General features: G+C 61.5%; 56 protein-coding genes (2 of these 56 only partly in view). 24 read left to right on the forward strand and 32 right to left on the reverse strand.

Annotated elements, in window-relative coordinates:
- The 4 genes from HX869_RS02415 to HX869_RS02430 form a co-directional block, all read right to left on the reverse strand.
- Positions 1–150 carry the beginning of a hypothetical protein gene (locus tag HX869_RS02415; RefSeq protein WP_178902699.1) on the reverse strand. 441 nt of this gene lie to the left of the window's left edge, so 150 of the gene's 591 nt are visible here — the first part of the coding sequence; its start codon is at positions 148–150; the stop codon falls past the left edge of the window.
- Positions 116–2,620, reverse strand: a complete 2,505-nt coding sequence (locus HX869_RS02420) for a fimbria/pilus outer membrane usher protein (protein WP_256736745.1) — start codon at positions 2,618–2,620, stop codon at positions 116–118. The genes HX869_RS02415 and HX869_RS02420 overlap by 35 nt, the downstream gene beginning before the upstream one ends.
- A gap of 7 nt (positions 2,621–2,627) precedes the next feature.
- Positions 2,628–3,344: a fimbria/pilus chaperone family protein gene (locus tag HX869_RS02425; RefSeq protein WP_178902701.1), complete on the reverse strand. Its 717-nt coding sequence runs from the start codon at positions 3,342–3,344 to the stop codon at positions 2,628–2,630.
- A gap of 123 nt (positions 3,345–3,467) precedes the next feature.
- Positions 3,468–4,127 carry a DUF1120 domain-containing protein gene (locus HX869_RS02430; RefSeq protein WP_102604076.1) on the reverse strand — a complete coding sequence of 220 codons (660 nt, stop codon included), beginning with the start codon at positions 4,125–4,127 and terminating at the stop codon, positions 3,468–3,470.
- A gap of 472 nt (positions 4,128–4,599) precedes the next feature.
- On the opposite strand from HX869_RS02430, the gene ppx reads away from it, so the two are divergent.
- Positions 4,600–6,102 carry an exopolyphosphatase gene (ppx, locus tag HX869_RS02435; RefSeq protein ID WP_178902702.1) on the forward strand — a complete coding sequence of 501 codons (1,503 nt, stop codon included), beginning with the start codon at positions 4,600–4,602 and terminating at the stop codon, positions 6,100–6,102.
- 186 nt (positions 6,103–6,288) lie between these two features.
- Here the strand turns inward: ppx and ppk1 are convergent, their stop codons facing one another.
- Together ppk1 and hemB are read right to left on the reverse strand one after the other, a co-directional pair.
- Positions 6,289–8,517 (reverse strand): polyphosphate kinase 1, encoded by a 2,229-nt coding sequence (gene ppk1, locus HX869_RS02440; protein WP_003214009.1) that lies wholly within the window; start codon positions 8,515–8,517, stop codon positions 6,289–6,291.
- Between the two features lie 18 nt (positions 8,518–8,535).
- Entirely contained in the window at positions 8,536–9,549 is a 1,014-nt protein-coding gene (hemB, locus tag HX869_RS02445) for a porphobilinogen synthase (RefSeq protein WP_003214011.1), read from the reverse strand.
- A 229-nt stretch (positions 9,550–9,778) separates the two neighbouring features.
- Between hemB and HX869_RS02450 the strand changes: the two genes are divergently transcribed.
- Positions 9,779–10,417 carry a DedA family protein gene (locus HX869_RS02450; protein WP_003214015.1) on the forward strand — a complete coding sequence of 213 codons (639 nt, stop codon included), beginning with the start codon at positions 9,779–9,781 and terminating at the stop codon, positions 10,415–10,417.
- Here the strand turns inward: HX869_RS02450 and HX869_RS02455 are convergent.
- The gene (locus HX869_RS02455) at positions 10,398–11,633 is read right to left on the reverse strand and encodes a sterol desaturase family protein (protein WP_003214017.1); all 1,236 of its coding nucleotides are present in this window, start codon (positions 11,631–11,633) and stop codon (positions 10,398–10,400) included. The two genes, HX869_RS02450 and HX869_RS02455, sit on opposite strands and share 20 nt — an antisense overlap.
- A 115-nt stretch (positions 11,634–11,748) precedes the next feature.
- Between HX869_RS02455 and elbB the strand changes: the two genes are divergently transcribed.
- Positions 11,749–12,414 (forward strand): isoprenoid biosynthesis glyoxalase ElbB, encoded by a 666-nt coding sequence (gene elbB, locus HX869_RS02460; protein WP_003214018.1) that lies wholly within the window; start codon positions 11,749–11,751, stop codon positions 12,412–12,414.
- Here elbB and HX869_RS02465 read toward each other — a convergent pair.
- Positions 12,411–12,863, reverse strand: coding sequence for a YaiI/YqxD family protein (locus tag HX869_RS02465; RefSeq protein ID WP_003214020.1), 453 nt, complete (start codon positions 12,861–12,863; stop codon positions 12,411–12,413). The genes elbB and HX869_RS02465 overlap by 4 nt on opposite strands.
- Positions 12,864–12,865: 2 nt before the next feature.
- Positions 12,866–14,761 carry a cytochrome c/FTR1 family iron permease gene (locus HX869_RS02470; RefSeq protein WP_178902703.1) on the reverse strand — a complete coding sequence of 632 codons (1,896 nt, stop codon included), beginning with the start codon at positions 14,759–14,761 and terminating at the stop codon, positions 12,866–12,868.
- Positions 14,762–15,068: 307 nt separating this feature from the next.
- Here HX869_RS02470 and HX869_RS02475 point away from each other — a divergent pair, with 307 nt between their 5' ends.
- The 4 genes from HX869_RS02475 to HX869_RS02490 are packed head-to-tail and all read left to right on the forward strand — an operon-like array spanning position 15,069 to position 18,218.
- Positions 15,069–16,466 carry a COG3014 family protein gene (locus tag HX869_RS02475; RefSeq protein ID WP_003214023.1) on the forward strand — a complete coding sequence of 466 codons (1,398 nt, stop codon included), beginning with the start codon at positions 15,069–15,071 and terminating at the stop codon, positions 16,464–16,466.
- A gap of 10 nt (positions 16,467–16,476) precedes the next feature.
- Positions 16,477–16,848 (forward strand): YcfL family protein, encoded by a 372-nt coding sequence (locus HX869_RS02480; protein WP_106575804.1) that lies wholly within the window; start codon positions 16,477–16,479, stop codon positions 16,846–16,848.
- A 35-nt stretch (positions 16,849–16,883) separates the two neighbouring features.
- Positions 16,884–17,471 carry a penicillin-binding protein activator LpoB gene (gene lpoB / locus HX869_RS02485; protein WP_003214026.1) on the forward strand — a complete coding sequence of 196 codons (588 nt, stop codon included), beginning with the start codon at positions 16,884–16,886 and terminating at the stop codon, positions 17,469–17,471.
- A gap of 3 nt (positions 17,472–17,474) precedes the next feature.
- Entirely contained in the window at positions 17,475–18,218 is a 744-nt protein-coding gene (locus HX869_RS02490; RefSeq protein ID WP_087693297.1) for a penicillin-binding protein activator LpoB, read from the forward strand.
- A 141-nt stretch (positions 18,219–18,359) separates the two neighbouring features.
- Here the strand turns inward: HX869_RS02490 and HX869_RS02495 are convergent, their stop codons facing one another.
- The 3 genes from HX869_RS02495 to HX869_RS02505 form a co-directional block, all read right to left on the reverse strand.
- Entirely contained in the window at positions 18,360–18,992 is a 633-nt protein-coding gene (locus tag HX869_RS02495; protein WP_008439306.1) for a LysE family transporter, read from the reverse strand.
- 189 nt (positions 18,993–19,181) lie between these two features.
- Complete coding sequence (locus HX869_RS02500; RefSeq protein WP_008439307.1) at positions 19,182–19,745, reverse strand: mechanosensitive ion channel family protein; 564 nt, start codon at positions 19,743–19,745, stop codon at positions 19,182–19,184.
- Positions 19,745–21,655, reverse strand: coding sequence for an ATP-binding cassette domain-containing protein (locus HX869_RS02505; protein ID WP_003208841.1), 1,911 nt, complete (start codon positions 21,653–21,655; stop codon positions 19,745–19,747). The genes HX869_RS02500 and HX869_RS02505 overlap by 1 nt, the downstream gene beginning before the upstream one ends.
- A 50-nt stretch (positions 21,656–21,705) precedes the next feature.
- On the opposite strand from HX869_RS02505, the gene HX869_RS02510 reads away from it, so the two are divergent.
- Entirely contained in the window at positions 21,706–22,167 is a 462-nt protein-coding gene (locus tag HX869_RS02510; protein ID WP_178902704.1) for a TIGR02444 family protein, read from the forward strand.
- Here HX869_RS02510 and HX869_RS02515 read toward each other — a convergent pair.
- On the reverse strand, positions 22,164–23,366 hold the full coding sequence (locus HX869_RS02515; RefSeq protein ID WP_178902705.1) for an AlgP family protein: 1,203 nt from the start codon (positions 23,364–23,366) through the stop codon (positions 22,164–22,166). The two genes, HX869_RS02510 and HX869_RS02515, sit on opposite strands and share 4 nt — an antisense overlap.
- Positions 23,367–23,558: 192 nt before the next feature.
- On the opposite strand from HX869_RS02515, the gene HX869_RS02520 reads away from it, so the two are divergent.
- Positions 23,559–24,224, forward strand: a complete 666-nt coding sequence (locus HX869_RS02520; protein WP_008439319.1) for an FKBP-type peptidyl-prolyl cis-trans isomerase — start codon at positions 23,559–23,561, stop codon at positions 24,222–24,224.
- A gap of 53 nt (positions 24,225–24,277) precedes the next feature.
- Here HX869_RS02520 and rsd read toward each other — a convergent pair whose 3' ends face one another.
- The 7 genes from rsd to HX869_RS02550 form a co-directional block, all read right to left on the reverse strand.
- Positions 24,278–24,736, reverse strand: a complete 459-nt coding sequence (gene rsd / locus HX869_RS02525) for a sigma D regulator (RefSeq protein ID WP_102604072.1) — start codon at positions 24,734–24,736, stop codon at positions 24,278–24,280.
- A 206-nt stretch (positions 24,737–24,942) separates the two neighbouring features.
- Positions 24,943–25,464, reverse strand: coding sequence for a disulfide bond formation protein B (locus tag HX869_RS02530; RefSeq protein WP_102604071.1), 522 nt, complete (start codon positions 25,462–25,464; stop codon positions 24,943–24,945).
- A 237-nt stretch (positions 25,465–25,701) separates the two neighbouring features.
- Positions 25,702–26,943, reverse strand: coding sequence for a heme biosynthesis protein HemY (locus tag HX869_RS02535; protein WP_177116596.1), 1,242 nt, complete (start codon positions 26,941–26,943; stop codon positions 25,702–25,704).
- A gap of 5 nt (positions 26,944–26,948) precedes the next feature.
- Positions 26,949–28,067, reverse strand: coding sequence for a uroporphyrinogen-III C-methyltransferase (locus tag HX869_RS31480; protein WP_003208826.1), 1,119 nt, complete (start codon positions 28,065–28,067; stop codon positions 26,949–26,951).
- Between the two features lie 18 nt (positions 28,068–28,085).
- The gene (locus HX869_RS31485; RefSeq protein ID WP_372865038.1) at positions 28,086–28,853 is read right to left on the reverse strand and encodes a uroporphyrinogen-III synthase; all 768 of its coding nucleotides are present in this window, start codon (positions 28,851–28,853) and stop codon (positions 28,086–28,088) included.
- On the reverse strand, positions 28,850–29,791 hold the full coding sequence (hemC, locus tag HX869_RS02545; protein WP_008439333.1) for a hydroxymethylbilane synthase: 942 nt from the start codon (positions 29,789–29,791) through the stop codon (positions 28,850–28,852). Before hemC ends, HX869_RS31485 begins: the two co-directional genes overlap by 4 nt.
- A gap of 138 nt (positions 29,792–29,929) precedes the next feature.
- On the reverse strand, positions 29,930–30,676 hold the full coding sequence (locus HX869_RS02550) for a LytTR family DNA-binding domain-containing protein (RefSeq protein ID WP_003208820.1): 747 nt from the start codon (positions 30,674–30,676) through the stop codon (positions 29,930–29,932).
- Positions 30,677–31,238: 562 nt separating this feature from the next.
- On the opposite strand from HX869_RS02550, the gene argH reads away from it, so the two are divergent.
- Positions 31,239–32,633 (forward strand): argininosuccinate lyase, encoded by a 1,395-nt coding sequence (gene argH, locus HX869_RS02555; RefSeq protein WP_008439335.1) that lies wholly within the window; start codon positions 31,239–31,241, stop codon positions 32,631–32,633.
- Positions 32,634–32,743: 110 nt separating this feature from the next.
- Here argH and HX869_RS02560 read toward each other — a convergent pair whose 3' ends face one another.
- Positions 32,744–33,403: a glutathione S-transferase family protein gene (locus tag HX869_RS02560; RefSeq protein ID WP_177022377.1), complete on the reverse strand. Its 660-nt coding sequence runs from the start codon at positions 33,401–33,403 to the stop codon at positions 32,744–32,746.
- A gap of 125 nt (positions 33,404–33,528) precedes the next feature.
- Here HX869_RS02560 and HX869_RS02565 point away from each other — a divergent pair, with 125 nt between their 5' ends.
- From HX869_RS02565 to HX869_RS02575, 3 genes are all read left to right on the forward strand, one after another.
- Entirely contained in the window at positions 33,529–33,813 is a 285-nt protein-coding gene (locus HX869_RS02565; RefSeq protein ID WP_003208814.1) for a hypothetical protein, read from the forward strand.
- Between the two features lie 148 nt (positions 33,814–33,961).
- A complete protein-coding gene (locus HX869_RS02570; protein ID WP_178902706.1) occupies positions 33,962–34,210 on the forward strand; it encodes a TIGR02647 family protein in 249 nt (82 codons plus the stop codon).
- A gap of 168 nt (positions 34,211–34,378) precedes the next feature.
- Positions 34,379–37,216: a class I adenylate cyclase gene (locus HX869_RS02575; protein WP_008439344.1), complete on the forward strand. Its 2,838-nt coding sequence runs from the start codon at positions 34,379–34,381 to the stop codon at positions 37,214–37,216.
- On the opposite strand, the gene rnk is transcribed toward HX869_RS02575, so the two are convergent.
- From rnk to cyaY, 3 genes are all read right to left on the reverse strand, one after another.
- Complete coding sequence (gene rnk / locus HX869_RS02580) at positions 37,213–37,623, reverse strand: nucleoside diphosphate kinase regulator (protein WP_003208808.1); 411 nt, start codon at positions 37,621–37,623, stop codon at positions 37,213–37,215. The two genes, HX869_RS02575 and rnk, sit on opposite strands and share 4 nt — an antisense overlap.
- A 131-nt stretch (positions 37,624–37,754) precedes the next feature.
- Complete coding sequence (locus HX869_RS02585) at positions 37,755–37,973, reverse strand: DUF1289 domain-containing protein (RefSeq protein ID WP_003208805.1); 219 nt, start codon at positions 37,971–37,973, stop codon at positions 37,755–37,757.
- Positions 37,974–37,975: 2 nt separating this feature from the next.
- The gene (gene cyaY, locus HX869_RS02590) at positions 37,976–38,308 is read right to left on the reverse strand and encodes an iron donor protein CyaY (protein WP_003208803.1); all 333 of its coding nucleotides are present in this window, start codon (positions 38,306–38,308) and stop codon (positions 37,976–37,978) included.
- Positions 38,309–38,547: 239 nt separating this feature from the next.
- Here cyaY and HX869_RS02595 point away from each other — a divergent pair, with 239 nt between their 5' ends.
- From HX869_RS02595 to HX869_RS02620, 6 genes are read left to right on the forward strand one after another with little or no spacing between them, the layout of a single operon-like run.
- On the forward strand, positions 38,548–38,709 hold the full coding sequence (locus tag HX869_RS02595; protein WP_003208801.1) for a lipoprotein: 162 nt from the start codon (positions 38,548–38,550) through the stop codon (positions 38,707–38,709).
- A 9-nt stretch (positions 38,710–38,718) separates the two neighbouring features.
- Positions 38,719–39,966 carry a diaminopimelate decarboxylase gene (gene lysA, locus HX869_RS02600; protein WP_008439346.1) on the forward strand — a complete coding sequence of 416 codons (1,248 nt, stop codon included), beginning with the start codon at positions 38,719–38,721 and terminating at the stop codon, positions 39,964–39,966.
- Positions 39,967–39,970: 4 nt separating this feature from the next.
- On the forward strand, positions 39,971–40,801 hold the full coding sequence (dapF, locus tag HX869_RS02605; protein WP_177050320.1) for a diaminopimelate epimerase: 831 nt from the start codon (positions 39,971–39,973) through the stop codon (positions 40,799–40,801).
- A 13-nt stretch (positions 40,802–40,814) separates the two neighbouring features.
- The gene (locus tag HX869_RS02610; protein WP_088422095.1) at positions 40,815–41,531 is read left to right on the forward strand and encodes a DUF484 family protein; all 717 of its coding nucleotides are present in this window, start codon (positions 40,815–40,817) and stop codon (positions 41,529–41,531) included.
- Positions 41,532–41,533: 2 nt separating this feature from the next.
- Entirely contained in the window at positions 41,534–42,433 is a 900-nt protein-coding gene (gene xerC, locus HX869_RS02615) for a tyrosine recombinase XerC (RefSeq protein WP_003208794.1), read from the forward strand.
- Positions 42,430–43,128, forward strand: a complete 699-nt coding sequence (locus HX869_RS02620) for an HAD family hydrolase (protein WP_178902707.1) — start codon at positions 42,430–42,432, stop codon at positions 43,126–43,128. The genes xerC and HX869_RS02620 overlap by 4 nt, the downstream gene beginning before the upstream one ends.
- A gap of 255 nt (positions 43,129–43,383) precedes the next feature.
- On the opposite strand, the gene sutA is transcribed toward HX869_RS02620, so the two are convergent.
- The 4 genes from sutA to glnK all read right to left on the reverse strand — a co-directional run bounded on the left by sutA (position 43,384) and on the right by glnK (position 46,162).
- Positions 43,384–43,710, reverse strand: coding sequence for a transcriptional regulator SutA (sutA, locus tag HX869_RS02625; protein ID WP_003208791.1), 327 nt, complete (start codon positions 43,708–43,710; stop codon positions 43,384–43,386).
- Positions 43,711–43,813: 103 nt separating this feature from the next.
- Positions 43,814–44,239 carry a secondary thiamine-phosphate synthase enzyme YjbQ gene (locus tag HX869_RS02630; protein ID WP_003208787.1) on the reverse strand — a complete coding sequence of 142 codons (426 nt, stop codon included), beginning with the start codon at positions 44,237–44,239 and terminating at the stop codon, positions 43,814–43,816.
- Positions 44,240–44,448: 209 nt separating this feature from the next.
- Entirely contained in the window at positions 44,449–45,789 is a 1,341-nt protein-coding gene (locus HX869_RS02635; RefSeq protein WP_008439352.1) for an ammonium transporter, read from the reverse strand.
- 34 nt (positions 45,790–45,823) lie between these two features.
- The gene (gene glnK, locus HX869_RS02640) at positions 45,824–46,162 is read right to left on the reverse strand and encodes a P-II family nitrogen regulator (RefSeq protein WP_002555808.1); all 339 of its coding nucleotides are present in this window, start codon (positions 46,160–46,162) and stop codon (positions 45,824–45,826) included.
- 473 nt (positions 46,163–46,635) lie between these two features.
- Here glnK and HX869_RS02645 point away from each other — a divergent pair, with 473 nt between their 5' ends.
- Positions 46,636–46,845: an accessory factor UbiK family protein gene (locus HX869_RS02645; protein WP_371103568.1), complete on the forward strand. Its 210-nt coding sequence runs from the start codon at positions 46,636–46,638 to the stop codon at positions 46,843–46,845.
- Between the two features lie 52 nt (positions 46,846–46,897).
- On the opposite strand, the gene cfa is transcribed toward HX869_RS02645, so the two are convergent.
- On the reverse strand, positions 46,898–47,980 hold the full coding sequence (cfa, locus tag HX869_RS02650) for a cyclopropane fatty acyl phospholipid synthase (protein ID WP_003208781.1): 1,083 nt from the start codon (positions 47,978–47,980) through the stop codon (positions 46,898–46,900).
- Between the two features lie 263 nt (positions 47,981–48,243).
- Between cfa and HX869_RS02655 the strand changes: the two genes are divergently transcribed.
- Both HX869_RS02655 and HX869_RS02660 read left to right on the forward strand, forming a co-directional pair.
- A complete protein-coding gene (locus tag HX869_RS02655; protein WP_003208779.1) occupies positions 48,244–49,152 on the forward strand; it encodes a LysR family transcriptional regulator in 909 nt (302 codons plus the stop codon).
- A 97-nt stretch (positions 49,153–49,249) separates the two neighbouring features.
- The gene (locus HX869_RS02660) at positions 49,250–50,746 is read left to right on the forward strand and encodes a YifB family Mg chelatase-like AAA ATPase (protein WP_178902708.1); all 1,497 of its coding nucleotides are present in this window, start codon (positions 49,250–49,252) and stop codon (positions 50,744–50,746) included.
- Here HX869_RS02660 and HX869_RS02665 read toward each other — a convergent pair.
- Positions 50,733–51,317, reverse strand: a complete 585-nt coding sequence (locus tag HX869_RS02665; RefSeq protein WP_177028054.1) for a TetR/AcrR family transcriptional regulator — start codon at positions 51,315–51,317, stop codon at positions 50,733–50,735. The genes HX869_RS02660 and HX869_RS02665 overlap by 14 nt on opposite strands.
- A 114-nt stretch (positions 51,318–51,431) precedes the next feature.
- Here HX869_RS02665 and HX869_RS02670 point away from each other — a divergent pair, with 114 nt between their 5' ends.
- Positions 51,432–52,355 carry an ABC transporter six-transmembrane domain-containing protein gene (locus HX869_RS02670; protein WP_008439408.1) on the forward strand — a complete coding sequence of 308 codons (924 nt, stop codon included), beginning with the start codon at positions 51,432–51,434 and terminating at the stop codon, positions 52,353–52,355.
- A 117-nt stretch (positions 52,356–52,472) separates the two neighbouring features.
- On the opposite strand, the gene HX869_RS02675 is transcribed toward HX869_RS02670, so the two are convergent.
- Positions 52,473–54,449: a methyl-accepting chemotaxis protein gene (locus HX869_RS02675; RefSeq protein WP_008439409.1), complete on the reverse strand. Its 1,977-nt coding sequence runs from the start codon at positions 54,447–54,449 to the stop codon at positions 52,473–52,475.
- A gap of 178 nt (positions 54,450–54,627) precedes the next feature.
- Positions 54,628–55,548 (reverse strand): LysR substrate-binding domain-containing protein, encoded by a 921-nt coding sequence (locus HX869_RS02680; protein WP_003208769.1) that lies wholly within the window; start codon positions 55,546–55,548, stop codon positions 54,628–54,630.
- A 152-nt stretch (positions 55,549–55,700) separates the two neighbouring features.
- On the opposite strand from HX869_RS02680, the gene HX869_RS02685 reads away from it, so the two are divergent.
- On the forward strand, positions 55,701–55,998 hold the beginning of the coding sequence (locus tag HX869_RS02685) for a NorM family multidrug efflux MATE transporter (protein WP_102370156.1). 1,106 nt of this gene lie beyond the right edge of the window; the window shows 298 of its 1,404 coding nt (coding positions 1–298); its start codon is at positions 55,701–55,703; its stop codon lies off the right edge, out of view.

Raw genomic sequence — 55,998 nt, forward strand, 5'->3', positions numbered from 1 at the left:
CAAGGACACCTGGCAGTTATTTGCCCGCGCCTCATTGGCCAACACCACGACAAACAGCAGCAGGTAAAGGATAAGCCCATGACGCAGGCGTCCACCGTCAAAAGGCCCCACCGGCTCAGAGGGTACGGCAGAGCGCCGAACCTGTTTCATAGAATTTGTCGTCATTGGATTCTGGCTCAAGGTTCAGTTGCAACAAGCAGGTGCTTGAATCTGGCAAGGAGATGTTCAGCGCTCGCGACTCATCCAGGCTGTTAAGGAAGACCATGCCCTCGCCCACGACGCTGGTCAGGAAAGCATTGTTGCTGTCGAAAACCGAGGCTCCCTGGGGCAAGGGTTGGCCGTGCGCGTCACGGACCTCAAGCAATACACGGCGCACTTTCACTACTTCGAAATCGATCGTGTTGAAAGAACCGCGTCCGGCCGCAAGGACCTTGGTGCCGTTTTTCAGGTCGATGCGCTTGGGCAGGGATTGGGTTTGCACCTCGACATTGCTGCTGCGGTAGGCAGGCAGGCTGGCGATCACCGCCTGCCCGCGGTAGTCAGTCCAGACCGGCCCCTGCGGCGTCGAAACCTTGGCTGCCCCGACATTACCCACCGAGACAATTCCAAAGGTGTCCTGGACGGCATAGGGCGAGAACGTCATGCCTCTGTCGTGGGCCACCACGCCGCCCTGCAATTGGCCGTTATACCCGGTGCTCAATGAATCATGTCGCACACCCAACCCTATCTGGGTGTAACGCGGCATGGCATTCACGCGGGCGTGAACAGCCTGTGTACGGCTCGCCTGCTCACGCGCACCCCCCACTTCATAGTTCACATAGTCGTTGACCCGATCGCTGAAGGCGGTCCCAAGATCGAACCTGTCGCCCCGCCGACTGGCATACGAGGTGACGCGGCGATCCCCACCGAACGGCACGGTGACCTGCAACCGAAGCGAAAGCCCCTTATCCGACACATCGCTGCGCTCATCTCGAACGGTGTTCTTGACCTTGCGCGGTCGAGAGCCGCCCACCCGGGAATCCGCAATCAAAGCCACCTGGGTGCCATTGAATTGCTGGTTCCATGAGGCAAAGACGTGTTCGGCGGAGCGATCATCAAATTGCGAGCTGCGGGAATAACTGACGGAAAAGCCTCCCAGGGACGGGTCGACCCAACTCAAACCTACCGTGTATTGGTCCTTGAAGCGGGCATCCCGCTGGTCACGCCGCGTCGACTGCCCCACTTCCAGTACTTCGCGATAATCCCGCGTCTGGGTAGTGGCACTCGACGTCATTTCAATGCCGGCGAACAGCGGACTTCCCACGGTGACGGAGCTGCGAGCCCCGGTAACTTCGTCCCGGCCATCGCGAGACAGGTTCTGGCGCACGCCAACCGAAAGGTGCTGGAAAAAAACACTGCTCCACACGCCACCCGCCGCTTGGTATTCGTCGGTACTCAACAGGCCGAATCCCAGTGACGAGTTGCGCCCCAATCCCCAGGTCCCACTGCCCATCGCCACGACCGGAGGCTCCCCGGCACCCGGATTTGCCCCGCGCACCTTGCCCAGGGAGAAGTAATAACCGGGCTCTATCGGTACCGCCCCCGCAAAGGACGCGGCAGGGACGGTGAACCCATGCCTGCCACCGCGAGTGCCAATGACACTGACCTCAAGATCGCTGGTGCCATTGAGTATGGGTAATCCGGTCAACGTGAACGGGCCTTCCGGTACCAGTGTGGTATGGATCAACACCCCGGCCTGGCGCACCTCGACCCGGGATGGGCTCTGGGCCAAACCTTCGATCACCACGCTGCTGCCACCCGGGCTGCGCGATTGGCCATCCGGCGAGAGCTGGAAACCCGACAGCTGTAACCCACCGAACACCGGGTTGTTGCTGGAAATCTGCCCGACCTGGAAGGTCGACTTCAGGGGCGCGAAATCGCGTTGGGCGTAGGCATTCACATGCTCGCTGCTGCGCTTGCCGTTATCGGAGACAAAGAATTGGCGGCTTCGGACGATCCAGTTGCCGATATTGAATCCCGCCTCGGTGTAGGCCGAAACCGAGCGGGAAGAGCCGCTGTTGAAGCGCTCTTCGAACCCCTGCACATCGTAATTGAACAAGGCTGCAGTGCCGCCCTGGGAGAAACTGCCGACATCCCATTCGGCCTCGCGCATTGACTGAGTAGGCACCACCAGCGATACCTCATCGCTGCCGGGGCGCAACTTGACGATGGTCGCGGGGTAAGCACCGAGAAAGTCATGACACGCCTGGTCGGGCGCGATACCCGGCCGAATAATCGCGGCTGGCAATCGCAACCCGGCCTTGTCCAGCAGGACCGGGGTAAAACACAACTGCCCCTGGTAGTCGAAGCGTGCCTCCACCAGGCCCAATGAGGTGCCGTTGACCTGCAGCCCCACCACGTGCACGCCCTCGCGGAATCGCGCAGCACTGCGAAAATAATGGGCAACCTTCGGGTCGATCCCGTTCGCCGACAAGACCGCCAGATCAAAACCCGATCCAAGCTCCAGCGCGTAGGCGGGAAGGCTCCACAGCGTTGCCAGGCCGATACAAGTCCGGGAAACCGAGGTTCGAATGGGTCGTACAGAGAGGCTCCAATCGTTTGCATGGGTAGCATTTCTCATAGACCGCTCAACCCGCCTCGACAACAACGGAGGCTTCGTAGGCGGTTGCCGAATACCCGTAGACAGTCGCCGGTTGAATCTCGACACCGCTGACCTGGGCCATCGCCTCTTCGATGCGGGTCGATAACACTTCGCCAGGCAGGATATAGGTGCGCGGCAATATCGCCGGGTGCCTCGACGGCAGCAGGTGTACCTCCAGCCCCATTCGGACCACGTAGGCACTGTCGTTATGAACCGTCAGCCGATTTCCCCGCAGCTTCCACTTCAGCAACTTCCATGGCTCCTGATGCCGCGGCAAGCCCTGGGGATGCAGGATCAGCGGTAAGTCCTGTCGAATGGTCACTCCAATAGTCGAGCGCCCTTCGGCGCGCGCCTGCGGAATACCTTCAAAGGTGACGCGCTTCAATCGCTGAGTCTTGAGCGGCTGCTTCAAGGTACTGATAAACCGCACAAGTTGTGTTTCGCCCGGTTCGACACGGGCGATAGGAGGCGTAACGATCAAGAGTGTCTCCGGATCTTCCGGGACGTTTTGAATGACTGTGTGAAGTAAAGCAGGGCCAGCGTCCGTATTTTTTACGTTGATCGTCGCTTCACCGTTCTCTTCATAAAGAATAACAACGGATGTTTCCGGCTCCATTCCATCCGCTCTTACACTGCCAGAAACTAAAAAATAAAGATTCGCACACCAGAATAGAGCATTAACTGTATTTAAAAGACGACTCATCGAACTCTACCCGCAACCAGATAACGCACCGTTGACAATCACGAAATACCTATACGCATATAAAGAGCCAGCACGAAGCCACGGTGCGCGACCGCCTGCTAAATGCTGGCCATGTTTATAGAGTTAGATTCGAGTTACTACCAAAGTAGCAGCTCCATTCAATTGAATATCCCTGCTGAGATCCAGTGCATCGCCGCGATTGATCACAGCCTTGACTACGAGAGTGCCGGTAACGGAAGAGACCGCGGCTGGAGTTGTGTTGTTATTACGGCTCCAGGAGTGCTGGTAAGGAGATTTTTCGACCTTGCCGTCACTGGTGCTCCAGGCACCGCCGGAGCTTGTCCTTCTAAGCGGGTACAGCGTAGCGCCGACAGTGGTCAAGGTGGCGAGCCTGATCGAATAGCCACCGGTATTCCTGGTTCCGACCGCGCCAAGGCCAAAGTTGTGGTTGTCGGTGAAGCCGGTTCCCAGGATCCCCCTTACGACACTGTTTGTTTGTGAGTCAGTAACGGACAGTGCCATCTGGGCAGCCGCCGCACCACAGTTGACGTTTAACGGCAGCGACTTTTCCGGCAGAGGATAGAAAGAGGTCAGCGGAATGCTCGACGCATTGATCGTACCGTAATCAACGGTGCCGCCTGTGGCGCCGAGGTTTACCGTGCATGCAGCTGGTTTAATGGTTCCGGTGACTCTCAGGTTCCCGGCACCACTTGTATTTGCTTGAGCACCCATGCTCACCGCCAGGCCAACGACCACTATTGCCAAACCAAATGTTCTGTTCATGTTCATCCTGTCACTGAAGTTCTCAGGTGCATGCGGTTCGCCGGGCTATTCCATGCCCAACTGCTATCAACCTTGATAGGCAAACTACAAATAGTTAACACCACGGCTTAATTGCCGAGTGACAGTCTCTCTCGTAAACACCCGAAGAAAGAATGAGACGACGCCTGAACTAGTGTCAGAGCGGTAAAAAAACAATGTCCCCTTAGATCATCCTTGCAGTAGTCCTGACTTAATTATCGACTGGAACAAATAACCCAGCCATGTAGGCATATTCAGGAAGCCTATTAAAGCTGGAGATTTCCGTTACTCCACTTGCCCTACGGAACAATCGCCAGGCGCATCAAGAATCGCCCTACATATCCTGCAGATTTTCCTCCAAGACACCGATGAGCGAATTCCGGAAGCACTACGCGTTGGCGTCAGCGGTTGATCGTGGCACGATGGCGAGGTTATCGACCGAGACCCCTTAACCATGCCGCAATCCCAAGCCAAGAATCTGTCCCTGATCGCCGCCATCGACCTGGGCTCCAACAGCTTTCACATGGTCGTGGCCAAGGCCCAGAACGGCGAAATCCGCATCCTTGAGCGGCTCGGCGAGAAAGTGCAGCTGGCTGCCGGGATCGACGACGAGCGTCAGCTCAATGAAGAATCCATGCAGCGCGGGCTCGATTGCCTGAAGCGCTTTGCCCAACTGATCAACGGCATGCCCCCGGGCGCCGTGCGGATCGTCGGCACCAACGCCCTGCGCGAAGCCCGCAACCGGGGCGAGTTCATCCGCCGCGCCGAGGAGATCCTCGGGCACCCGGTAGAGGTCATCTCCGGCCGCGAGGAAGCACGCCTGATCTACCTCGGCGTGTCCCACACCCTGGCCGACACTCCGGGCAAGCGCCTGGTGGCCGACATCGGCGGTGGCAGTACCGAATTCATTATTGGCCAGCGCTTCGAGCCGCTGCTGCGCGAAAGCCTGCAAATGGGCTGCGTCAGCTACACCCAGCGCTATTTCAAGGACGGCAAGATCACCCCGGCCCGCTACGCCCAGGCTTATACGGCGGCGCGGCTGGAGATCATGAGCATCGAGCACGCCCTGCACCGCCTGACCTGGGATGAGGCCATCGGTTCGTCCGGCACCATCCGCGCCATCGGCCTGGCCCTCAAGGCCGGCGGCCATGGCACTGGCGAGGTCAACGCCGAAGGCCTGGCCTGGCTCAAGCGCAAGCTGTTCAAGCTGGGGGATGCCGACAAGATCGACTTCGAAGGCATCAAGCCTGATCGCCGCACCATTTTCCCGGCGGGCCTGGCGATTCTCGAAGCGATTTTCGACGCCCTTGAACTGCAACGCATGGACCACTGCGATGGCGCCCTGCGTGAAGGCGTGCTCTACGACCTGCTGGGCCGTCATCATCATGAAGACGTCCGTGAGCGCACCCTCAGCTCGTTGATGGAGCGTTACCACGTCGACCTGGAACAGGCGGCGCGGGTTGAACGCAAGGCGCTGCATGCTTTCGACCAGGTCGCAGCGGATTGGGACCTGGAAGACGGCGTGTGGCGTGAACTGCTGGGCTGGGCGGCCAAGGTCCATGAAGTGGGGCTGGACATCGCCCACTACCATTACCACAAGCACGGCGCCTACCTGATCGAGCACTCGGACCTGGCGGGTTTCTCCCGTGAAGACCAGCAGATGCTCGCGCTGCTGGTACGCGGCCACCGCCGCAACATCCCCCGGGACAAGTTTGCCGAGTTCGGTGCCGAGGGCATCAAGCTGATTCGCCTATGCGCGCTGCTGCGGTTTGCGATCCTGTTCCACCACATCCGTGGTACCCAGGAAATGCCGCAAGTGGTCCTGCGGGCCAATGCCGACAGCCTGGACGTGGTATTCCCGAAGAACTGGCTGGATGAAAACCAGCTGACCCAGGCGGATTTCGCCCAGGAAGCCGAGTGGCTGACGCGGGTTGGGTTCACGCTGAACGTGCGCTGATATGAGTGAGTGACGCGGAGCGTCACAGGATGTATTCCCACGCAGAGCGTGGGAACAATCCAACGCCACAAAACAAATGTGGGAGCGGGCTTGCTCGCGAAGGCGGAGTGTCAGTCAACAGATTCATCGACTGATCCACCGCTTTCGCGAGCAAGCCCGCTCCCACATTTTTGACCGCGTCGGTTTTTAGTTCACCGTCAGAATCGGGCTGCCCAGCTTCTCCAGCAACGTCGCCTGGGCGCTGCGCGGGTTCTGGTTGCCGGTCGGGGTGTTGCGCACGTAGCGCCCGTCCGACTGCAGGCTCCAGCTGTGGGTGTTATCGGTGAGATAACTTTCCAGCTCCTTCTTGACCCGCATGATCAGTTTCTTGCCTTCCACCGGGAAGCAGGTCTCCACGCGTTTGTCGAGGTTGCGCTCCATCCAGTCGGCACTGGAGAGGAACATCTGCTCCTCGCCGCCATTGAGGAAGTAGAACACCCGCGTGTGCTCCAGGAAGCGCCCGATGATCGAACGCACGTGGATGTTATGGGAGACCCCGGCGATGCCCGGCCGCAGGCAGCACATGCCACGCACCACCAAATCGATACGCACACCCGACTGGCTGGCCTTGTACAACGCGCGGATGATCTTCGGATCGGTCAGCGAGTTGAACTTGGCGATGATGTGCGCCGGCTTGCCTTCGAGGGCGAACTGGGTCTCGCGGGCAATCATGTCGAGCATGCCCTTCTTCAGGGTGAACGGCGCGTGCAGCAGTTTCTTCATGCGCAGGGTCTTGCCCATGCCGATCAACTGGCTGAACAGCTTGCCGACATCTTCACACAAGGCATCGTCGGAGGTCAGGAGGCTGTAGTCGGTGTAGAGCTTGGCGTTGCCGGCGTGGTAGTTGCCGGTGCCCAAGTGGGCGTAGCGCACGATCTCACCGGCTTCGCGGCGCAGGATCAGCATCATCTTGGCGTGGGTCTTGAAGCCGACCACGCCGTAGATCACCACCGCACCGGCCGCCTGCAGGCGGCTGGCCAGTTGCAGGTTGGACTCTTCGTCGAACCGCGCCCGCAGTTCAATCACCGCCGTCACTTCCTTGCCGTTACGCGCGGCGTCTACCAGCGCATCGACGATTTCGGAGTTGGCGCCGGAGCGGTACAGGGTTTGGCGCACAGCCAGCACGTGCGGGTCCTTGGCGGCCTGACGCAGCAGGTCGACCACCGGGGTGAAGGACTCGAATGGGTGCAGCAGCAGAATGTCCTGCTTGCTCACCACACTGAAGATGTTTTCGCTGTTTTGCAGCAGTTTCGGGATCTGCGGGGTGAACGGCGTGTATTGCAGCTCCGGGTGGCTGTCCAGGCCAGTAATGCTGAACAGGCGCGTCAGGTTCACCGGGCCATTGACCTGGTACAGCTCGGTCTCGCTCAGGTTGAACTGCTTGAGCAGGTAGTCGGACAGGTGTTTCGGACAGGTGTCCGCCACTTCCAGGCGCACCGCATCACCGTAGCGACGGGAGAACAGCTCGCCGCGCAGGGCGCGGGCCAAGTCTTCGACGTCTTCGGAGTCCAGCGCCAGGTCGGCGTTACGGGTCAGGCGGAACTGGTAGCAGCCCTTGACCTTCATGCCCTGGAACAGGTCATCGGCGTGGGCGTGGATCATCGACGAAAGGAATACATAGTTATCGCCAGCGCCCCCCACCTCTTCCGGTACCTTGATGATCCGTGGCAACAGGCGCGGTGCCGGAATGATCGCAAGGCCCGAGTCGCGACCGAAGGCATCGATACCTTCCAGCTCGACGATGAAGTTCAGGCTCTTGTTCACCAGCAGCGGGAACGGGTGCGTCGGGTCGAGGCCGATGGGGGTGATGATCGGCGAGATTTCGTCGCGGAAGTAGCGGCGCACCCAGGTCTTGATCTTGGTGGTCCAGTGCCGGCGCCGGATGAAGCGCACGTGATGCTTTTCCAGTTCCGGCAGCAGGATGTCATTGAGGATCGCGTATTGGCGGTCCACGTGGCCGTGTACCAGCTCGCTGATGCGGGCCAGGGCCTGATGCGGTTGCAGGCCGTCGGCACCGGCTTGTTCACGGGCGAACGTGATCTGCTTCTTCAGGCCGGCGACACGGATCTCGAAGAACTCGTCCAGGTTGCTGGAGAAGATCAGCAGGAATTTCAGCCGCTCCAGCAACGGATAGGACTCATCCAGTGCCTGTTCCAGCACGCGGATATTGAATTGCAGTTGTGACAGCTCGCGATGGATGTACAGGCTGCTGTCATCCAGGTTGGTAACCGCAACCACCGGTACCGGCGCGGCAGCGGGCGCTTCGGCCACCACGGCAGGCGGGGCCGGCTCCAGCTCCGGCGGAGTCTCGGTAGCTTGTTCGACCACCGGGTGAGCGTCTTTTACGGCAACTTCTGTGAGTCCTTCGGTATTCATCGAGTGTTCCTGTGAGGGCTAGTGTTGCTCTCTAAGCAATTGGGCAGCGCGGGCGGCGAAGTAAGTCAGGATGCCATCGGCACCCGCGCGTTTAAAGGCAGTCAGGGATTCAAGGATCACCCCTTCACTCAACCAACCATTCTGGATCGCGGCCATGTGCATGGCGTATTCACCGCTGACCTGATAGACAAAGGTCGGCACCTTGAATTCCTCTTTGACCCGATAAAGGATGTCGAGGTACGGCATCCCGGGCTTGACCATCACCATGTCGGCGCCTTCGGCCAGGTCCGCGGCCACTTCGTGCAGGGCTTCGTGGCTGTTGGCCGGGTCCATCTGGTACGAGGCCTTGTTGGCCTTGCCCAGGTTCAGCGCCGAACCCACCGCATCGCGGAACGGGCCGTAATAGGCGCTGGCGTACTTGGCCGAGTAGGCCATGATGCGCACGTTGACGTGGCCGGCCAACTCCAGGGCTTCGCGAATCGCCTGGATGCGACCGTCCATCATGTCCGAGGGGGCCACCACCTGGGCGCCCGCTGCGGCGTGGGACAAGGCCTGTTTTACCAGCGCATCAACGGTGATGTCGTTCTGAACATAGCCTTCTTCGTCGAGAATGCCATCCTGCCCGTGGGTGGTGAACGGGTCCAGCGCCACATCGGTAATCACCCCCAGCTCCGGAAAGCGTTCACGCAAGGCGCGGGTGGCGCGCTGGGCGATGCCGTCGGGGTTCCAGGCTTCGGCGGCGTCCAGGGACTTGAGCCCGGACGGCGTGACCGGGAACAGCGCCAGCGCCGGAATCCCCAGTTCAACCCAGCTCGCGGCCTCTTCGAGCAGCAAATCAATGGTCAAGCGCTCCACGCCCGGCATCGACGCCACCGCTTCCCGACGATTTTCACCGTCCAGCACAAACACCGGCAGGATCAGATCATTCACCGTCAGCACGTTTTCACGCACCAGGCGCCGGGAAAAATCATCACGACGGTTGCGACGCAGACGAGTGGCGGGAAACAGGCGGTTGGCGGGGGTAAAGCTCACGGCAGACTCCTGAGCCCGGCTTGACGGGCGAGCGTGACAGTTATAAGCGGCCATTATGACGAAGGAATTACAGTTGTGGTTAGCTCATGCGCCGTAAGGCAACCGGCGTGCGACCTGTAGTCGCATTCGTCGTTTATGTAGGAATTGTTCACTTCGTGACACATCTCGATACTTTCATGAATGTTCACGAAGGCGTAGGCTGCGCGTTCATTTCGCCAGCACCCAGACCATGCTTCAACAATTTCTGCATGACTTCGGCTACTTTGCGCTGTTCCTAGGCACCTTCTTCGAAGGCGAAACCATCCTGGTTCTCGCAGGCTTCCTGGCGTTCCGTGGATACATGGATATCAACTTGGTGGTGGTCGTTGCCTTTTTCGGCAGCTACGCCGGCGACCAGTTGTGGTACTTCCTGGGACGCAAGCACGGCCGCAAACTGTTGGCGCGCAAGCCGCGCTGGCAACTGCTGGGCGACAAGGCCCTGGAGCATATTCGCAAGCACCCGGACATCTGGGTGCTGAGCTTCCGGTTTGTCTACGGTTTGCGCACGGTGATGCCGGTGGCCATTGGTTTGTCGGGCTACCCGCCGGGTCGCTACCTGTTGCTCAACGGGATTGGCGCCGCCGTGTGGGCCGCTGCGCTGGGCGCTGCGGCTTACCATTTCGGCGCGGTACTGGAAGGCATGCTGGGCAGCGTCAAGAAATACGAGCTGTGGGTGCTGGGCGCACTGCTGGTGCTGGGCCTGGGCTTGTGGATTCGCCGGCGCGTCAAGAACGCCCGCCTGACCCGCGAAGCCTGTGCCGCCGAGAAGGTTCGCCTGGCGGCCGGCGAACCTGAAAAAGCCGAAAAGCCTACGACGCCAGTCGAGTAAGCCGGTCTCTGCAACAGTAGAGGCCGATGCCGCTGAGCAAGCTGTAACTGACCAGGCCCAGCCAGCCCAACGCGCTGGCCGGCCACAGCCCCACCAGCGGCGCCAGCCAAACCAGCGGCACATTCAGTGCCAGGCGCACCAGCTCAGCCTTCAACGCCCACGGGCGATTCTCCAGCGCCACCCCCAGGGTGAACAACCCCAATGCCATCGCGCTCCAGCCCAACACCAGGGCAGCGGTCGGCAAGCCCTCGCCGAAATTCATCAGGTAGCTGCCAAAACCCACGTACGCGGCAAACTGCAGCGCGATGTAAATCTGTTGGCGCCCATCCAGCGGCACCTCGAACTTGCGGAACTGGCTCAAGTCCGGCTTGGCCATCGGGTACTTTGCCGCCACATCCGCCGGGCGCCAACCGGTGCGCATGAACCAGATCCGCAGCTTGTCCCACCCACTTTCGGTGCGCCGTGCATCACTCCACAGCTGCGCATAAAACTGCAGGTTGGCCCACAGCGGGTTCCAACTGGCCAAGGGCGTGGTCACGCCAAAGATTACCGGCTCGTTATCGTCTTCTTCCTGGAAGGAGCCAAACAGGCGGTCCCAAATAATGAACACCCCGCCGTAGTTGCGATCCATGTAGAGAGCGTTCTGTGCATGGTGGGCCCGATGATTGGATGGCGTGACGAAGAACCACTCGTACCAGCCGAGCTTCGGCACATGCCGCGTATGCACCCAGAATTGATACAGCAGGTTGAGGGACGCCACGCTGATAAACACCACCAGCGGCACGCCCAACACGGCCAGCGGCAAGTAGAAGATCCAGCTCAGCAGGAAGCCGGTGCTGGTCTGGCGCAAGGCGGTGCTGAGGTTGTAGTCCTCGCTCTGGTGATGCACGGAATGCGCGGCCCAGAGGATGTTGCGCTCATGGCCCATGCGATGCAGCCAGTAGTAGCAGAAGTCATAGAACACAAAGGCGAACACCCAGGTCCAGACGCTTTGGGCCGACAGCTCAATGATCGCCAGGTGCTTGAGGGCGAAGGCATAGGTGAGGATGCCCACCCCTTTGGTCAGCAGCCCCGTGGTGGTGGACAGCACGCCGGTGCTGAGGCTGTTGATGGCGTCCGCCACCCGGTAGTTGCGTTGGCCGCGCCGGTAGTCGGCCAGCAGCTCGACCACGATCAAGGCAATGAAAAACGGTACCGCGTAAGGGACGAAGTCCATGGGCAAGTCCGGTCAATTATTGTTACATCTAGAGTAGGTGTAGCGGCTGGATATCCCATTGGCAATGAGTGACAAATGAGTAGACATTTAACGCCATGAATCAGGAGAAATGCCCATGAGCAAAAAGATTGCAGTGATCCTTTCCGGCTGTGGCGTGTACGACGGTGCCGAGGTTCATGAAAGCGTGATCACCCTGCTGCGCCTGGACCAGCGCGGCGCCGAGGTGCAGTGTTTTGCGCCGAACATTGCCCAGTTGCATGTGATCAACCACCTGACGGGCGAGGAGATGCCCGAGTCGCGCAATGTGCTGGTGGAGTCGGCGCGTATTGCCCGTGGCGAGGTGAAGGACATTCGTGAGGCCAACGCCGAGGATTTCGATGCACTGATCGTGCCCGGGGGGTTTGGCGCGGCGAAGAACCTGTCGAACTTTGCCGTGGAAGGCGCCGGGTGCAGCGTCAACCCGCAGGTGCTGGAACTGGCCGAGGCGTTTGCCGAAGCGGGCAAGCCCGTCGGGCTGATCTGCATCTCGCCGGCGCTGGCAGCGAAGATCTATGGCCCAGGCGTGACCTGCACCATCGGCAATGACGCCGACACCGCAGCCGCCATGGACAAGATGGGCGCCACCCACCAGGAATGCGCGGTCGACGACATCGTCGAAGACAAGGCGCGCAAGCTGGTGAGTACCCCGGCCTACATGCTGGGCAAACGCATCAGCGAAGTGGCGTCAGGCATCAACAAGCTGGTGGACCGGGTGCTGGAACTCACCCACGAGAACGATTAGGCCTTCATCAGCCGGGTCAGAATCCGATCCAGCGAATTGGCAAACGCCTGCTTGTCCTTGTCCCCATGGGGCGGCGGGCCACCGCCCATCTGCCCCTGCTCCCGCAGATCGGTGAACAGGTTACGCACCGCCAGCCGCTCGCTCATGTTCTGCGGGCTGAACTCCTTGCCTCGTGGGTCGAGCGCAGCCACGCCATTCTTCACCAAGCGGTCGGCCAACGGCACATCGCTGCAGATCACCAGGTCACCGGGCACGGCGTGCTCCACCAGGTAGTCATCGGCCGCGTCCGGGCCGCTGGGCACCACGATCAACTTCACGCACGAGAAGCTCGGCTTGATCTGGCTCTGCCCGGCCACCAGCACCACTTCGAACTGGCGCTTGAGGGCGAACTTCACCACCTGATCCTTGGCCGCCCGGGGGCAGGCGTCTGCATCGATCCACACGCGCATGGTTAAGCCACCACCCGGCGCTTTTCAGCGAGCCGGCTGCGACCGTACAGCACCACAATCGCCAGGATCGCCACAGCCTGGGCGCTCAGGGAATAGGCATCGGCGTGAATGCCCAGCCAGTCGAAGTCAAAGAACGCGACCGGCCGGGTGCCGAAGATCCCGGCTTCCTGCAACGCCTTGACGCCATGCCCGGCGAATACCACCGACAGCGCGCACAGCAACGCCGCGTTTATGCCGAAGAACAGCGCCAGCGGCAGTTTCGCCGAGCCCCGCAGAATCACCCAGGCCAGGCCCACCAACAGCACCAGCGCCGTGGCGCCACCGGCCAATACCGCGTTGTGCCCGGCAGGGCCGGCCTGCAACCACAGGGTTTCGTAGAACAGGATCACTTCGAACAGCTCGCGGTACACCGAGAAGAACGCCAGCATCGCAAAACCGAAGCGCCCGCCACCGCCTACCAGGCTGCTCTTGATGTAGTCCTGCCAGGCGGCCGCGTGACGGCGGTCGTGCATCCACACCCCGAGCCACAGCACCATCACGCTGGCAAACAGCGCCGTGCAGCCTTCCAGCAACTCGCGCTGGGCGCCGCTGACGTCGATCACATAAGCCGCCAACGCCCACGTCGCCAAGCCGGCCAACAGCGCCAGGCCCCAGCCGACGTTGACGCTGCGCACCGCCGATTGCTGGCCGGTGTTACGCAGGAACGCGAGAATCGCCGCCAACACCAGGATCGCTTCCAGGCCTTCGCGCAGCAGGATCAGCAAACCGGAGATGTAGCTCAGGGACCAGCTCAAGCCATCGCTGCCCAGCAGGCCGGCGGACTCGGTGAGCTTGCCCTTGGCCACATCCAGGCGCTGCTGCACTTGCTCGATCGGCAAGCCGTCCTGCAATGATTGCCGGTAGGCCATCAGGGCCTTTTCGGTGTCCTTGCGCACGTTGGCATCAACGTTATCGAGGGAGCTTTCAACCAGCTCGAAACCTTCCAGGTAGGCGGCTACCGACAGGTCGTAGGCCTGCTCGTGCTCGCCATTGCGGAACGCGGCGAGGCTTTTGTCGAGGGTGGCCGCGGTGTAATCAAGCAACTGCGCCGGGCCACGCTTGACCTGCGGCGGTTGGGCGCGCTGGGCGCGGAAGGTGGCAACTGCGCCGGGACCTTCGGCAGCCAGCACTTCGTTGGGGGTCTGGCGCGCGAGGTCGGCGAGGTTGAAGGACTTTTCACTGTTCGCGGCAGCCGGGTCGGCGGTGAAGCCGGCGATATAGGTCGCCAGGTCCCAGCGCTGGCGGTCGTCCAGTTGATCGGCAAACGACGGCATGTCGGTGCCTTCCACGCCCAGACCCAGGGTGTTGTAGATCGCGTAGAGGCTCAAGCGATCGAGGCGTGCAGCGTCCCGCAGGTTGGCGGGCGGCGGCGTCATGCCCACGCTTGCGGGGCCATCGCCGGCGCCTGTGGCGCCGTGGCACACCGAGCAGTTCTGCGCGTACAGCGGCGCACCGCGCGTCGGATCGGGGGTAATGGCCGGGGCCTGGCTGACTTCATAGGCCACTGCCAACTTGGCGCCCAATTGCCGGGCCTGGTGCGCAACCACCACGCCGTCCTGATGGGCCGTTACGGCGGCCAGCAGTTCATCCACGCCTTTGATCAGTTCGGCGCGCTCGGGCTTTTCCGGTAGATCGGTCACCAGCCCCTGCAACACCCCGAGAAACTCTACCTGTTCACGGTATTCGGAATCATCGATAACCTTGCCCGCCTCCACTGTCGGGGGGTAGTCCGCACCGATGTAGTCCAGTAAATGCAGGGCTTGGGGCGCGCCCTCGGCAGTTGCAGCCAGCAGGTTGAAACTGCACGACATCAACGCCGGCAGCACCAGCCAGGCAAGAAAACGGAAGGGGGCAATCATGAATGGATCTCAAATGGAAATACGAAGTAACACATTGTCAAACCTTACGGGGTTTGACTCAAGGCGTTAGTGATTCGGGGAAAGGGATAACGACACTGAGGTAGTGGCATCCGAGCTAAAAATCGGATCCAAAAGGCCATTGTTTTGCCAGTAATGCAGCTTATAATGCCGCGCCTTAGTTATTTCGAAATGGCATTTCAGCTCCTCTTTTTATGAGGAATTGGCTGGATCGCAACGCGTTCCTGCCATTGGTGATTCGGCCCGACCAGCACATTCGGCCGATTACGTTCAGGGAAGAAGCTCTTCGATGGCATCTCGCGCCTTTACCTCGCTCGCGCTCGCGGCAGTGACCTTGCTGTCCGGTTGTTCGATGTTTCGCAGCTACGACACCGAGCTGCAAGCCACCAATCAGCAGTTGGCCACCGGCAACGTCGACGCCGCGCTGACGCTGCTTGAGAAGAACAACACCGGCGACGACAAGGACCTTCTTTACTACTTCGAAAAGGGTGAGTTGCTGCGCGCCAAGGGCGACCTGACCGGCAGCCAGGTCGCCTGGCGCAGCGCCGACCTGCAAGTCTACAAGTGGGAAGAGTCGGTCAAGTTCGACACCGACAAGTACCTCGCGCAGTTCGGCGCCTTCCTGGTCAATGACAAGGTCCGCCGCTACGAAGGCTACGACTACGAAAAGGTCATGCTGACCACCCAGATGGCCCTGAACCTGCTGGCGCTGAATGACTTCGACGGTGCCCGCACCGAGATCAAGAAGACCCACGAACGCGAAGCGGTGATTGCCGACCTGCGGGACAAGGAATACCTCAAGAGCGAAAACGAGGCCGAGCGCCAGGGCATCGCGACCCAGTTCAAGGACCTGCGCGGCTACCCGGTGGAGAGCCTCAACGCCCCTGAAGTGGTAGGCCTGAAGAACAGCTACCAGAGCGCGTTCAGCCACTACCTGGCCGGCTTCGTCTACGAAGCCCTGGGCGAAAAAGACCTGGCCGCACCGGGTTATCGCAAGGCCGCCGAACTGCGCCCCAACACACCGCTGCTGGAACAGGCCCTGCTCGACCTGGACAAATCCAAGGTCGGTGCGGACGAGACTGACGTGCTGATCGTGGTGCAAAGCGGCCTGGCGCCGGCCCGCGACTCGATTCGCCTGCCGTTGCCGATCCCCATCGACGGCCACCTGGTGATCACGCCACTGTCGTTCCCGGTGATCAAGCCCGACACCTCGACCGCGCCCTTCGCGCAGATCGGTGTCGACGGCCGGCAACAGAACCTCACTGCCCTCAACAGCACCACCGCCATGTCCCGCCGCGCCCTGCGGGATGACATGCCGGGGATCATCCTGCGCACCACCGTGCGCGCCGTCACTCGCGGCATCACCCAGAACAACCTGAACAAGACCAACCCGATGGCGGGCCTGGTACTTGGTATTGCCTCGGCCGTCACCGAAGGCGCCGACACCCGCACCTGGCGCACCCTGCCGGACATGACCCAGGTGACACGCCTGCGCCTCAAGCACGGCGAGCACCAGGTCAGCCTGCCCAACGCCCTGGGCGGCACGCTGGTGACGGTCAAGGCCGATCAGCGCTACCAGGTGATCACCCTGCGCGTGGTCGGCAACCAGGTCTTCGCCGGCGGTCTTGCAGCCCACGTGGTGCAGAACAATCCGCCCCAGGCCGTCGCCACTCTCAAACAACCTTAAGGAGCACGCTATGCGTCATTTCATCCTCGGCGCCCTGGCGCTGGTCCTGCTGGCCGGTTGCGCCACCCCGCCACCGCCGGAACCCGGAAGCGCCGCGAGCAAGATCGTGGTGATGGGCACGTTCAAGGGCATCGCCGTCGGCGCCATCCGGGTCGCCCGGGAAAACGGCTTCCTGACCGCCAAGGTGCAGTTGAGCAACATCACCAGCAGCAACCAGATGATGTATTACCGCTTCGCGTGGCTGGGTGCCGACGGTTTCCCGGTGGGTGATGAAGAGACCTGGAAGGTGCTGAACCTCTACGCAAACCAGGCGACCTTCCTGCCGGCCATCGCCAACCTGCCCCAGGCTGCCGACTTCCGCCTTGAAGTGAAGACGCCTTGATCCACCCACTCATTCAGTTTCAGAGAGACATCCCCATGTTTGCACGCTTCTCGTTCCTCGCCGTGGTGGCCGTCCTGGCCAGCGGCTGCGCCAACACCTCGCCAGTCCTGGGCGGTAAAAACATCAGCTACGGCGACAGCAAGGCCGTGGAACTGGTGACCAACGAGTTCGGCTCCACCGACCTGCAGATGATCGCCGAAAGCATGACCCGCTCCCTGGCCCAGTCCGGCATCCTGCAAGGCCGCCCGGTGGTGCAGGTGTATGACGTGAAGAACAAGACCAGCGAGTACATCGATACCCGCGAGATCACCACGTCGATCAAGACCCAGCTGATGAAGACCGGCACCGCCCGCTTCGCCAGCGACAACACTGACATGCAAAGCCAGGTCGACCAGCTGAAGCTGCAGAACCAGAGCGGCCTGTACAAGAAGTCGACCGTCAGCAAGACCGGCAACATGGTCGCCGCCAAGTACCGCCTGGAAGGCTCCATCAGCTCCATCGTCAAGCGCAGCTCGGACTACAAGGACGTGTTCTACAAGTTCAGCCTGCAACTGGTCGACGTCGAAAGCGGCCTGGCCGAATGGATGGACGAAAAAGAAATCCGCAAGACCACGGAGCGCTAAGCAATGCGTGCATGGATCGGCATGATCGGCCTGCTGTGCGCCTTTGGCGCCTCGGCCGCACCGAAGATCGCGGTAACCGACCTGGCCTACGAGGCTCGCGTGGAGGAGTACATCCACCAGGTCGCGGCCAGCAATAATTTCCAGGCCAGCGCCTACAACGCCAGCGGCGCCTCGAGCTACAGCGAATACGAAAGTCGTACCAGCTACATCGAGCAGACTGAGCTGCGCAAGTTCAGCGGCGACATCAAGGGGGAAATCCTCAAGTCGCGGCAGTTCCAGCTGGTGCAGGGCACGCCTTACACCGCGGACGCCAAGGGCGATGTGTATGACGTGATCAAGCGGATCAAGGCCGGTAACTTCAAGGGTGCGGACTACGTGCTGTTCGGCACCTTGTCGGACATCGACTTCACCCAGGACATCAACGCGCTGGACCACACCAACAGCTACTCGGCGGTGCTGGGCCTGACGCTGGTGGCGGATTTCAGCCTGATCAACACCCGCACCTTTGAGATCACCTCGGCGTTTACCGCCATGGGCGAAGGCCAGGACACCAAGCTGGTGAACAACCGTGACGTGCGCGTGAGCCTGAACCGGCCTCGCGTGGTGCGGGAAGTGTCGAAGGCGTTGGGCGAGGATGTGGCGCGGCAGTTGGCCGAACAACTCGGCGGTGGTTATCAGGAAGCACCTGGACAGCCTGCATTGCGCAATAACCTGCCACGGGATGAAGCGCCGAAGATCCTGCGCTGAACGAAAATCCCGCTACCGACATAAAACCAATGTGGGAGCGGGCTTGCTCGCGAATGCGGTGGATCAGTCAATACATCTGGTGACTGACACTGCGCATTCGCGAGCAAGCCCGCTCCCACATTTTTGATCCGGTTTCGTCAGTTAAGCCGTTGCGCGATGCAAGCTGGCCAGGAACCCCGCCGCCCCAACGAACAAGCCAGCAAACGTACGGTTCATGCGTTTCTGCTGCTTCGGTGTGCGCAACAGGCGCAACACTTTCGACGCCAGCCCGGTGTAGCCGGCCATCACGATCATGTCCACGCAGATCATGGTCGCGCCCAGGATCAGGTATTGGTTCAGCAGCGGCGCCTGCGGGTTCACGAACTGCGGCAGCACCGCCAGCATGAACACCAGGGCCTTGGGGTTGCTGGCGTTGACCAGGAACCCGCGGAACATCATCGCCATCGGCTTGCCGATCGGGCGAATCGCCCCGTCATCGCTCAGGTCGGTTGGCAGCGCGCGCCATTGCTTGATGGCCAGGTACACCAGGTACGCTACGCCAAACCATTTGATCGCATAAAACGCGGTGGAGGATGCGGCAAGAATCGCCCCCAGGCCGCCAGCGACCACGGCGATTTGCATCGCCAGGCCCAGTTGCAGGCCCAGGGCGTTCCAGTAACCGCGCAGGAAACCGTATTGCAGGCCGCTGGACATCGACGCAATGGCACCGGCGCCAGGGGAAAGACTGATGATCCAACTGGCCAGGAAAAAGGCCAGCCATGTGTCGAGCGCCATTACACACCTCAGAGCTTAGTTTGCTGAATGTTTCTAAACTAACGCTGCCGGCTGAGAAATGGCTAGAAAAATTTTGGGGTGCGCCTTTGTGGCGAGGGGGCTTGCTGTGGCGAGGGANNCGCACTCCAGCGGGAGCAAGCTCCCTCGCCACAGCAAGCTCCCTCGCCACGGCAGCTCCCTCGCCACAGGTTAAGGCAGCACGTCGCTGCCGCGCCAACGGCGCACCGAGCGCTGGAAGAACAGGCTGTTGGGCACTTGCACCATGACACTGCCGGTACCGGCCTCTTCCACTTCGATCAGCGTAGTGTAGAGCAGGTTGATCGCCACCACCCGGCCTTTGACGCCGGGCTTGTCGACGGTGTCCACCAACTCGACCACATCGCCCAGGCGGAACGGCCCGACGGTGAAGATCAGGATGGCGCACAGCAGGTTGGACAACACCGACCACATGGCGAAGAACGCCACCGCGGCCACCGCCACAAAACCCGACAACGCCGTCCACAACACCGTGGCAGAGACGCCCAGGCGCTCCAGCACGAAGATCAGCGCGCTGCCCATGATCAGCCAGCGCAGGCCGCCGCGCAGCGGCATCAGCAACTGCGGCGGGAACGGATAACGTTCCCCCAGGCGGTTCAGGCATTTGGCGACGAAACGCTGGGCGAGATAGCCGGCCAGCAGGATCAGCAGAATCTGTACGGCCACCCAGATCGGCGCGATCCATTGGGCCGGCAGCGGCAGTTGCAGCGCTTCCATCAGGACAGCGCCTCCAGCTCCGCTTGCAAGGATTCCAGCAGTTCGAGGGCTTCCATCCAGGTCTCCTCCAACTGCGCTTCACGTACCTTGAGCTTGGCCTGTTCGGCCAGCAGGTCGCGCAATTCATCCTTGCGGGCCGGCTCGTAGACGGCGCTGTCACCCAGGCTGGTTTCGATCTTCGCCAGCTTCTCGTGGATCTTGCCCAATTCGGCTTCCAGCTTGTCCGCTTCACGCTTGTGCGGGGCCAGTTGCTGACGCAATGCAGCCGCGGCCTGGCGCTGGGCCTTCTTGTCGGTCTTGTCCGGGTTGACCGGCGTGTTGCTGACCGGCGCGTTGCGCAGGCGGTAGTCCGACAGCCAACGGGCATAGTCTTCCAGGTCGCCGTCGAATTCCTCGACCTTGCCGTCAGCCACCAGCAGGAAGTTATCCGTGGTGCTCTTGAGCAGGTGGCGATCGTGAGACACCACCAGTACCGCGCCGCTGAATTCCTGCAGGGCCATGGTCAACGCCAGGCGCATTTCCAGGTCGAGGTGGTTGGTCGGTTCGTCGAGCAGCAACAGGTTTGGCCGGTCCCAGGCGATCAGGGCCAGGGCCAGGCGGGCCTTTTCGCCACCGGAGAAATTCAGCACCGGCTCGTCAATGCGCGCACCACGGAAGTCGAAACCACCGAGGAAGTCCCGCAGGGTCTGTTCGCGTTCGGTCGGCGCCAGGCGCTGCAGGTGCAGCAGCGGGCTGGCCTTGGCGTCGAGGGAGTCCAGCTGGTGCTGGGCGAAGTAGCCCACCACCAGGTTCTCACCGCGCACCAGGCGGCCGGCCAAAGGCTGCAATTCGCCCGAGAGGTTTTTGATCAAGGTCGACTTGCCCGCGCCGTTGGGGCCGAGCAGGCCGATCCGCGCGCCAGGGGTGAGCTGCAACTTGACCTTCTCGAGGATGGTCTTGTCGCCATAGCCCAGGCGGGCATCGGAAAGGTCCAGCAGCGGGCTGGAGATTTTCACCGATTCGCGGAACACAAAGTCGAACGGTGAATCGACGTGGGCCGCCGACAGTTCTTCCATGCGCTCCAGGGCCTTGATCCGGCTCTGGGCCTGACGGGCCTTGGTGGCCTGGGCCTTGAACCGGGCGATGTAGCTTTCCATGTGCGCGCGCTGCGCCTGCTGCTTCTCGTAGGCCTGCTGTTGCTGGGCCAGGCGTTCGGCACGGGCGCGTTCGAAGGCGCTGTAGCCGCCGCGGTACAGGGTGATTTTCTTCTGGTCGACGTGGGCAATGTTGTCCACCACGGCGTCGAGGAAATCCCGGTCGTGGGAAATCAGCAGCAAGGTGCCCGGGTAGCTTTTCAGGAAGTCTTCCAGCCACAGGATCGCATCGAGGTCCAGGTGGTTGGTCGGTTCATCGAGCAGCAACAAGTCCGAGGGGCACATCAGCGCCTGGGCCAGGTTCAGGCGCATGCGCCAGCCACCGGAGAAGTCGGCGACCGGGCGGTCCATCTGTTCGTTGGTAAAGCCAAGGCCGGCAAGCATCTTGCGCGCACGCGCGTCGGCGGTGTAGCCGTCGGCGCTGTCCAGTTCCGAGTGCAGGCGGGCCTGTGCGGCGCCGTCCTGGGCTTTCTCGGCCTCGGCGAGGTCGTGTTGCACCTGGCGCAGGCGCAGGTCGCCATCAAGCACGTAGTCGATCGCAATGCGGTCGAGGGTGTCGATCTCCTGGCGCATATGGGCGATGCGCCAGTCGGCCGGCAGCAGACAATCCCCGGAGTCGGGAGTCAGCTCACCCAGCAGCAAGGCGAACAACGTGGATTTGCCGGCGCCGTTGGCACCGATCAGGCCGGCTTTGTGACCGGCGTGCAGGGTCAGCTCGGCGTCTTCGAGAAGACGTTGCGGGCCACGCTGTAATGTTAGGCTTTGAAGTCGGATCATAATGGCGGCGGAGTCTACCAGCTTCGTTGGCCGCTGGCTTGGGTGTGAATATGTGCGCTGACCTGTGGAGCTTTGCCCTCTCGACTTACGCCCGCCCGGGCGTCGAGGACGCGTGCCTGCGCTTGCAGGCGCAAGGGGCTGATGTGTGCCTGGTGTTGTGCGGGTTGTGGCTGGAGCAGCGGGGTGTGGCGCCGGAAACGTCGCGCTTGCAGGCACTGCGGCAGATCGCCGGGCCGTGGCAGGCGGAGGTGGTAGGGCCGCTGCGGCAAGTACGCACGCAATGGCGGGCCATGGCGCAGCAGGATGCTGAGCTGGGAGCGTTACGGGAGCGGGTCAAGGCTTTGGAATTGGATGCAGAAAGGCTGCTGCTATCACGCCTGGAAGGTGTGGCGCAGCATTGGCCGATGGCCGAGGTGAATCATCAAGCATGGGTTGAAGGACTGGCGGCCGAAGCCGCCAACCTTGACCACGACGCGCTGCATCAACTGCGCGCCGCGGTTACCGGCACTTAGGAAGCGCTGGTTGGGGTGACGCTTGGCGCTGCCGGTGCAGGCGTGCTGCTGGCCGGAGCGGTTGGCGCTGTGGTGCTGGCAGCAGGTGCAGCCGGGGTCGCAGGCTTCGCAGCTGGAGTAGCTGGTTTGGCTGGTGCTGGTTTGGCAGCAGCAGGTTTGGCGGCCGGCTTGGCAGCTGGTTTTGCTGCAGCAGGTTTAGCGGCCGGCTTGGCAGCTGGTTTTGCAGCAGCAGGTTTAGCGGCTGGCTTCGCAGCTGGTTTTGCAGCAGCTGGTTTAGTGGCTGGCTTCGCAGCTGGTTTTGCAGCAGCAGTTTTAGCAGCTGGCTTCGCGGCAGGTTTTGCAGCAGCAGGTTTAGCGGCTGGTTTCGCAGCTGGTTTCGCAGCAGCGGTTTTAGCAGCTGGCTTCGCGGCTGGTTTCGCAGCAGCAGGTTTAGCGGCTGCCTTGGTAGCTGGTTTCGCAGCAGCAGTTTTAGCAGCTGGCTTCGCGGCTGGTTTCGCAGCAGCAGTTTTAGCGGCTGGCTTGGTAGCTGGTTTCGCAGCAGCAGTTTTAGCAGCTGGCTTCGCGGCTGGTTTCGCAGCAGCAGTTTTAGCCGCTGGCTTGGCAGCTGGTTTCGCAGCAGCAGTTTTAGCGGCTGGCTTGGCAGCTGGTTTTGCAGCAGCAGTTTTAGCCGCCGGTTTGGCAGCCGATTTAGCCGGTGCTTTTGCTGCAGGCTTGGCCGCAGCTTTTGCAGGTGCCTTGGCAGCGACGGCCTTGCTGGCTGGTTTTTTCGCCGCGCTGGCTGCAACAGCTTTAGCCGGAGCACGGGTGCTCAGCACTTTGCCTACAGCTTCCTTCACACGACCAACACCCTGGGCCAATTTCAGGCTCTCGGAAGCATCACGCTTGAGTTGGGAAATGTAGGTGCGGGTTTCGGATTGACGATCCTTGAGGGCGTCGAGCAAGTCCTCAAGTTCTTTGACGGCGTCCTTGGCCTTGGCTTGTGCCTTGGCTTTGCCAGCGGTCGCTGCGCCTTGCAGTTTGGTGCGGGATTTGTGCAGTTTTTCCTGAGCCTTGCCGCGTTGTTTTTCAAGCTTGGCGAGCAACTTCTCAGCATCAGCCAAGGCTTGTGAACAGGCGCTTTCCAAATGTTCGAGCAGGCTGCCCGAAAGTTGTTGGAGCAAATGCAACGGGGTATTTACAGGCTTCTGTTTGGCCGACATGGTTTACCTCCTGGCTGACGTGGGTGCGGCTCATACTAGCCCTCTGCTCTTACCGCCGCTAGGGCATGTTGACAGTATCGATTGGCTTGCGTTGCACCGCACGAAAATTCTTATTGATATAACGAAAATCCACGCCACTTTTTAAGCATTCACACTGGCATAATCCATCGCACTTTCGGCTGGAGAACGCCCATGTCGCGTTACCTTTTTTTAGTGTTGAGCGTGGTGCTTTGCGTGGCCAACGCAAGCGAGAAATCCCCCTCCAAAGATGACCACGACCTGGCCTACAGCCTGGGCGCGAGCCTGGGTGAGCGCCTGCGCCAGGAGATGCCTGGGTTGCAGGTAGAGGCGCTGATCGACGGACTCAAACAGGCCTATCAAGGTAAGCCACTGGCCCTGGACGACACACGCATCGAACAGATCCTTGCCCAGCACGAAGCACAAAACGCGCCGGACAATCGAGCACCACAAAGTGAAAAGGCACTCGCTGCCGAGCAACAATTTTTAGCCAGTGAGAAATCCAAAAGTGGTGTGCGTGAATTGGCAGACGGCATCCTGCTGACCGAACTGACCCCTGGCAGCGGGAAGAAACCGGCGGCCGATGATCGCGTGCAAGTGAATTATGTTGGGCGGTTACCCGACGGGACCGTCTTCGACAAGAGCACACAACCTCAGTGGTTTCGCCTGGACAGTGTGATCAGTGGCTGGCGCAGTGCGTTGCAACAGATGCCGGTGGGCGCGAAGTGGCGCTTGGTGATTCCATCCGACCAAGCCTATGGCGCTGATGGCGCAGGCGAACTGATCCCGCCTTATACGCCGCTGGTATTCGAGATCGAATTGCTCAAGGCGGGCGCCTGAGCCCAAACGAAAAACGGTGCGCAATGCGCACCGTTTTCTTGTGCCGGGGGGAGTCAGGCCTTAGCCGTCAACTCTTCCTTGTGAGCGTTGTGCAGCACTTCGATCAGGCAATCTTCCAGCTCGAAACGCTCGTGAAGCAAACCACCCAGCTCTTTGAATTTTTCTGCAACGCACTGGCCGGCATCACACAGGTCGTTGAACGCCAGCAGCTTCTCGGTGATGACATCGATGCGCGGGTAAATCGTCTCCGCCAAATCGAGGCCACGTTGATCGTCGAAAGCCTCGGCCTCTTTGGTCAACTGCTCGTAGACACCGAAGTGCCCCGCCGATACGTAGTCCACCAATACGCCGCAGAATTCCTGCAACGGCTTGCGGTTCTCGCTGAGCGCTTCGGGCTTGGCACCGAGAGCATCAAAGGCCCGAACCAGTTCGTGACGCGCTTTCAACCAACCATCGATCAGTTTGTGCACCCCACCCCAGCGTTCCTGAGCATTCTGACAACTTTCCAGCATGATGATCTCTCTTCCCTATAGGGGCGCCGCACGCTGCCCGCGCAACACTTCAAGGTTAAAGCGGCAACCGGGCAAAGGTGCATCGAACAGTCTGTTTCAATAACGCGTGCGGGCCAGATTATGCCCGCACGACTATGTCATCAAGGTACGCAGGAGAGAAAGTTCATACAAGTGTTTAATCCCTTCCTACAACCTGCGGTTACCTGTCAGTGCCGTGCAAGGCCAAAACGCTGGCTCAGCAGCAACCGCGAGAACTGCGCGATGCCAAGGATCAGCATCGCTACGAAGAACAGCAGGCTCCACTCGGGAATACTCAAGTCGAACAGCGTCCAGTTGATTTCCACGCAGTCGACGGTGCCCTTGAAGATCAAGGCCAACGTCTCTCTCAGCGACAGGTTCTCGATCATGGATTGAAGGCCGGGCCAACAGGCAGGCAACTGTTCCGGCGGCGTATTTTGCAGCAGCACCTGGCGTACGGCGGTAATGGCGCCCAGCACTGCACACCCCATGCTCGCCGCCCAATACAGGTAGATCCCGGACCGCTTCGGCCCATGAATCGCCGCCACGAGATTGATCAGCGTGAAGGCAGCCACAAGAATTCGTTGCACCTGGCACAGGAAACAAGGCCGCAAAAACGCGGCGTATTCCAGGTAAAAGGACGCGCCCAGCGTCAGCGCACCAGCCAGGAACGCCAGGAGGAACAGGGAGCGTGAGGGGGCCAAAGACATTGTTTATCCGCAACGCAAGAGATAGGTAGTTACGGTAGAGGAAAGACCTTACCCCTTTCAATACGCGCCAGAGCAGACGATTCCGCGAGAGCGTAGGGATATCCCGTCAGAAGGCGAGCGATTAAACGCGCGTCTACGTAGGAGTTTACTACAAGCCGTATTGACTACAGCTATTGGGCGTTATTGAAGGGTTGGCCACCAGACAATTCTGAGGCAACCCTTACTATGTTTCCTACTTCAAACCCGTGCCGGCACCGGCAACGGTGACGCCAGCAAACGCTTGTCCAGCAAGCCCAGGCCTTCCTGGAACAACTGGTTGCTGCGCTCGGTGTCGCCCAACTGCGCCAGCAGGCGTGCCAGCTCGGCGCAGGCCTCAGGGTTGCGCTGCACCTGCAGGCTGCTTTCAAGGTAATCCCGCGCCTTACCCCACAAGCTGTTTTGCAGGCACAGGCGCCCCAGGGTCAGCAGCAGGCTGGCATCGCCTGGATGGTCCTTGAGCCAGCCTTCGGCGAACTTCAACTGCTTCGCCGGATCGCTGCCACGCAGCAGCCCGTAGAGCCGGATCAGATGACTGTCGTACTCGCGCTTGAGGGCACCGCGCAGCACTTCTTCGGCCTTGGCGTCCGCGCCCAACTGGCGCAGTTGTTCGGCGTACGCCAGCACCAGTTGCGGCTCCTGGCGCTGGGCCGAAGTCAGTTGTTGCCAGGCCAGCTCCAAGGATTGCTGCCCGGCCTCGCCCTGCTCTTCGCGCTGGGCAGCCAGGGTCAGGTTCTCGCCCCAGGCGCGTCGCTCCAGGTCGGCCAACTCGGCAGGCGGCAACACCTTGTCCTTGCGCAACTCCGGCAACAGCCGGATTACCGAAGACCAATCGCCACGCTGTTGATACAGCCGCTGCAGTTGGCGCAATACCTGGACGTTATGCGGATGACGCTCATGCATGGCCTGCAGGGTGACCAGGGCGCCATCGGTGTCACCGCGGTCCATCTGCAACTGCGCATGGCTCAAGGCTACCGCCAGTTCGGCCTGGGGCTGGCGCTCAAGCGCGCGTTCCAGCAGGCCATCCGCTTCCTCATAACGGCCCTGTTCGTTGGCCGCACGGGCGGCGCCGAGGTAGTAGAGCAATGGCTGGCGTTCGGCTTCGGCCGCACGGTGCAAGTGACGCTCGGCACTGGCCCAGCGCCCTTCGGCGAGGTCCATCTGGCCCTGCTCGATGGCAACCTGGACCCGACGGCTGCGGTTGCGCCGCGACCACGGATTGACCACGCCACCCGAGGTCAGCACCAGGCCCACCAGCACCCTGGCCAAATAGATCACCAGGCCGATGGCAAACAACGCCACCAGCGTCGACCACAGCCCGGACTCGTAATGCAGCACATGGGGATAGGTAATCAGCACGTAGCCGGTATGTTTCGAAATGCCCACGGCCAGTGCCAGGGCGATCGCAATCGCCAGCACCAGGATCACATAGAAGCGCTTCATCGGCTTTACTCCTGGGTCGCCGGCTTGCCAGCGGAAGCCTTGGCTTCCTCGGCAGACAGGTGGCGACGGTCAAGGTAAGCCTGCACGGCAGCCAGGCTCGCGGCCAGGTCCGGCGTGACCACCGAGACGGCCTTGGGCTCAAGCTCGGCAATACGGGCCAGCATGGCTTTGCTTTGCGGGTTGTCTTGATTGAAGTTGTCCTGCAACACGCTGCGAGCCTCGCCCAGGGATCGGCTGTACACCGCCGGCTCGCCGTTGAGCGCCGCCCATTGCGCCTGCTCCAGCGCAAGGCTCAGGGCCAGGCGCACCTGGTTCAGGCCTTGCCCTGCCAGGAGCGGGCGAATGTTGTCATCAGGATTGAAGTCGATGCGGAAATACCGCGAGATCTGCGCCCACCACTGACTCCAACGGCTGTCCGTGTCGGTGGTCGGACGCCCATCATTGGCCGCTTCAGGGAGTTGGTATTCCGGCGCGATGGCCGCCAACTGCACGACCTGATCGCGCAATGCCGCCAGTTGCAGGTACAGCCCGGTACGGTCGGGCTGTTCGATATTGCGCAACGCGGCGAGGCTCTTGGCCAACTGCTCACGGGCGGCGTAGGAGCCAGGGTCACTTTGTTCGCGGAGGATTTCGTCAGCGCCCTGGACCAGTGCCTGGGCACTGTTGATGTCCTGCAAGGCGGAAAGACGCAGGCTGGCCAGGCGGATCAAGTGCTCGGCCTCGGCCAGGCGCCAGTCCTGGCGGCTGGCCCCCAGCACGGTTTCCAGGCGCTGGCTCAGGCGTTGTTGATCACCCTGCAATTGCGCCACCAGCCGGCGACGCTCTTCCAGCTCATCGGCGCCGGGCAGTTGCCCCAGACGGGCCGACAGCTGCTGCTGGCTCTGCTTGAGGCTCTGGGATTGGTCGTCCAGGGTTTGCACTTGGCCCAGCTGTTGCTGGCTGCTCGCCTGCAGTGCGCGGACCTGCCAGATCCCCCAGCCACCGGCGGCAACGCCGGCGGCGCCGAGCAACAAGGCCACGATGGCCAGGCCGTTGCCACGGCGCGGGGCGGTGGTGACCGGTGTCTCAACAGGCGCATCAAGCGCGGGCTGAGCTTCATCTTTAGGCAAGGCTGTTTCGCTCACGTATCCATCCTTTGCGTATTAGAGAGTGGGAACGGAAACACTCCGTAACGCCACTAACAAAGCCGCGGCACTGGCGCCACGACAATCCACAACTTCTTGCGCGCCAGCGGCACGCGCCATCTCGGCGACTCGCGGGCTGGGCACGAACAACGGCAGCTGTGCCACCTGGGGCCAATCTGTACCGGCCAGCGCTTGCAGGTGTAAAAAACCCTGCCCACTGCTGACCACCACGCCGTTCAAGCGTTCCACGTTTATGCGCTGGGTCAGCGTTGCATGGTCGTAGTCCGGCAGGAAACGGCGATACAACTCCAGATAGTCGACACTAGCACCTTGCTCGCGTAAACGCTCAGCCAGCAGCTCTCGCCCGCCCTCGCCCCGCAGGATCAGCACCCGGGCGCAGGGCTTCGAGATAGCCTCGCGCAAGGCGACCAGTTCAAGCAAGGCTTCACTGTCGTCGCCGTCGTGGGGATAACTGACATCAAGGCCATGCTCGGCCAACACCTGCGCCGTAGCAGCGCCGACACTGAACCACGGTAACGCCGGCGGTTGCGGCCAGTGTTGAGCCAACAACTGCAAGCCCAGGCGCGCGGCCGGCTTGCTCACCACGATCACCGCGCAATAGCGGTCCAGCTCGCGAAAAACAGTCTGTTGTTCAGGCGTGACAGGCAGCGCTTCAACCTCCAGCAACGGCAGGCTGCTGCTGAAAACACCTTCTTCGGATAACGTCGCCGCCAGGGCCGCCGACTCCTCGGCAGGCCGCGTCAGCAGCACACGCCATTGCATCACTGCGGCCCGGCCTCGCCGTACACCGCTTGCAGAATGGCACCGGCGCCTTTTTCCAGCAGTTCCTCGGCGACCTTGATACCCAGGCTGGTGGCCTCGCTTTGCGGCCCGCGAATCTCTGCGGTGAGCAACAACCCACCACTCGGGTCGCCCACCAGGCCACGCAGCCAGAGGTTCTCGCCCTCAAGCACGGCGTAACAAGCGATCGGTACCTGGCAGCCACCATTGAGGTGCTTGTTCAGGGCACGTTCGGCGGTGACGCGAATTTCGGTGTCCTGGTGATCCAGCGGCTTGAGCAGCGCATGAATTTCGCTGTCGGCGGTGCGGCATTCAATGCCCACAGCGCCCTGCCCGCCGGCCGGCAAGCTGTCTTCGACGCTGATGGCCGAGGTGATGCGGTCTTCAAAGCCCAAGCGGATCAAGCCGGCTGCCGCGAGAATGATCGCGTCATATTCACCGGCGTCGAGCTTGGCCAGGCGAGTATTGACGTTGCCCCGCAGGAAGCGGATTTGCAGGTCCGGGCGGCGGGTCAGCAACTGCGCCTGGCGACGCAGGCTGGAGGTGCCGACGACGCTGCCCAGCGGCAGCTCATCCAGGGAGGCGTAGGTATTGGAAACGAAGGCATCGCGGGGGTCTTCGCGCTCGCAGATGCAAAAAAGGCCCAGGCCTTCGGGGAAGTCCATGGGCACATCTTTCATAGAATGCACGGCGATGTCGGCTTCGTTCTCCAGCAGAGCGGTTTCCAGTTCCTTGACGAACAGGCCCTTGCCGCCGATTTTCGACAATGGCGAATCAAGCAGCTTGTCGCCGCGACTGACCATGGGCACCAGGGACACCTTCAGGCCAGGATGAGCCTGCTCAAGGCGTGCTTTGACGTATTCGGCCTGCCATAAGGCCAGGGCGCTTTTACGGGTGGCGATGCGGATTTCGCGAGAGGACATGGATCAATCCGTACTGAATAGATACGGCAGATAATAACAGCTCAGGCAAATGCGCTTTGATTTGAATCAGCAAGTGCGGGGCCTCCCTGGCCGCGTCGCACCGGGATATGGGCGGTGAAGCTCGCGTCAGCCCTCGGGCTAAAGCTGCTGCATCATCTTGCGCACACCGGCGACATGGCGCCGGCTGACGATCAACGCGTCACCGTTGAGGCCCTTCAGGAACAGCTGAAAATGCCCAAGCGGCGTGCGCTGCAGGCGCTCGATGCGCTCCCGTGCCACCAGCGCATTGCGGTGGATGCGCACAAAGCGGTCGCCAAATTCGTCTTCCAGCGCCTTGAGTGGCTCATCGAGCAGCACTTCACCAGCCTCGTGACGCAAGGTCACGTACTTGTGATCGGCGATGAAGTAGACCACCTGGTCCAGAGGAATCAACTCGATGCCCTTGCGGGTACGGGCGCTGATATGGCTGCGTGGCCCATTGCCGCCCTGGGCTGCGGGCTGGGTCAAGGCTGCCAGTTGGACACGATTGGGACGCTCGGCCTTTTTCAAGGCGCGAAGCAACGCATCGGCATTGATCGGCTTGACCAGGAAACTGGCGCCACTGGCATCCAGGGCCTCGGAAGAGAACTCATCCTGGGAGGCGCACAGCACCACCGAAGGCGGCGATTCTCGCTCGCTCAGGCGGGCAGCCACCTGCAAGCCATCAAGGCCCGGCATGCGGATGTCGAGCAACACGACGTCCGGCTTGAGGCTGTCAATAAGGGCCAAGGCTTCCTCGCCACTGGTGGCGCTCGGCTCAAGGACATTGTAACCCTCGAGTTCACTGACCAAACGGCTCAGTCGCTCGCGGGCTTGGGGTTCGTCATCAACGATCAGGACATTCATATTGCGCTGGATTCCTGCGTGAGTCTCGCACAAGGATAGCGTAGACAGGTGCGGTGACTTCCGTCACGGCGATCCACGCTAAGACTAGCGCGAGCGGCAAAAAGTGCCCCGAGAGTGGCACCAATATTTACCCGGACCTGTTCAATCGCGCCCAAAGCCTGCTGCCTTCGGGCATCGTCGTAGGGTTTGCTGATACACAATACGAACACCCCCTCTCTAATGGATAGCCTGGAGTTCGACCTCATCGCCCGGCATTGGTGCAGTGCACCTTCCGTCAGCGCGAAGCTCTATCAGTGCAACTGTAGACGCTGGCGAAGACGATATTGCTCAATCGTCAAATATCGTTTCAATAAACACGCTTTGTTTGACCAAGGACCGCAAGTCTCCCCCCCGATCAGTCCTGGCTCCAGTCTCGTCCTGCGCGAGTCCGGGGGCAAGGCACTTAGCCATCTTGGAAACAAATAAAAATGCCCCGCCCCGGCATCGTCGCCTCCGGGGGCAACCCTGTTATTATCGGCGCCACACTTTCATGCCCTCTTTCCAGCAGATCACGAGCGAATCCATGAGCACCGACAAGACCAACCAGTCCTGGGGCGGCCGCTTCAGTGAACCCGTCGACGCCTTCGTCGCGCGCTTCACCGCCTCCGTCACTTTCGACCAGCGCCTCTACCGCCACGACATCATGGGCTCGATCGCCCACGCCACGATGCTGGCCAAGGTCGGCGTGCTGACCGACGCCGAGCGCGACAGCATCATCGACGGCCTGACCACCATCCGTGGCGAGATCGAAGCCGGTACCTTCGACTGGCGCGTCGACCTGGAAGACGTGCACATGAACATCGAGGCCCGCCTCACCGACCGCATCGGTGTGACCGGCAAGAAACTGCACACCGGTCGCAGCCGTAACGACCAGGTGGCTACCGATATCCGCCTGTGGCTGCGGGACGAGATCGACCTGATCCTGGCAGAAATCACCCGCCTGCAAAAAGGCCTGCTGGAGCAGGCAGAGCGTGAGTCCGGCACCATCATGCCCGGCTTCACCCACCTGCAGACCGCACAGCCTGTGACGTTCGGCCACCACCTGCTGGCCTGGTTCGAAATGCTCAGCCGCGACTACGAGCGCCTGGTGGACTGCCGCAAGCGCGCCAACCGCATGCCTCTGGGCAGCGCTGCACTGGCTGGCACCACCTACCCGATCGACCGCGAATACACCGCGCAGCTGCTGGGTTTCGACGCCGTGGGCGGCAACTCCCTGGACGGCGTGTCGGACCGTGACTTCGCCATCGAATTCTGCGCCGCGGCCAGCATTGCGATGATGCACTTGTCGCGCTTCTCCGAAGAGCTGGTGCTGTGGACCAGCGCGCAATTCCAGTTCATTGACCTGCCGGACCGCTTCTGCACCGGCAGCTCGATCATGCCGCAAAAGAAAAACCCCGACGTGCCGGAGCTGGTACGCGGCAAGAGCGGCCGTGTATTCGGTGCGCTGATGGGCCTGTTGACCCTGATGAAAGGCCAACCGCTGGCCTACAACAAGGACAACCAGGAAGACAAGGAACCGCTGTTCGACGCCGCCGATACCCTGCGCGACTCGCTGCGTGCCTTTGCCGACATGATCCCGGCGATCAAGCCCAAGCACGCCATCATGCGTGAAGCGGCCCTGCGCGGTTTCTCCACCGCCACCGACCTGGCGGACTACCTGGTACGCCGTGGCCTGCCGTTCCGCGACTGCCACGAGATCGTCGGGCATGCCGTGAAGTACGGCGTGGACACCGGCAAGGACCTGGCGGAAATGAGCCTGGAAGAACTGCGCCAGTTCAGCGACCAGATCGAGCAGGACGTGTTTGCGGTGCTGACCCTGGAAGGCTCGGTGAATGCCCGTAACCATGTCGGCGGGACTGCGCCGGCGCAGGTGAAGGCTGCCGTGGTTCGCGGTCAGGCATTGCTCGCCAGCCGCTAAAAGCTTCGCGAGCAAGCCCGCTCCCACATTCGACTGCATTCCAAAGGTGGAACTCGGTCAAATGTGGGAGCGGGCTTGCTCGCGAAAGCCTCATCACAAACACCCAAGATCTATTTCTTGGCAGCAACCATCGCCATAAACGCCGGCATCGCCGCTTCCTTGTCCGCCGCCACCCGCTGGGCATTCGGCAGCGCCTGCAAGCGCTCCAGCAACGCCTTGGCCTTCGGCAACTCAGCCAACAGATCCAGCCCGAACAGCTTCCCGGCCACGGCACAGGCCAGGTCCACGCTGTACACAAAATACAAATCCGCAATCGTGAAGCTGTCTCCTGCCACATACGGCGCAAACTTCCCGTGCCGCCCCAGCGATGCGATCCCCAGCAATAACTCCGCCCTGGACTTTTCCTTGATCGCCTCCGGCACCGGCATTCCGAAAAACGCCTCGGCAAAACACGCCCGGGCCGGCAACTCGATGTACAGCTCGATTTCCCTGCACAACGCCAGCACCTGGGCGCGCTGGAACGGCTCGCTCGGCAGCAGCGATCGTCCGCCCTGGGTCTGTTCGAGGTATTCGAGGATCACGCTGGTTTCGTTGATAAACCCTTGCTCGACACCCAGCACCGGCACCTTGCCCCGCGGGCTCACGGCCAAGGCTTCAGGGGTCTGGCCTGCGTAGAACGGCACCTCTTCGAAGGGCAGCCCTTTCTCCAGCAGCGCCAGTTTGACCATGTTGTAGTAGTTGCTGACCGAAAATCCATAAAGCTTGAGCATCACAAAGCCTCCAGGCCGTGTACGGGGTTGGCAGCAGTGGTTATAGATCGGGAGGCCGCGCCTGGCCAGCAGCATCAGCCGAGTGAATGGGGGTAGACTGGCGCCCTTTCCTCCAGGAGCCTGCCATGAGCGAGCCAACCGATATCGACAACGACGAAGAAGAGTTCGCCGAGACCACCTTGATTGAAGCGATCGAGAACCAGATCGAAAGCGACAACCCGCCCGCCGCCAAGGCCACGTTCAACAAGCTGACCCTGGTGGGCTACGAGCGCGAAGACATCCTGCAAATGATGGCCCACGTCCTCGCCATCGAAATTGACGCGCTGCTCGAAGAAGATCGCGCCTTCAATACCGAATGGTATGAAACTGCGTTGCGTGCGCTGCCGGAGCTGCCGCCCGAGAAGCAATAAGCCTCACACCGCGCTGGCCAGCAAACTCTTGCTGGCCACAATCCTGCCCCACATCAACACCGCATGAGTTCCGACTGGACAGCTCGCCCAAGTGCGTTCACCTTATGGCTGCTAACGTCTAAAAATTCCTAGAAAGTCTGGAGTCCTTATGTCGTATACCCCTGAGTTGGTTGCCGAACTGGAAATCCTTGCACTCTTCAACCTGGGCAGCTCCCAGGAAGGTCTGAAAGTTCATCAGACTGCCGCTCCCACTGCCATTGCCGCCGCCCTGCGCCTGTTTGATAAAGACCTGATCGACCAGCCAGACGGTGGTTACCTCACCAGCCTCGGCCGGGACGCTGCCGAACACGCACAAAGCCTGCTGACTATTCTGACGACCGCCAAAGAAGCCGCCTGACACCTCGTATCGCCCACGGGATCCTCTTTTCACGGATTCCGCGGGCATTCCCGCGCCCGGGATAAAATTCCGGCGTCAAAAACAAATTCCCTCTAAACCTCCTACGCTACTGGCTGTAAACTCCCACACGGCCGCCCACGTCGGGCCCTGCGAGCCACCGAGTTCGACATGACCCGCACCCACGAAATCCGCCCCGACCTGGACGAAGGCATCGACCGCAAGGTGCTGGCCCAGTTACGCGCGCGGTTTCTGGCCCTGAACGAAGGCCGCATGGCCCGGGCCGTCGAAGGACTGACACCACGCCAGCAAAGCGTATTGACCCTGCTGCCGCTGTTTTTCCACGTAAATCACCCGCTGTTGCCGGGCTATGTGTCGGGCAGCACGCCGGCCGGCCTGTCGAATTTTGAACCCGACGCGCAAGCCTTGGCCGAGGCCCAGCGCCTGACCCGCACGTTTTCCTACAAGCCCCGCCACGGCAACCCACCGCGGCCGATTCATGGCCTGTTCCTGATGGGCAGCCTGGGCACCCTGGCCCAGGCCGATCAAAGTGATATGGACGTGTGGGTCTGCCATGCGGCCGATCTCAGCGAGAACGAGCTGGCCGAGTTGCGCAAGAAATGCCAACTGCTCGAAACCTGGGCCCTGAGCATGGGCGCCGAGGCGCACTTCTTCCTGATCGAGCCGACGCGGTTTATCCAGGGCGAGCGCGACAGCCAACTGAGTTCAGAAGACTGCGGCACCAGCCAGCATTACCTGCTGCTGGACGAGTTCTACCGCACCGCCATCTGGCTGGCCGGGCGCACGCCGATCTGGTGGCTGGTGCCGGTGTACGAAGAAACCCGCTATGCCGACTTCACCCACGCGCTGATTTCCAAACGCTTTATTCGCGCCGATGAAACCCTCGACCTGGGCCACCTGGCGCACATCCCGCCGGGTGAATTTATCGGTGCCGGCTTGTGGCAGTTGTTCAAGGGCATCGAATCGCCCTACAAATCAGTACTGAAACTCCTGCTGACCGAGGTCTACGCCAGCGAGCACCCGAAGGTGCAGTGCCTGAGCCTGCGCTTCAAGCGCGCTGTGTTTGCCAATCAGCTGGACCTGGACGAGCTGGACCCGTACATCGTCGTCTACCGCCGGATCGAGGAGTACCTCAAGGCCCGTAATGAGCCGGAACGCCTGGAACTGGTGCGGCGCAGCCTGTACCTGAAGGTCAACCGCAAGCTCAGCGCGGGCCAGCGCACCGGGTGGCAGCGTTTGTTGCTGGAGCGCCTGGCCAGCGAATGGGGTTGGGACCAGCGCCAACTGGCCCTGCTGGACAGCCGCAGCCAATGGAAAGTCCGCCAGGTGGCCTCCGAACGCCGGGCGCTGGTCAACGAGCTGAACTACAGCTATCGCTTCCTGACCCAGTTTGCCCGCACCGAACAGACCGTCAGCCTGATCAACAAGCGCGACCTCAATGTGCTGGGCCGGCGCCTGTACGCCGCCTTCGAGCGCAAGGCCGGCAAGGTCGAGTTCATCAACCCCGGCATTGCGCCCGACCTTGCCGAAGACACCCTGACCCTGGTGCAGTCGCCCAACCGCAAAGAGCCCGGCCAGCATCATTGGGGCTTGTACAACGGCAGCCTGACCGCCCTGGAATGGGAACACTTCGCGCCGATCAAGCGCAGCCGCGATTTGCTGGAAATGCTCACCTGGTGCCACCGCAACGGCGTGATCGACAGCAGTACCCGCCTGGCGCTGCATCCCGGCAGCAGTGACATGACCGAATTCGAGCTGTTCAACCTGCTGGGCAGCCTGCAACAAACTGTCGTCCTGCCCCTGGCCAGCGTCGATGAAGACCGCCTGCTGCGCTCGGCAGTGCCCGAGGAAGTGCTGCTGCTGATCAACGTCGGCGTCGACCCGCTCAAGCATCACCGGGACTTGAACATCCTGATGACCACCGAGCGCACCGACTCCCTGAGTTACGCGGGCGTACGGGAAAACCTGGTGCTGACCCTGGACCAGGTCACGCTCAACAGTTGGAACGAGGTGATGGTCAGCCGCTATGACGGCCCCCACGCGCTGCTCGATTGCCTGCGCGACTACCTCAATCAGCTACCGCCCAATCACTTGCCGCGCTTGCGGGTGCGCTGTTTCTGCCACAACCGCGCGCAGTTCATTGCCCAGCGCGTGGAAGAAATCTTCGACACTGCGCAAAACCTGCTGCTGGGCCAGGAAAACCATCGCTACCTGGTGCAGGTGCAGCAGCACTACCACGTGATGGAGCTGACACCCGGCCAGGCCAACCATGTGTCACTGGCGACCCAGGACGCGCTGATCGCCTACCTCAGTGAGGAACTGGCCAGCTACAGCCCGCTGCACCTGGACACCATGGCCCTGGAAGACCACGACCTGGCGCTGCTGCTGCCCATGGGCCTGCCCGACTGTGTGCAGGTGTTCTACCGGATCAACGACGGAGTTGCCGAGCTGTACGTGCTGGATGAGTTCAACGCGCTCTGGCAGCAGCGCCTGCCGTTCCACGACGAGCAAAGCCTGTTGGTGCCGTTGCAGCGCTTCCTGCAGTCGATCATTTATCGCCGCGACGCGCTGCTGCCGCTGGATCCGCAACAGCCCTTCGGCGCGGTGCAAATCCTGTATTACCAGTTGCTGCCGTCAGGCAGCGGCCGCGCACGTCGGGCAGAACCGCGCCCAGCGCCGCAAACCCCGGCCAACAAGCCGTTCTACGACGTGCAGGCGATTATCGGCAAGGCAGCACCGGGCCAGGTGGGGATCACCTTGTACTGCAATCAACGGGAGTTTTCCGAGCTGGAATTTGGCGACCAACTGTTTGCGGTGGTCGCCCAGCAAATCGTCGGGCAACGCCGGGAAGCCGAGCGTTACCGCTGCTACATCACCGATCTGGACCTGTCCGGCCTGCTCGGTGATGTTCAAAGCCCGAGCAATCTGTACCTGCGCTACAAGGCTGATCTGGAACTGGCGCTCAATGAAGCGCTGAACCAGGTTTAGAGAGGAAAGGCGCCACCGTCTTTCGGCTGGCCTTCGACGCCGAGCAATTCAAGCTTGAGGGTCTTGCCACCCGGTGCTGGCCAGTCGATGTGCTGGCCGACTTGCAGGCCCAGCAATGCACTGCCCACCGGCGCCAGGATCGAGATTTTGCCTTCGTCGGCGTTCGCGTCCTTGGGGTAGACCAGGGTCAGGTGATAGTCCTTGCCACTGCCTTGTTCACGGCAATGCACGCTGGAGTTCATGGTCACGACAGATGCAGGCACTTCATCGTGGCCAACCACTTCTTCGGCGCGGTCGAGTTCGTGTTGCAGGGCTTCAACGCCCGGCGACGCCTCGCCGACACGGTCGATCAGTTGCTCAAGACGCTGCACGTCAAGACGGGTGAGGATGATGGAAGGTGCGGTCATGATTCAGGCAGACTCCTTTTTTCTGCACAAAAAAGCAAAACCCCGCCAGGAAAAGGCGGGGTTCTCACGGACCTCGATGAGTTGAGGTGTATCCGGACACTACCACAGCACAATAAATAAACAAGACGGCCTCAGGCGCAGGTCCTGCGCTGCTCGGCCTGGGCGACGATCACGCGGCGTCGCGCATCGTCGGCAGAGCGCCATTCGCGGATGTCTTCCACATGACGGAAGCAACCGAGGCAGACTTTGTGCTCATCCAGCCGACATAAACTGATACAAGGTGACGGCACCGCCGGGCTGACATTGCTGAACAGCGGCTTGGGCGGGCGTACGGGAACGGGCTGCGTCACGATCAGATCTCGTCGAAGTCCAGCTCGACGCCGGCTTGTTCCTGGGTGAGGCGCGCGAGCATTTCGCTCAGCAGCTCATCGGTGGTGTCGTGGGTCCAGCGTTTTTCTTCTTCATCGTAATCGAAGTGAAAACCACCGGAACGCGCCGCCAGCCATAGCTGACGCAGGGGCTCCTGGCGGCTGAAAATCAATTGGGTGCCATTTTCAAACTTGACGGTGAGCACACCGGCCGAGTTCTCCAGGTCCACATCCAGACCGCTGTCGTCGAAAATATCCTCCAGCGCTTGCTGGGTCGCATCCACCAGGTCGTGAAAACGCGCTTCGGTCAAACTCATTGTGGGAACCTCGAAAAGTGTCTGGTCTCGCTCAAGCGCCGCACAATACGGACGCGCCATCATGATTGCAAAGGATACCGATTTCATTACCCACAGCCGTGTGAATTATCCTCGATTGGTGTAAGCACAATCGCAACAAACTCGGCAAAGCCCCGCCGGACGGGTATTTCGGCGCATAGGCAATCCGGCGGGTGGTCGGTATACTCGGGCGCAATTAATGCATATTCAAGGATTTCGCCATGAAGCGCCTGATCTCTTCCCTTGCTGCGCTCGTCGCGGTCGCTTGCCTCGTTAGTGCCTGTGGTCAAAAAGGCCCGCTGTATCTGCCCGATGACAGCAAAGACCCGAATGAACAGGCGCAATCGTCGCAAACCAAAGCGCACAAGCACGACACCTACTAAGGGAACATCATGGACGCTTTTAACTACCGGGACGGCGAGCTGTTCGCGGAAGGTGTCGCGCTGTCCGCCATCGCCGAGCGCTTTGGTACCCCGACCTACGTGTACTCCCGTGCCCACATCGAAGCGCAATACCGCTCCTTTGCCGATGCGCTGGAAGGCACGCCGAGCCTGGTGTGCTTCGCCGTAAAAGCCAACTCCAACCTGGGTGTACTCAATGTCCTGGCGCGCCTGGGCGCCGGTTTCGACATCGTGTCCCGGGGCGAGCTTGAGCGTGTACTGGCCGCCGGCGGCAAGGCTGACAAAATTGTGTTCTCCGGTGTCGGCAAGAGCCGCGAAGACATGCGCCGCGCCCTGGAAGTTGGCGTGCACTGCTTCAACGTCGAATCCACCGACGAGCTGGAGCGCCTGCAAGTGGTGGCCGCCGAGATGGGCGTTCGCGCGCCGATCTCCCTGCGGGTCAACCCGGACGTCGACGCCGGCACTCACCCGTACATTTCCACCGGTCTCAAAGAGAACAAGTTCGGCATCGCCATTGCCGACGCCGAGGACGTGTACATCCGCGCCGCGCAGTTGCCGAACCTGGAAGTCTTGGGTGTCGACTGCCATATCGGCTCGCAACTGACCAGCCTGCCACCGTTCCTCGACGCCCTCGACCGCCTGCTGGCGCTGGTCGACCGCCTCGGCGAGTGCGGCATCTACCTGCACCACATCGACCTCGGTGGCGGCGTGGGTGTGCGTTATCGCGATGAAGAGCCGCCGCTGGTGTCCGACTACATCAAGGCCGTGCGCGAGCGCCTCGAAGGCCGCGACCTGACGCTGATGTTCGAGCCGGGCCGCTACATCGTCGCCAACGCCGGCCTGCTGCTGACCCAGGTCGAGTACCTCAAGCACACCGAGCACAAGGATTTCGCCATCGTCGACGCGGCGATGAACGACCTGATCCGTCCGGCGCTGTACCAGGCCTGGATGAATGTGACGGCCGTCAAGCCACGCGCAGGCGAAGGCCGCAGCTACGATATCGTCGGCCCGATCTGCGAGACCGGCGACTTCCTGGCCAAGGAACGTCAGCTGGCCCTGGAAGAAGGCGACCTGCTGGCCGTGCATTCGGCCGGTGCCTATGGGTTTGTCATGAGCTCCAACTACAACACCCGCGGGCGTACCGCCGAGGTGCTGGTGGACGGTGATCAAGCGTTTGAAGTGCGTCGCCGCGAGACGGTAGCCGAGTTGTTTGCTGGCGAAAGCCTGCTGCCGGAGTAAGGTCATGTTGCTGCGTTTTACCAAGATGCACGGGCTGGGCAATGACTTCATGGTCCTCGACCTGGTCAGCCAGCACGCGCACATCCTGCCCAAGCACGCCAAGCTGTGGGGCGACCGGCACACCGGTGTCGGCTTCGACCAATTGTTGCTGGTGGAAGCGCCGAGTAACCCGGAAGTGGATTTCCGTTACCGGATCTTCAACTCCGATGGCTCCGAAGTGGAACAGTGCGGCAATGGTGCCCGCTGTTTCGCCCGTTTTGTCCTGGACAAGCGCCTGACCGCCAAGCGGCAGATTCGCGTCGAGACCAAAAGCGGCATCATCGAGCTGGATATTCGCAGCGACGGCCAGATCGGCGTCAACATGGGCGCGCCACGGCTGGTGCCGGCGGACATTCCGTTCCAGGCCACCGAGCAAGCCCTGAGCTATGCGGTGGATGTGGACGGCAAGACCGTCAACCTGGCTGCCGTGTCCATGGGCAACCCCCATGCCGTGCTGCGGGTCGATGACATCAACAGCGCACCGGTTCACGAACTGGGGCCGAAGATCGAAAACCACCCGCGCTTTCCCGCGCGGGTCAATGTGGGCTTCCTGCAGGTCATCGACCGTTCCCGTGCGCAGTTGCGCGTCTGGGAACGCGGTGCCGGCGAAACCCAGGCTTGCGGTACCGGTGCCTGCGCCGCTGCCGTAGCCGCGATCAGCCAGGGGTGGATGGATTCGCCACTGCTGATCGACCTGCCCGGCGGACGTCTGTCCATCGAATGGGCAGGCCCTGGCCAACCGGTGAAAATGACCGGCCCGGCCACCCGCGTTTACGAAGGACAGGTCCGTCTATGAGTGAGCAAATCTAATGACTGATAAGCCTCAAGTACCCGCGAAAGCATCCCCAAGCGAAAGTCTGGAGGCCGCAGCCGTTGCGGCGTATCTGGAGGCTAATCCGGACTTCTTCGTCGAACACGAAGAGCTGTTGCCGGCCCTGCGTATTCCCCACCAGCGTGGCGATACCGTGTCGCTGGTGGAGCGGCAGATGAAGATCCTGCGCGAGCGCAATATCGAGATGCGTCATCGGCTCTCGCAGCTGATGGACGTGGCCCGTGACAACGACCGCCTGTTTGACAAGACTCGCCGCCTGGTCCTGACCCTGATGGACGCCGCCAGCCTGGAAGAAGCGGTGATTGCCGTCGAAGACAGCCTGCGCCAGGACTTCCAGGTGCCCTTTGTCAGCCTGATCCTGTTCAGCGACAACCCGATGCCGGTGGGTCGCTGGGTCAGCGGCAGCGATGCCCAGACCGCGATTGGCGGCCTGCTGTCCGAAGGCAAGACCATCAGCGGCACCTTGCGCGAACATGAGCTGGACTTCCTGTTTGGCGCCGAGCAGCGCCAGCAGATCGGCTCCACCGCCGTGGTTGCCCTCAGTCATCAAGGTTTGCATGGCGTGCTGGCCATCGCCAGCCGTGATCCGCAGCATTACAAAAGCTCGGTGGGCACGCTGTTCCTGAGCTACATCGCCGAAGTGCTGGGCCGCGTCCTGCCACGCTTCACCAGCGCATTGCGCGCGGTGCGCTAGCCATGGAACGACAACTGGACGCCTACTGCGCTCACCTGCGCAGCGAGCGCCAGGTGTCGCCGCATACCCTGGAAGCCTACCGGCGGGACTTGAACAAGGTCCTGGCGTTCTGCGAGAAACAACACATCGGCAGCTGGAAGGCCCTGGACATCCAGGGTCTGCGCAGCCTGATCGCCCGCCTGCACCAGCAAGGCCAATCCTCCCGCAGCCTGGCGCGCCTGTTATCGGCGGTACGCGGCCTCTATCAGTACCTGAACCGCGAAGGCCTGTGCGACCACGACCCGGCCAACGGCCTGGCGCCGCCCAAGGGTGAACGCCGCCTGCCCAAGACCCTCGACACGGATCGCGCCCTGCAATTGCTCGATGGCGCCGTGGAGGACGACTTCCTGGCCCATCGCGACCAGGCAATCCTCGAACTCTTCTACTCCTCGGGCCTGCGCCTGTCGGAACTGACCGGGCTTAACCTCGATCAACTGGACCTGGCGGATGGCCTGGTGCAAGTGCTCGGCAAAGGCAGCAAGACCCGCGTATTACCCGTGGGCAAGAAGGCCCGCGAAGCCTTGCTGCTATGGCTGCCGCTGCGCGCCCTGGCCAACCCGGCGGACGACGCGGTGTTTATCAGCCAGCAAGGCCGGCGTCTCGGGCCCCGGGCCATACAAGTGCGGGTCAAGGCCGCCGGCGAGCGCGAGCTGGGGCAGAACCTGCACCCGCACATGCTCCGGCACTCCTTTGCCAGCCACTTGCTGGAGTCCTCCCAGGACCTGCGTGCGGTGCAGGAACTGCTGGGCCACTCCGACATCAAGACCACCCAGATCTACACCCACCTGGACTTCCAGCACCTGGCAACGGTGTACGACAGCGCCCATCCACGGGCCAAACGCATTAAGGGCAGTGACTCATGAGCATCAAGCTGATCACCTTCGACCTGGACGATACGCTCTGGGATAACGTGCCGGTCATCATCAGCGCCGAGGCATCGATGCGCGAGTGGCTGGCGACCCACGCCACCAAGGTGGGCGACTTGCCCCTGGAGAAGTTTGCCAGCCTGCGCCAGCAGGTGCTGGAGCGTCATCCCGAGCTGAAATATCGCATCAGCGTGTTGCGTCACAAGGTGCTGCAATACGCCTTCGAGGAAGCCGGGTACCCGTTGCCGGAAGCGGCGCAGATGGCGGATGTGTGCTTTGAAGCGTTCATCCATGCCCGGCATCAACTCACCGTATTCCCCGAAGCGGAACCGATGCTGCAAGCACTGCGCCGCGACTATCTGCTGGGGGTGATTACCAACGGTAATGCCGATGTGCAACGTGTGGGGTTGGCGGACTACTTCCACTTTGCACTCCGGGCTGAAGACATTGGTATTGCCAAGCCGGATGCGCGGTTGTTTCAGGAAGCCTTGCAGCGCGGTGGCGTAGCGCCGGGCGCGGCAGTGCATGTGGGTGACCATCCAGGGGATGACATTGCCGGTGCGCAGCAGGCGGGGCTGCGGGCGGTGTGGTTCAACCCGGCAGGCAAGGCCTGGGAGGCCGAGAAATTGCCGGATGCCGAGATTCGCAGCCTGACCGAGCTACCCGACGTGCTAGCCCGCTGGAAAGCATAACCTGATGATGAAGGGCTTTTGTGGCGAGGGAGCTTGCTCCCGCTGGGCTGCGAAGCGGCCCCTGAACCAGCCACGACGGCCTTTCTGAAAGACCGCGTCGACCCAACCAGGGGCCGCTTCGCGCCCCAACGGGAGCAAGCTCCCTCGCCACACACGCTCTTCATCCTTGGATGGGTGTTGGCCCTGACCATTTTGTAGCGCCCATGAAAAAGCCCGCAGCGACGGCGGGCTTTTTCAGCAAGCAAACAGCAGGCCTTAGATAGGCCGGCTGCCGTACTTGTTATCCGGCTTCTTCGGTGGATCTGCCACCACGTTAGCCTCGACTTCCTGCACTTTGCCGCCTTTGGCGAGGAATTCTTCCATCGCCCGGGCCAGCGCATCGCGCTCTTTGTTCTTGGCTTCTACGCTCGGCAATTCGTCAACCGACACTGCAGCCTTGGCCTTGCCCTTGGCTGCCGGGACCGGTGCATCGTCGCCACCGTCGTCGTCAGCCACGTCTTCGGCAGCCGCCTCAAGACCTTCTTCGGTTTCGTCGTCGTCGCCTACTTCGAGGTCGTCGTTTTCCAGATCATCGTCGCTCATGTTCTACCTCATGACTTGCGAAAAGCAGATTAGTTATAGCCCAGCTTCGCCGCCTGTCGACGGCCGCCGGAAAAAAATCAACATCCACCGGTTAACCAGTGGCTTATGCCCCATCACCGTGCAAGGTGGCGAGGACTTTACGAGCACCGCCATGATCACGGTGCTCGCCCAGATAAACACCTTGCCAGGTCCCCATCGCCAAGCGGCCGGCCCTTACCGGCAAACTCAGCTGACAGCCCAGCAGACTGGCCTTGAAGTGCGCCGGCAGATCATCCGGACCCTCGTCGTTGTGTTCATATCCCGCCGTGCCTTGCGGCACCAGCGCATTGAAAAAACGCTCGAAGTCACGGCGAACCGCCGGGTCGGCATTCTCGTTGACCGTCAACGAGGCCGAGGTGTGCTGCAGCCACAAATGCAACAGTCCCACCCGACAGGCCTTCAATTCAGGCAGGCCGGCGAGCAACTCGTCCGTCACCAGATGAAAGCCCCGGGGCTTGGCCCGCAGGGTTATCAGGGTCTGTTGCCACATACAGTTCTCCGCCTATCGGCGCGCATTCTAGCGCGCTCAGGGAAAAAACAAAGTGCCGAATACGCCTACATGCCTGTAAGACATTCGCACACTGAAAAGTGCAGTGCGGATCCCATCACAAAGTCGCAAAAAAACCCATACACCTTTAGCCACAGACAAACCCAAGGCAAAAAAATGCCCGGCAAGCCGGGCATCTTTTTTTCGCGTACTTACAAGTTGTAGCCGCGCTCGTTGTGTTGCGCCAGATCGAGGCCAACCGCCTCTTCTTCTTCGGTCACCCGCAGGCCCATCACCACGTCCAGCACCTTGAGGATGATGTACGTCACGATAGCGGTGTAGATGACGGTGAAGCCGACGCCTTTGGCCTGAACCCAGACCTGTGCGGCAATGTCGGTAGTAGCGGCGTTGAAGCCACCCATCGACGGTGCGGCGAACACGCCGGTCAGGATCGCGCCGAGGATACCGCCGATACCGTGCACGCCGAAGGCGTCCAGGGAGTCGTCGTAGCCCAGTTTGCGTTTCAGGGTAGTGGCGCAGAAGAAGCACACCACACCGGCAGCCAGGCCGATCACCAGGGCGCCCATCGGGCCCACGGTGCCAGCGGCTGGGGTGATTGCCACCAGGCCCGCAACCACACCCGAGGCGATGCCCAGTGCGCTTGGCTTACCGTGGGTGACCCACTCGGCGAACATCCAGCCCAGGGCCGCAGCAGCGGTAGCGATCTGGGTCACCAGCATCGCCATGCCGGCAGTGCCGTTGGCCGCAGCAGCGGAGCCGGCGTTGAAGCCGAACCAGCCGACCCACAGCATGGCCGCGCCCACCAGGGTGTAACCGAGGTTGTGCGGGGCCATTGGGGTGGTTGGGAAGCCTTTACGCTTGCCGAGTACCAGGCACGCTACCAGGCCGGCCACACCGGCGTTGATGTGCACCACGGTGCCGCCTGCGAAGTCCAGCACGCCCCAGTCGCCCAGCAACGAACCCGGACCGCCCCATACCATGTGGGCGATCGGTGCGTAGACCAGGGTGAACCAGACGCCCATGAAGATCAGCATCGCGGAGAACTTCATCCGCTCGGCGAATGCACCGACGATCAGCGCCGGGGTGATGATCGCGAAGGTCATCTGGAAGGTCACGAACACGGCCTCAGGGAACAACGCCGCCGGGCCGGTGATGCTGGCCGGGGTCACACCCGAGAGGAACAGTTTGGACAAGCCACCTACAAACGAGTTGAGGTTGACGACGCCTGCTTCCATACCGGTGGTGTCGAACGCCATGCTGTAGCCGTACACGAACCACAGGATGGTGATCAGGCCGGTGATGGCAAAGCACTGCATCATCACGGAAAGAATGTTTTTGGAGCGAACCATGCCGCCGTAGAACAGCGCGAGGCCTGGAATGGTCATGAACAGCACCAGCGCGGTGGACGTGAGCATCCACGCGGTGTCGCCGGAATTGAGGACTGGAGCAGGTACTGGGTCCGCCGCCATGGCCAGGGCCGGCATTACGAGGGACAACAGGGCTCCTAGCCCTGCGAATTTACGCAGAGTCATATTGTTTTCTCCTGGGGCGTTGGGGTTTGGCGGCTTAGATTGCGTCGGTATCGGTTTCGCCGGTACGGATGCGAATAGCCTGTTCCAGATTGACCACGAAGATCTTGCCGTCACCGATCTTGCCGGTGTTGGCGGCCTTGGTTATCGCCTCGATAACCCGGTCAAGATCCTTGTCGTCAATGGCGACATCAATCTTCACCTTTGGCAGGAAATCGACCACGTATTCCGCGCCGCGATACAGCTCGGTGTGACCCTTCTGCCGACCGAAGCCTTTGACCTCAGTAACGGTAATGCCCTGCACGCCGATCTCGGACAGTGACTCGCGTACATCGTCCAACTTGAACGGCTTGATGATGGCAGTGACTAGCTTCATGAAAACTCTCTCCCGAATTGGTGGACTTGCCCCAGGAAAACAAACCCGTCTCAAGTCTAAGCGCAGTGCCTGGCTTTGTAACGCTTCGTCGCCCTGGCATTTGCCATTGCGACGCTCGCTAACCACTGGTGACGAAACATGTACCGCTGGTCCGTCGGCGCACTGCATCGTCACAGCGACTGCATCAGTGCATGGGTCATGATCGTCTAAGCAGAAAGCTTGCCAGCTCCGTAAAAATCACTGAAATCAGTCCTTTGTTCGCCTGTGCCCACCTACCGGGCGCCACGACAGCGAAGATACGCACGAAAACGGTGCGCGACCGCCCGTCCTCATGCGCGAAAAGCGTGCGCCGCAGGGGCTGGAAAAGACTATAGACGCTGCGTGATACACTGCCGGCCAACAGATTTTCCGGACTATTTCCCATGCTCGCGCCCAAAGACCTCCTCGACGCCCTGAGCGGCCACGCCTCCCGCCTGTTCAGCAGCGACACGCCGCTGCCACGCAATGAAATTGAAAGCCAGTTCAAGGCACTGCTGCAAAGCGGTTTCAGCAAGCTGGACCTGGTAAGCCGGGAAGAGTTTGATAGCCAGATGGTGGTGCTGGCGCGCACTCGGGCGCGGTTGGAAAGCCTTGAGGCCAAGGTGGCGGAGCTGGAAGCGCGATTGACGCCTGCCGCCGAATAAGCCGGCCCAACCGGGGCAGGTTTCGCCTGTCCCCGTTAAACCGTTGCAACCCTCAGCTCACCCGCTGATACCCGCCGACAACCCCCTTCTTCGACAATACCCACTGCCACAGCTGGATATCCCGCGCGCGAAACGCCCCTGCACACGACAGCAGGTAATAGCGCCACATCCGGTAGAAACGCTGGCCAAAGGTGTCTGCGAAATCCGGCCACGCCAGTTCGAAGTTTTCGCACCAGGCCATCAGCGTCTTGTCGTAGTCGGCGCCAAAGTTGTGCAAATCCTCGGCAACAAATAACCCGTCCATGGCGTCGCCGATCTGCCCGATCGAGGGCAAATCACCGTTGGGAAAGATGTATTTGTCGATCCACGGATCCGGCGTGCTGTTGCGTTGGTTCTTGCCGATAGTGTGTAGCAGGAACAACCCATCGTCTTTCAGGCAGCGGTTGGCGACCTCCATATACGCCCGATGGTTCTTGCGCCCCACATGCTCGAACATGCCGACACTGGCGATATGGTCGAACTGCTCGTCGATATCCCGATAGTCCTGCAGACGAAACTCGATCGGCAGATGTGAATACTTGGCCCGCCCCCACTCCGCCTGCTCCTTGGAGATGGTCACGCCGACACACTCGACCCCGTAGTGCTCGGCCGCATGACTCATGAAACTGCCCCAGCCACAGCCGATATCCAGCACGCGCATGCCCGGCTTGAGCCCCAGTTTTTTACAGATCAGGTCCAGCTTGGCGAACTGCGCCTGCTCCAGGGTGGTGGCATCTTTCCAGTAGCCACAGGTGTAGGTCATGCGCGAGTCGAGCATGCGTGCGTAGAAGTCATTGCCGAGGTCGTAATGTGCTTCGCCGACTTGCCAGGCGCGTTTCTTGTTTTGCAGGTTCAGCCAGCGGGAGCTGAACGCGTGAAACAACAAGGTGGCCGGGTTAGCCTGGTCGATCACGCCGGAGCGCATGAGGCGGAAAAAAAACTCATCCAGCGCCTCGGCGTCCCAGCCGCCATCCATGTAGTCTTCGCCAAGGCCCAGATTGCCCTTGGCCAGGGCGAGATCAAATGTGGCACTGTGGTGCAATTGCATATCGGCAGCCGATGGCCCGTTGACCTCGATCTGCGCCTGCGCCAGCAACTCCTTAACGAAGCGCGCTCCCTGAGACATCTCATCAGAACCGGAAAAAGAATGACGCGTTTTGTTAAGCACAGTTGCTCTCCAGAAATAGCGTTGCCTTTGATTCATACACTGCGAGAAATCTGGCCATGGAAGCGTCTGGCAAGGCCCTTAAGGCGTCATGGAAGCGCTGGCTGGGAACAGATGTAACAAATCTTATCCAGCCATTTTTTAAAGATATAATGAATTAATATTATGAAAACCATGCAAAATTGGAATGCAAGATGGACATCCGGGCGCTCCGTTATTTCGTAGAAGTCGTCGACCAGCAGAGCTTTACCAAAGCCGCTGTGAAGCTGCACCTGACCCAGCCAACAGTCAGCAAGATGGTGCAGCAATTGGAGTCGAGCCTGGGCCTGAAGCTGCTCGACCGCATGGGAAAACGCTTCACCCTGACGGACGCCGGGGAAATTGTGCTCAAGCGCGCCAAGGAAATGATCGCGCTGCACGATGAAATGACGGTAGAGCTGCAAGACTTGCAGCATGTCGGGCGCGGCGCCCTGCGCATGGGGCTTTCGCCCTCCACCCACCTCGCACTGGCGCCGATTTTTGCGGAGTATCACGCCCGTTACCCGAAGATCGAACTGAAACTGTTCGAAAGCGGCGGCAATATCACCATCCAGGATCTGCGCCAGGGCACGCTGGAGTTCGGCACCATCCTGGACTCGCCGCGCGTGGCGGATATCTGGTCCGAATTCGAATCCATGCCCTTGTTCGAATCGCCACTGTGCCTGCTCGCGCCCCATGACTCGCCCTGGCAAGGCCGCAGCTCGGTGGAGTTGAGCGAACTGCAAGCCTGCGAATTCATCTTTTACGATGACACCTTCACCCTGAACCAATTCGTACTTGATGCCTGTGCACAAGCCGGTTTTGAGCCGCGGATCAGTGGCCGCAGCAGCCAATGGGACTTTATTGCCTCCCTGGTACGACTGGGCGTGGGCATCACCCTGCTGCCCCGGGCATTCTGCGAAACCCTTGATGCGAGCCAGTTCAGCATCGCGGAAATACAGTCGCCGGCGCTGAACTGGAGATTGATGCTGGCGTGGCGTCGGCAGTGCAAATTGTCGTTTGCGGCGCAGGCGTGGTTGACGTTGGCGAAGGAGTTTCTATGTGTGCCGCCGTCGGACCGTTAGCGCGATACGTTCTGTAAAACCTCGCCGCCGCGCGCCGCCCTCACTCGACTACCCTTGAAAAACCGCAGGAAGCGGCCACTCATTTCAAGGAACCAGCATGTCCCTCGCCATCGTCCATAGTCGCGCCCAGATAGGCGTCGAAGCGCCCGCCGTCACTGTCGAGGTGCACATGGCCAACGGCTTGCCGTCGCTGACGCTGGTGGGCCTGCCGGAAACCGCCGTCAAGGAAAGCAAAGACCGCGTGCGCAGTGCGATCCTCAACTCTGCGCTGCAATACCCGTCCCGTCGCATCACCCTCAACCTCGCGCCCGCCGACCTCCCCAAGGACGGCGGGCGCTTTGATTTGGCGATTGCCCTGGGGATTCTCGCCGCCAGCGTGCAGGTACCGGCGCTGACCCTCGATAACGTGGAATGCCTGGGCGAGTTGGCGCTGTCCGGTGAGGTGCGGCCGGTGAAAGGTGTGTTGCCGGCAGCCCTGGCGGCGCGCAAGGTCGGGCGCACCTTGATCGTGCCGCGGGCCAATGCCGAGGAAGCCTGCCTGGCCTCGGGGTTGAAGGTGATTGCGGTGGATCACCTGCTGCAAGTGGTGGCGCACCTGAACGGTCACGTGCCGATAGAGCCCTTCGTTTCCAGTGGCCTGATGTACTTGAACAAACCCTACCCGGACCTGAGTGAAGTGCAGGGCCAACTGGCGGCCAAGCGTGCGCTGTTGATCGCTGCGGCGGGCGCCCACAACCTGTTGCTCAGCGGGCCACCGGGCACCGGCAAGACCTTGCTCGCCAGCCGTCTGCCGGGGTTGTTGCCGCCCTTGAGTGAACAGGAAGCGCTGGAGGTGGCGGCGATTCAATCGGTGGTCAGCCTGGCGCCGCTGAGCCATTGGCCACACCGGCCATTTCGCCAGCCGCATCATTCGGCATCCGGCCCGGCGCTGGTGGGCGGCGGCTCGAAACCGCAGCCGGGGGAAATAACCCTGGCCCATCACGGTGTGTTGTTTCTCGACGAGTTGCCGGAGTTTGATCGCAAGGTCCTGGAGGTGCTACGTGAGCCGCTGGAGTCCGGGCATATCGTGATTTCCCGCGCTCGCGACCGGGTGCGTTTCCCGGCGCGCTTTCAGTTGGTGGCGGCAATGAACCCCTGCCCTTGCGGCTATGTGGGCGAGCCCAGTGGGCGCTGTCGCTGCACGCCGGAGCAGATTCAGCGCTATCGCAACAAACTCTCGGGGCCGCTGCTGGACCGGATCGACCTGCACGTGACCGTCGCCCGGGAAAGCACCGCGCTGAACCCGGGCATACAGCCCGGTGATGATACCGCCAGCGCCTCCGTCCTCGTCGCCGATGCCCGGGACCGCCAACAACGGCGCCAGGGCTGCGCCAATGCGTTTCTCGACCTGCCGGGGCTACGCCAGCACTGCAAACTGAAAAAGGCTGATGAAGGCTGGCTGGAAAGCGCCTGCGAACGGCTGACGCTGTCGTTGCGGGCAGCCCATCGCCTGCTCAAGGTCGCCCGCACCCTGGCCGACCTGGAACAAGTGGAAGCCATCGCCCGCCATCATCTGGCGGAGGCCTTGCAGTACCGCCCTGCTAGCGCGTCCTAGGCAACGCCAGGAGCAGCCCCGCCACTTCCATCACCTCATCCATCACCGCTTCAGCGGATTCAACGGAGGGTTTGAGCAACAAGTCATCGGCATAGCCCATCGCTACGGCAAAGAGTTGTCGCGCAGCGCGCTTGGGCGACTCACAGCGAAACACCTTGGCCGCTACACCGTGCTCGATGATCTCGGCGAGCATGGCTTGCCATTGGGCGTTGATCACCAGGTAGGCCTGGGCCAATGGCTCGTCATGCATGGCTTCGTCCCAGGCATCCAGCCACAGCGCCCAACCGGCGTCTGCCGTGGAGGGCAGGCAGTCACGCAGGAACCCTTCGAGGGCTTCCAATGGCGGCAGATCCACCAGCGGCGCCCTCACCTCGTCCAGTTGCTCGTTGGCGAACCGCACGAACGCTTCGCGGCGCAGTTCTTTCCAGTCGCTGAAGTAGTGATAGACGTGGCTGCGGGACAGCCCGGCATGCTCCGCCAGGTCGCGGGTGGAAACATCGGCAAACCCTTTGCTGCGAAACAGCTCCAGGGCGGCGGCGATGATCTGGTCTTTACGGTCGATACGCGACATGAGGCTTTTCCTTCAGGCACCGGCAGATCGACGGCGCTTGCTTTTTGAGCGGTCGCTCAATGATACTTGAGCAGTCGCTCAATAATAGCGTTTATCTCACTCTCGGTGCACCCCATGTCATCCGTAACACCCCAGATCCTGATCGAAGAAAGCAAAAAGATCGGGCAACAATCCGCCAGCCAAACCCTCAAGGCGATCGCCAAGGCCTATCCCGGCAAGTTGTTCTGCACCTTGTCGCTGGTGGCCCTGGAGAACGCATTGCTGCTGGCCTACCCACTGTTTGCGGGGTTCGCGGTGGACTCGATCATCCGCGGCGATGCCGGCAGCGCGCTGTTCTACGCCGCCGTGGTGCTGGCGTTCTGGGTGGTCGGGGCGGCGCGACGGGCGCTGGATACGCGCACCTTCACCCGTATCTACGCGGACCTGGCGGTGCCGGTGATTCTCAACCAGCGCCTGCAAAACCACAGCACCTCACGGGCGGCTGCGCGGGTGGTGTTGGCGCGGGACTTTGTGGATTTCTTCGAAAAACACGTGCCGATCATCGCGACGGCGCTGGTTTCCATCGTCGGTGCGGCAGTGATGCTGTTGGTGATCGAGCCGTGGATCGGCCTGGCGTGCCTGACCGCGCTGGTGCTGTGCACAACCTTGTTGCCACGTTTCGCCCGGCGCAATCAGGAACTGCATGAGCGCTTGAATGACCGCCTGGAAAAGGAAATCGGCCTGGTGGAAAAGGTCGGCGCACAGACCTTGCAGCGCCACTACCAGGTGCTGTCACGCCTGCGCATCTGGCTGTCGGACCGCGAGGCCGCAGCGTTCCTGTTTATCGGCACGCTGGCGGCGCTGTTGTTTGTGGTCGCCATCAGCCAGTTGGCGCTGTCGCCGGCGGTCAAGGCCGGCCATGTGTATGCGGTGATGACTTACCTGTGGACCTTTGTCAGCAGCCTGGATGAAGCGCCAGGGATGGTTGATCAACTGGCGCGACTCAAGGACATTGGCAAGCGTGTGGACCCGGGGCTGGGCGACCGATCCGACGTTTGAGGCGTCGGGTCGGCCGTCATCGCGGGCAAGCCCGGCTCCCACAGTGGACCGCGTACTCCAGAACAACACGGTCAACTGTGGGAGCGGGCTTACCCGCGATGAGGCCCGAACAGTCAATCAACGAAACCGGTCAACCTCATGCCGCAAGCCCGCCGCCAGGGTCTCCAGTTCCTTGGCGGTGATCGCAAGGTTGGACACCACTTCACGCTGCTCGCTGTTGGCCAGGGCGATGCTCTGCAAGTTGCTGCTCAGCAGGGTCGCCGTGCTGCTCTGCTCCTGGGTCGCCGTGGTAATGGCCGCAAACTGCTGGCCCGCCGAGCGGCTTTGCTCGTCGATCCGCGCCAGCGCAGAGGCGACGTCAGCGTTGCGAGCCAGGCCTTCCTGCATCAGCACGTTGCCTTGCTCCATGGTGCTGATGGCGTTGCCGGTTTCCTGCTGGATACTCTGGATCATCCCGGAAATCTCATCCGTGGCCTGACGGGTGCGCGATGCGAGGTTGCGCACTTCATCGGCCACCACCGCAAACCCACGGCCCTGCTCACCGGCCCGCGCCGCTTCGATGGCGGCGTTGAGCGCCAGCAGGTTGGTCTGTTCGGCAATCGCGGTAATCACGCCGACAATCCCGCCGATTTCCTGGGAGCGCTGGCCCAGAGTGTTGATCACCGTGGCCGTGCTGTTCAGCGCAGTGGCGATGTGTTCCAGGGACGACGACGCTTCTTGCATCGAGGTGCGGCCGATCCTGGTTTGCTGGGCATTGTCCTGGGCCAGGCGCTCGGTGTTGCCCATGTTGTCGGCAATATTCAGCGAGGTGGCGCTGAACTCCTCCACCGCGCCGGCCATGCTGGTGATTTCGCCGGACTGTTGCTCCATGCCTTCATACGCACCGCCGGACAACCCCGACAATGCCTGGGCGCGGCTGTTCACGTCTTCAGCCGCCTTGCGGATATGCGACACCATGGTCGACAGCGCTTCGCCCATCTGGTTGAAACTGCGGGCTAGTTGGCCGATTTCGTCATGGCTGGAAACGTTCAGCCGTGCGCTCAAATCACCGGCGCCCAGGGCTTCGGCCTGACGCACCAGGTCGCCCAACGGCTGCAACTTGCTGCGCAGCAACCAGACCGCCGCGCCCACCGCCAGCAGCATCGCGAGCAAGCTGCCGATCGCCAGGCGAATCCCCACCGACCAGGTCACCGCGCGAATTTCGGCTTTCGGCATGCTCGCCACCACCGACCACGGGCCGCCTTCAAACGGCACGGCAACGCTGTAGAAGTCTTCGTTCTTGTCGCTCCAGAAACGGCCTTTTCCAGGTTTGGCGGCCAGGTCGAGCATCACCGGAATCGACTGATCCAGCGCCTGCACGCCAGCGGGCGGTACCAGCCAGTGCTTCTGTTCGTCCAGCAGCGCCAGGGAACCGGTCTGGCCGATGCGGAAACGCTTGAGGTTGTCGAACTGGGCGTTCTGCGCATCGGTGTAGTCGAAGCCGACAAACAGCACCGCAATCACTTTGCCGCTGGCGTCCCGCACCGGGCTGTACTGGGTCATGTAGGAGCGATCGAACAATACCGCACGGCCAACGTAGCCCTGCCCGCCCAGCAAGCGTTGATAGGCCGGATGCTGGTGATCCAGCGCCGTACCGATGGCGCGGCTGCCGTCCTGCTTGGTCAGGGAGGTGCTGACGCGGATAAAGTCCTCGCCGCTGCGTACGAACAAGGTCGCCACGCCGCCGGACATCTGCTTGAACTCATCGACTTCAGCGAAGTTGTTGTTGAGCACTTCCTCGCCCAGGTACAGGCCCGGCGTCTGCACGCCCGCCACCGTCACCGGTTGCTCAGGGCGCGTACTCAAGCCGGCGCTGAAGCGCTTTTCAAACAGCCCGCTCAAACGCTGGGTACTTTCGCGCAAGGTGCTGTGGAAGGTATTGAGTTGGTCGGCCAGCAAGCGGGCCTCGCTGGCCAGGTGCTCCTCGCGGGTGTCGAGGTTGGCGGAGTCCAGCGATCGCAACGCGAATACCGTGCTGCCGCTGATGACGACAGCCAGTATCACGGCGAGGGCAAGCCCCAGTTGAGAGGCAATCCGGGCGCGAGGTTGAGACATGAAGGCTGCTGGCCGAGGCCAGGATCATCCTGATCTCATAGCGCTGCTCGGCAAAATTCTAATAGGGGAAACGTTGCAGAACGGTAGTTCCAACAACCCTACTTCGGCGGGTAGGCTCAATACTTGAGCGAATCACAGGGGTATCGCGCAAACGATTGCTGGCCGGTGCGCAATCCACTCAGTCGAGGCGCTCGACCTGGGGCAATTCCATGGCCTGCACTTCGCCCTGGAGAAAGTCACCCAGCCGTCGCAAACGCTCGCCACCCGGCCGGGTCTTCGGCCACACCAGATAGTAATTTTCCCCACTGGCCACAGCGGTGGGCCATGGCAGGCTCAGGCGGCCCTGGGCCACGTCTTCGGCCACCATCAGCAAGTCGCCCATGGACACGCCGTACCCTCGGGCGGCGGCGATCATGCCCAACTCCAAGGTGTCGAACACCTGCCCGCCCTTGAGCGAAACCTGGGATGACAGCCCCATGCGCTCCAGCCAGTTGCGCCAGTCACGCCGGTCCGGCGTCGGGTGCAGCAGTTCGGCAGAGGCCAGGCGTGCAACGTCCCAGGGCCCGTCGCTCAACAGGTTCGGCGCGCCCACCGGAATCAGCAACTCCGGAAACAGGTAGCTGGCTTCCCAGTCCGGCGGGAAATGCCCGTTGCTCAGCAACACCGCGCAATCGAAGGGTTCCTGGTTGAAATCCACCTCATCGACGCTCATCCAGGCGCTGGTCAGTTGCACTTCATTGCCCGGCTGCAGGTGCCGGAAGCGACTGAGGCGCGCCAGCAGCCAGCGCATGGTCAGGGTGGACGGCGCCTTCATGCGCAGGATGTCGTCCTCGGCATTCAAGGTATGGCAGGCGCGCTCCAGGGCCGCAAAGCCTTCACGCACGCCCGGCAGCAACAGGCGCGCTGCCTCTGTGAGTTGCAAGGTGCGGCCGCTGCGCTGGAACAGGCGGCAGGCGAAATGCTCTTCCAGGGTACGAATGTGCCGGCTCACCGCACTTTGGGTGATCGACAACTCTTCCGCCGCCCGGGTGAACGAGTTGTAGCGGGACGCAGCTTCAAACGCGCGCAAGGCGTAAAGAGGAGGAAGACGACGAGACATGGCGAAAACTCCGACGGCGCAATATCGAAACCCTACCAGAATCATTCAGGCATGAGTTTTAATCATGCGAACCATCGGATTTATCCCTTTGTGCAATGCGCTGTGAGCGCCGAGAATCAACCCTTCCACCCTTCCCTGACTTTTTGAGCGTGATGATCATGCAGCATCCGGCACGTACCGAACTCTGGGCCATTCTGCGGCTGTCAGGGCCGCTGATTGCCTCACAGTTGGCCCACATGCTGATGGTGCTGACCGACACCCTGATGATGGCCCGCCTGAGCCCCGAGGCCCTGGCCGGCGGAGGCCTGGGGGCGGCGAGCTATTCGTTCGTGTCGATTTTCTGCATCGGCGTGATCGCTGCCGTGGGCACGCTGGTCGCGATCCGCCAGGGCGCCGGCGACATCGAAGGCGCCACCCGCCTGACCCAGGCCGGGCTGTGGCTGGCCTGGT

Origin of the sequence: Pseudomonas sp. P7779 (assembly GCF_013386315.1) — a bacterium.
Classification (GTDB): domain Bacteria; phylum Pseudomonadota; class Gammaproteobacteria; order Pseudomonadales; family Pseudomonadaceae; genus Aquipseudomonas.

Bases quoted from the DNA above. Each gene is read 5' to 3' on its own strand.
- HX869_RS02420 (WP_256736745.1), bottom strand. From the start codon at position 2,620: ATGAGAAATGCTACCCATGCAAACGATTGGAGCCTCTCTGTACGACCC.
- HX869_RS02425 (WP_178902701.1), bottom strand. From the start codon at position 3,344: ATGAGTCGTCTTTTAAATACAGTTAATGCTCTATTCTGGTGTGCGAAT.
- HX869_RS02430 (WP_102604076.1), bottom strand. From the start codon at position 4,127: ATGAACAGAACATTTGGTTTGGCAATAGTGGTCGTTGGCCTGGCGGTG.
- ppx (WP_178902702.1), top strand. From the start codon at position 4,600: ATGCCGCAATCCCAAGCCAAGAATCTGTCCCTGATCGCCGCCATCGAC.
- ppk1 (WP_003214009.1), bottom strand. From the start codon at position 8,517: ATGAATACCGAAGGACTCACAGAAGTTGCCGTAAAAGACGCTCACCCG.
- HX869_RS02450 (WP_003214015.1), top strand. From the start codon at position 9,779: ATGCTTCAACAATTTCTGCATGACTTCGGCTACTTTGCGCTGTTCCTA.
- HX869_RS02455 (WP_003214017.1), bottom strand. From the start codon at position 11,633: ATGGACTTCGTCCCTTACGCGGTACCGTTTTTCATTGCCTTGATCGTG.
- elbB (WP_003214018.1), top strand. From the start codon at position 11,749: ATGAGCAAAAAGATTGCAGTGATCCTTTCCGGCTGTGGCGTGTACGAC.
- HX869_RS02465 (WP_003214020.1), bottom strand. From the start codon at position 12,863: ATGCGCGTGTGGATCGATGCAGACGCCTGCCCCCGGGCGGCCAAGGAT.
- HX869_RS02470 (WP_178902703.1), bottom strand. From the start codon at position 14,761: ATGATTGCCCCCTTCCGTTTTCTTGCCTGGCTGGTGCTGCCGGCGTTG.
- HX869_RS02475 (WP_003214023.1), top strand. From the start codon at position 15,069: ATGGCATCTCGCGCCTTTACCTCGCTCGCGCTCGCGGCAGTGACCTTG.
- HX869_RS02480 (WP_106575804.1), top strand. From the start codon at position 16,477: ATGCGTCATTTCATCCTCGGCGCCCTGGCGCTGGTCCTGCTGGCCGGT.
- lpoB (WP_003214026.1), top strand. From the start codon at position 16,884: ATGTTTGCACGCTTCTCGTTCCTCGCCGTGGTGGCCGTCCTGGCCAGC.
- HX869_RS02490 (WP_087693297.1), top strand. From the start codon at position 17,475: ATGCGTGCATGGATCGGCATGATCGGCCTGCTGTGCGCCTTTGGCGCC.
- HX869_RS02495 (WP_008439306.1), bottom strand. From the start codon at position 18,992: ATGGCGCTCGACACATGGCTGGCCTTTTTCCTGGCCAGTTGGATCATC.
- HX869_RS02500 (WP_008439307.1), bottom strand. From the start codon at position 19,745: ATGGAAGCGCTGCAACTGCCGCTGCCGGCCCAATGGATCGCGCCGATC.
- HX869_RS02505 (WP_003208841.1), bottom strand. From the start codon at position 21,655: ATGATCCGACTTCAAAGCCTAACATTACAGCGTGGCCCGCAACGTCTT.
- HX869_RS02510 (WP_178902704.1), top strand. From the start codon at position 21,706: ATGTGCGCTGACCTGTGGAGCTTTGCCCTCTCGACTTACGCCCGCCCG.
- HX869_RS02515 (WP_178902705.1), bottom strand. From the start codon at position 23,366: ATGTCGGCCAAACAGAAGCCTGTAAATACCCCGTTGCATTTGCTCCAA.
- HX869_RS02520 (WP_008439319.1), top strand. From the start codon at position 23,559: ATGTCGCGTTACCTTTTTTTAGTGTTGAGCGTGGTGCTTTGCGTGGCC.
- rsd (WP_102604072.1), bottom strand. From the start codon at position 24,736: ATGCTGGAAAGTTGTCAGAATGCTCAGGAACGCTGGGGTGGGGTGCAC.
- HX869_RS02530 (WP_102604071.1), bottom strand. From the start codon at position 25,464: ATGTCTTTGGCCCCCTCACGCTCCCTGTTCCTCCTGGCGTTCCTGGCT.
- HX869_RS02535 (WP_177116596.1), bottom strand. From the start codon at position 26,943: ATGAAGCGCTTCTATGTGATCCTGGTGCTGGCGATTGCGATCGCCCTG.
- hemC (WP_008439333.1), bottom strand. From the start codon at position 29,791: ATGTCCTCTCGCGAAATCCGCATCGCCACCCGTAAAAGCGCCCTGGCC.
- HX869_RS02550 (WP_003208820.1), bottom strand. From the start codon at position 30,676: ATGAATGTCCTGATCGTTGATGACGAACCCCAAGCCCGCGAGCGACTG.
- argH (WP_008439335.1), top strand. From the start codon at position 31,239: ATGAGCACCGACAAGACCAACCAGTCCTGGGGCGGCCGCTTCAGTGAA.
- HX869_RS02560 (WP_177022377.1), bottom strand. From the start codon at position 33,403: ATGCTCAAGCTTTATGGATTTTCGGTCAGCAACTACTACAACATGGTC.
- HX869_RS02565 (WP_003208814.1), top strand. From the start codon at position 33,529: ATGAGCGAGCCAACCGATATCGACAACGACGAAGAAGAGTTCGCCGAG.
- HX869_RS02570 (WP_178902706.1), top strand. From the start codon at position 33,962: ATGTCGTATACCCCTGAGTTGGTTGCCGAACTGGAAATCCTTGCACTC.
- HX869_RS02575 (WP_008439344.1), top strand. From the start codon at position 34,379: ATGACCCGCACCCACGAAATCCGCCCCGACCTGGACGAAGGCATCGAC.
- rnk (WP_003208808.1), bottom strand. From the start codon at position 37,623: ATGACCGCACCTTCCATCATCCTCACCCGTCTTGACGTGCAGCGTCTT.
- cyaY (WP_003208803.1), bottom strand. From the start codon at position 38,308: ATGAGTTTGACCGAAGCGCGTTTTCACGACCTGGTGGATGCGACCCAG.
- HX869_RS02595 (WP_003208801.1), top strand. From the start codon at position 38,548: ATGAAGCGCCTGATCTCTTCCCTTGCTGCGCTCGTCGCGGTCGCTTGC.
- lysA (WP_008439346.1), top strand. From the start codon at position 38,719: ATGGACGCTTTTAACTACCGGGACGGCGAGCTGTTCGCGGAAGGTGTC.
- dapF (WP_177050320.1), top strand. From the start codon at position 39,971: ATGTTGCTGCGTTTTACCAAGATGCACGGGCTGGGCAATGACTTCATG.
- HX869_RS02610 (WP_088422095.1), top strand. From the start codon at position 40,815: ATGACTGATAAGCCTCAAGTACCCGCGAAAGCATCCCCAAGCGAAAGT.
- xerC (WP_003208794.1), top strand. From the start codon at position 41,534: ATGGAACGACAACTGGACGCCTACTGCGCTCACCTGCGCAGCGAGCGC.
- HX869_RS02620 (WP_178902707.1), top strand. From the start codon at position 42,430: ATGAGCATCAAGCTGATCACCTTCGACCTGGACGATACGCTCTGGGAT.
- sutA (WP_003208791.1), bottom strand. From the start codon at position 43,710: ATGAGCGACGATGATCTGGAAAACGACGACCTCGAAGTAGGCGACGAC.
- HX869_RS02630 (WP_003208787.1), bottom strand. From the start codon at position 44,239: ATGTGGCAACAGACCCTGATAACCCTGCGGGCCAAGCCCCGGGGCTTT.
- HX869_RS02635 (WP_008439352.1), bottom strand. From the start codon at position 45,789: ATGACTCTGCGTAAATTCGCAGGGCTAGGAGCCCTGTTGTCCCTCGTA.
- glnK (WP_002555808.1), bottom strand. From the start codon at position 46,162: ATGAAGCTAGTCACTGCCATCATCAAGCCGTTCAAGTTGGACGATGTA.
- HX869_RS02655 (WP_003208779.1), top strand. From the start codon at position 48,244: ATGGACATCCGGGCGCTCCGTTATTTCGTAGAAGTCGTCGACCAGCAG.
- HX869_RS02660 (WP_178902708.1), top strand. From the start codon at position 49,250: ATGTCCCTCGCCATCGTCCATAGTCGCGCCCAGATAGGCGTCGAAGCG.
- HX869_RS02665 (WP_177028054.1), bottom strand. From the start codon at position 51,317: ATGTCGCGTATCGACCGTAAAGACCAGATCATCGCCGCCGCCCTGGAG.
- HX869_RS02670 (WP_008439408.1), top strand. From the start codon at position 51,432: ATGTCATCCGTAACACCCCAGATCCTGATCGAAGAAAGCAAAAAGATC.
- HX869_RS02675 (WP_008439409.1), bottom strand. From the start codon at position 54,449: ATGTCTCAACCTCGCGCCCGGATTGCCTCTCAACTGGGGCTTGCCCTC.
- HX869_RS02680 (WP_003208769.1), bottom strand. From the start codon at position 55,548: ATGTCTCGTCGTCTTCCTCCTCTTTACGCCTTGCGCGCGTTTGAAGCT.